The organism is Bacteroidales bacterium (assembly GCA_023229505.1).
In the GTDB taxonomy this organism is placed as follows: domain Bacteria; phylum Bacteroidota; class Bacteroidia; order Bacteroidales; family JAGOPY01; genus JAGOPY01.
In genome coordinates this window covers 1-57671 of sequence record JALNZD010000021.1, presented here as the reverse complement: position 1 = coordinate 57671, position 57671 = coordinate 1, and the positions used below count along the sequence as shown (strand labels likewise).

54 protein-coding genes (1 of these 54 running past the window's edge) are annotated in these 57671 nt (G+C 44.6%); 19 read left to right on the top strand and 35 right to left on the bottom strand.

The genetic code is table 11. The features are described from left to right. The 13 genes from M0Q51_09220 to M0Q51_09160 form a co-directional block, all read right to left on the bottom strand. On the bottom strand, window positions 1–729 hold the 5' portion of the coding sequence (locus tag M0Q51_09220; protein ID MCK9400157.1) for a 1-acyl-sn-glycerol-3-phosphate acyltransferase. The gene continues 3132 nt to the left of window position 1, outside the view; the window shows 729 of its 3861 coding nt (coding positions 1–729); it begins with the start codon at window positions 727–729; its stop codon lies beyond the left edge, outside the window. Window positions 730–784: 55 nt separating this feature from the next. After that, window positions 785–1969 carry a DUF2062 domain-containing protein gene (locus M0Q51_09215; GenBank protein ID MCK9400156.1) on the bottom strand — a complete coding sequence of 395 codons (1185 nt, stop codon included), beginning with the start codon at window positions 1967–1969 and terminating at the stop codon, window positions 785–787. 27 nt (window positions 1970–1996) lie between these two features. Beyond that, window positions 1997–2467, bottom strand: coding sequence for a heme-binding domain-containing protein (locus tag M0Q51_09210; protein ID MCK9400155.1), 471 nt, complete (start codon window positions 2465–2467; stop codon window positions 1997–1999). A 32-nt stretch (window positions 2468–2499) separates the two neighbouring features. Then, a complete protein-coding gene (locus tag M0Q51_09205; GenBank protein MCK9400154.1) occupies window positions 2500–2913 on the bottom strand; it encodes a heme-binding domain-containing protein in 414 nt (137 codons plus the stop codon). 80 nt (window positions 2914–2993) lie between these two features. Continuing rightward, window positions 2994–3356 (bottom strand): hypothetical protein, encoded by a 363-nt coding sequence (locus M0Q51_09200; protein ID MCK9400153.1) that lies wholly within the window; start codon window positions 3354–3356, stop codon window positions 2994–2996. Window positions 3357–3462: 106 nt separating this feature from the next. Continuing rightward, a complete protein-coding gene (locus M0Q51_09195; protein ID MCK9400152.1) occupies window positions 3463–3957 on the bottom strand; it encodes a hypothetical protein in 495 nt (164 codons plus the stop codon). Further along, window positions 3920–4627 carry an outer membrane lipoprotein carrier protein LolA gene (locus M0Q51_09190; protein MCK9400151.1) on the bottom strand — a complete coding sequence of 236 codons (708 nt, stop codon included), beginning with the start codon at window positions 4625–4627 and terminating at the stop codon, window positions 3920–3922. Before M0Q51_09190 ends, M0Q51_09195 begins: the two co-directional genes overlap by 38 nt. Window positions 4628–4707: 80 nt before the next feature. Continuing rightward, window positions 4708–5163 (bottom strand): DUF2141 domain-containing protein, encoded by a 456-nt coding sequence (locus tag M0Q51_09185; protein ID MCK9400150.1) that lies wholly within the window; start codon window positions 5161–5163, stop codon window positions 4708–4710. Between the two features lie 3 nt (window positions 5164–5166). Continuing rightward, on the bottom strand, window positions 5167–5943 hold the full coding sequence (locus M0Q51_09180; protein MCK9400149.1) for a polysaccharide deacetylase family protein: 777 nt from the start codon (window positions 5941–5943) through the stop codon (window positions 5167–5169). Beyond that, window positions 5937–7004 carry a beta-ketoacyl synthase chain length factor gene (locus M0Q51_09175; GenBank protein ID MCK9400148.1) on the bottom strand — a complete coding sequence of 356 codons (1068 nt, stop codon included), beginning with the start codon at window positions 7002–7004 and terminating at the stop codon, window positions 5937–5939. Before M0Q51_09175 ends, M0Q51_09180 begins: the two co-directional genes overlap by 7 nt. 1 nt (window position 7005) lies before the next feature. Then, window positions 7006–8202 (bottom strand): beta-ketoacyl-[acyl-carrier-protein] synthase family protein, encoded by a 1197-nt coding sequence (locus M0Q51_09170; GenBank protein ID MCK9400147.1) that lies wholly within the window; start codon window positions 8200–8202, stop codon window positions 7006–7008. 4 nt (window positions 8203–8206) lie between these two features. Next, a complete protein-coding gene (locus M0Q51_09165) occupies window positions 8207–8464 on the bottom strand; it encodes a phosphopantetheine-binding protein (GenBank protein ID MCK9400146.1) in 258 nt (85 codons plus the stop codon). Further along, a complete protein-coding gene (locus tag M0Q51_09160; protein ID MCK9400145.1) occupies window positions 8439–9146 on the bottom strand; it encodes a hypothetical protein in 708 nt (235 codons plus the stop codon). Before M0Q51_09160 ends, M0Q51_09165 begins: the two co-directional genes overlap by 26 nt. An 88-nt stretch (window positions 9147–9234) precedes the next feature. Here M0Q51_09160 and M0Q51_09155 point away from each other — a divergent pair, with 88 nt between their 5' ends. The 3 genes from M0Q51_09155 (at window position 9235) to M0Q51_09145 (ending at window position 13653) form a co-directional block, all read left to right on the top strand. Further along, window positions 9235–10716 (top strand): hypothetical protein, encoded by a 1482-nt coding sequence (locus M0Q51_09155; protein ID MCK9400144.1) that lies wholly within the window; start codon window positions 9235–9237, stop codon window positions 10714–10716. Window positions 10717–10989: 273 nt separating this feature from the next. Next, on the top strand, window positions 10990–12246 hold the full coding sequence (locus tag M0Q51_09150; protein ID MCK9400143.1) for an ATP-binding protein: 1257 nt from the start codon (window positions 10990–10992) through the stop codon (window positions 12244–12246). Between the two features lie 270 nt (window positions 12247–12516). Further along, on the top strand, window positions 12517–13653 hold the full coding sequence (locus M0Q51_09145) for an ATP-binding protein (protein ID MCK9400142.1): 1137 nt from the start codon (window positions 12517–12519) through the stop codon (window positions 13651–13653). 98 nt (window positions 13654–13751) lie between these two features. On the opposite strand, the gene M0Q51_09140 is transcribed toward M0Q51_09145, so the two are convergent. From M0Q51_09140 to M0Q51_09065, 16 genes are all read right to left on the bottom strand, one after another. Further along, window positions 13752–15263: an NAD(P)/FAD-dependent oxidoreductase gene (locus M0Q51_09140; GenBank protein MCK9400141.1), complete on the bottom strand. Its 1512-nt coding sequence runs from the start codon at window positions 15261–15263 to the stop codon at window positions 13752–13754. A gap of 91 nt (window positions 15264–15354) precedes the next feature. Next, window positions 15355–16527 (bottom strand): hypothetical protein, encoded by a 1173-nt coding sequence (locus M0Q51_09135; protein MCK9400140.1) that lies wholly within the window; start codon window positions 16525–16527, stop codon window positions 15355–15357. Window positions 16528–16560: 33 nt separating this feature from the next. Beyond that, window positions 16561–16986, bottom strand: coding sequence for an acyl-CoA thioesterase (locus tag M0Q51_09130; GenBank protein MCK9400139.1), 426 nt, complete (start codon window positions 16984–16986; stop codon window positions 16561–16563). Between the two features lie 95 nt (window positions 16987–17081). Then, window positions 17082–18359, bottom strand: a complete 1278-nt coding sequence (locus M0Q51_09125; protein MCK9400138.1) for an ABC transporter permease — start codon at window positions 18357–18359, stop codon at window positions 17082–17084. After that, window positions 18359–19114, bottom strand: a complete 756-nt coding sequence (locus M0Q51_09120; GenBank protein MCK9400137.1) for an ABC transporter ATP-binding protein — start codon at window positions 19112–19114, stop codon at window positions 18359–18361. The genes M0Q51_09125 and M0Q51_09120 overlap by 1 nt, the downstream gene beginning before the upstream one ends. Beyond that, window positions 19114–20133: a BtrH N-terminal domain-containing protein gene (locus M0Q51_09115; GenBank protein ID MCK9400136.1), complete on the bottom strand. Its 1020-nt coding sequence runs from the start codon at window positions 20131–20133 to the stop codon at window positions 19114–19116. Before M0Q51_09115 ends, M0Q51_09120 begins: the two co-directional genes overlap by 1 nt. Then, entirely contained in the window at window positions 20130–20543 is a 414-nt protein-coding gene (locus M0Q51_09110) for a hypothetical protein (protein MCK9400135.1), read from the bottom strand. Before M0Q51_09110 ends, M0Q51_09115 begins: the two co-directional genes overlap by 4 nt. Before the next feature lie 2 nt (window positions 20544–20545). After that, a complete protein-coding gene (locus tag M0Q51_09105; GenBank protein MCK9400134.1) occupies window positions 20546–20989 on the bottom strand; it encodes a hypothetical protein in 444 nt (147 codons plus the stop codon). Window positions 20990–21036: 47 nt separating this feature from the next. Further along, window positions 21037–22176, bottom strand: a complete 1140-nt coding sequence (locus M0Q51_09100; protein ID MCK9400133.1) for a beta-ketoacyl-ACP synthase III — start codon at window positions 22174–22176, stop codon at window positions 21037–21039. Window positions 22177–22243: 67 nt separating this feature from the next. After that, complete coding sequence (locus M0Q51_09095; protein MCK9400132.1) at window positions 22244–23158, bottom strand: hypothetical protein; 915 nt, start codon at window positions 23156–23158, stop codon at window positions 22244–22246. A 51-nt stretch (window positions 23159–23209) separates the two neighbouring features. Then, window positions 23210–24091: an acyltransferase gene (locus M0Q51_09090; protein MCK9400131.1), complete on the bottom strand. Its 882-nt coding sequence runs from the start codon at window positions 24089–24091 to the stop codon at window positions 23210–23212. A gap of 2 nt (window positions 24092–24093) precedes the next feature. Then, window positions 24094–24342 (bottom strand): phosphopantetheine-binding protein, encoded by a 249-nt coding sequence (locus M0Q51_09085; GenBank protein ID MCK9400130.1) that lies wholly within the window; start codon window positions 24340–24342, stop codon window positions 24094–24096. A 172-nt stretch (window positions 24343–24514) separates the two neighbouring features. After that, complete coding sequence (locus M0Q51_09080) at window positions 24515–25738, bottom strand: beta-ketoacyl-[acyl-carrier-protein] synthase family protein (GenBank protein MCK9400129.1); 1224 nt, start codon at window positions 25736–25738, stop codon at window positions 24515–24517. A gap of 55 nt (window positions 25739–25793) precedes the next feature. Next, window positions 25794–26525 carry a 3-oxoacyl-ACP reductase FabG gene (fabG, locus tag M0Q51_09075; protein ID MCK9400128.1) on the bottom strand — a complete coding sequence of 244 codons (732 nt, stop codon included), beginning with the start codon at window positions 26523–26525 and terminating at the stop codon, window positions 25794–25796. Window positions 26526–26529: 4 nt separating this feature from the next. Next, window positions 26530–28065 (bottom strand): aromatic amino acid ammonia-lyase, encoded by a 1536-nt coding sequence (locus tag M0Q51_09070; GenBank protein ID MCK9400127.1) that lies wholly within the window; start codon window positions 28063–28065, stop codon window positions 26530–26532. Between the two features lie 136 nt (window positions 28066–28201). Further along, window positions 28202–28885, bottom strand: coding sequence for a zinc metallopeptidase (locus tag M0Q51_09065; protein ID MCK9400126.1), 684 nt, complete (start codon window positions 28883–28885; stop codon window positions 28202–28204). Between the two features lie 230 nt (window positions 28886–29115). Here M0Q51_09065 and M0Q51_09060 point away from each other — a divergent pair, with 230 nt between their 5' ends. The 7 genes from M0Q51_09060 to M0Q51_09030 all read left to right on the top strand — a co-directional run bounded on the left by M0Q51_09060 (window position 29116) and on the right by M0Q51_09030 (window position 34806). After that, window positions 29116–29610 (top strand): hypothetical protein, encoded by a 495-nt coding sequence (locus tag M0Q51_09060; GenBank protein MCK9400125.1) that lies wholly within the window; start codon window positions 29116–29118, stop codon window positions 29608–29610. A 409-nt stretch (window positions 29611–30019) separates the two neighbouring features. Further along, a complete protein-coding gene (locus M0Q51_09055) occupies window positions 30020–30334 on the top strand; it encodes a hypothetical protein (protein ID MCK9400124.1) in 315 nt (104 codons plus the stop codon). A gap of 120 nt (window positions 30335–30454) precedes the next feature. Then, window positions 30455–30904 carry a hypothetical protein gene (locus tag M0Q51_09050; protein MCK9400123.1) on the top strand — a complete coding sequence of 150 codons (450 nt, stop codon included), beginning with the start codon at window positions 30455–30457 and terminating at the stop codon, window positions 30902–30904. A 143-nt stretch (window positions 30905–31047) separates the two neighbouring features. After that, window positions 31048–33132: a tetratricopeptide repeat protein gene (locus tag M0Q51_09045; GenBank protein ID MCK9400122.1), complete on the top strand. Its 2085-nt coding sequence runs from the start codon at window positions 31048–31050 to the stop codon at window positions 33130–33132. Between the two features lie 33 nt (window positions 33133–33165). Then, entirely contained in the window at window positions 33166–33804 is a 639-nt protein-coding gene (locus M0Q51_09040; protein MCK9400121.1) for a response regulator transcription factor, read from the top strand. Between the two features lie 340 nt (window positions 33805–34144). Then, window positions 34145–34477: a hypothetical protein gene (locus M0Q51_09035; protein ID MCK9400120.1), complete on the top strand. Its 333-nt coding sequence runs from the start codon at window positions 34145–34147 to the stop codon at window positions 34475–34477. Beyond that, window positions 34447–34806 (top strand): hypothetical protein, encoded by a 360-nt coding sequence (locus tag M0Q51_09030; GenBank protein MCK9400119.1) that lies wholly within the window; start codon window positions 34447–34449, stop codon window positions 34804–34806. Before M0Q51_09035 ends, M0Q51_09030 begins: the two co-directional genes overlap by 31 nt. 18 nt (window positions 34807–34824) lie before the next feature. Here M0Q51_09030 and M0Q51_09025 read toward each other — a convergent pair whose 3' ends face one another. The 4 genes from M0Q51_09025 to M0Q51_09010 are packed head-to-tail and all read right to left on the bottom strand — an operon-like array spanning window position 34825 to window position 41130. Beyond that, on the bottom strand, window positions 34825–36483 hold the full coding sequence (locus tag M0Q51_09025) for a hypothetical protein (protein ID MCK9400118.1): 1659 nt from the start codon (window positions 36481–36483) through the stop codon (window positions 34825–34827). 34 nt (window positions 36484–36517) lie between these two features. Continuing rightward, a complete protein-coding gene (locus M0Q51_09020) occupies window positions 36518–37675 on the bottom strand; it encodes a DUF4249 domain-containing protein (protein ID MCK9400117.1) in 1158 nt (385 codons plus the stop codon). Continuing rightward, window positions 37662–40436: a TonB-dependent receptor gene (locus tag M0Q51_09015; protein MCK9400116.1), complete on the bottom strand. Its 2775-nt coding sequence runs from the start codon at window positions 40434–40436 to the stop codon at window positions 37662–37664. The genes M0Q51_09020 and M0Q51_09015 overlap by 14 nt, the downstream gene beginning before the upstream one ends. Window positions 40437–40440: 4 nt before the next feature. Then, window positions 40441–41130 carry a hypothetical protein gene (locus tag M0Q51_09010; protein ID MCK9400115.1) on the bottom strand — a complete coding sequence of 230 codons (690 nt, stop codon included), beginning with the start codon at window positions 41128–41130 and terminating at the stop codon, window positions 40441–40443. Window positions 41131–41312: 182 nt separating this feature from the next. On the opposite strand from M0Q51_09010, the gene M0Q51_09005 reads away from it, so the two are divergent. The 7 genes from M0Q51_09005 (at window position 41313) to M0Q51_08975 (ending at window position 55232) form a co-directional block, all read left to right on the top strand. Then, a complete protein-coding gene (locus M0Q51_09005) occupies window positions 41313–43637 on the top strand; it encodes a transglycosylase domain-containing protein (protein ID MCK9400114.1) in 2325 nt (774 codons plus the stop codon). Between the two features lie 58 nt (window positions 43638–43695). Further along, entirely contained in the window at window positions 43696–46215 is a 2520-nt protein-coding gene (locus tag M0Q51_09000; protein MCK9400113.1) for an ATP-binding protein, read from the top strand. 14 nt (window positions 46216–46229) lie between these two features. Next, complete coding sequence (locus tag M0Q51_08995; GenBank protein MCK9400112.1) at window positions 46230–47573, top strand: sigma-54 dependent transcriptional regulator; 1344 nt, start codon at window positions 46230–46232, stop codon at window positions 47571–47573. A gap of 200 nt (window positions 47574–47773) precedes the next feature. Continuing rightward, window positions 47774–49405, top strand: a complete 1632-nt coding sequence (locus tag M0Q51_08990) for an ice-binding family protein (protein ID MCK9400111.1) — start codon at window positions 47774–47776, stop codon at window positions 49403–49405. 109 nt (window positions 49406–49514) lie between these two features. Further along, window positions 49515–51833 carry an Ig-like domain-containing protein gene (locus tag M0Q51_08985; GenBank protein MCK9400110.1) on the top strand — a complete coding sequence of 773 codons (2319 nt, stop codon included), beginning with the start codon at window positions 49515–49517 and terminating at the stop codon, window positions 51831–51833. 10 nt (window positions 51834–51843) lie between these two features. After that, window positions 51844–53985, top strand: coding sequence for an outer membrane beta-barrel protein (locus tag M0Q51_08980; protein MCK9400109.1), 2142 nt, complete (start codon window positions 51844–51846; stop codon window positions 53983–53985). Window positions 53986–54284: 299 nt separating this feature from the next. Further along, window positions 54285–55232: a hypothetical protein gene (locus M0Q51_08975; protein MCK9400108.1), complete on the top strand. Its 948-nt coding sequence runs from the start codon at window positions 54285–54287 to the stop codon at window positions 55230–55232. Window positions 55233–55298: 66 nt separating this feature from the next. On the opposite strand, the gene M0Q51_08970 is transcribed toward M0Q51_08975, so the two are convergent. Together M0Q51_08970 and M0Q51_08965 are read right to left on the bottom strand one after the other, a co-directional pair. Then, window positions 55299–55511 carry a hypothetical protein gene (locus tag M0Q51_08970; GenBank protein ID MCK9400107.1) on the bottom strand — a complete coding sequence of 71 codons (213 nt, stop codon included), beginning with the start codon at window positions 55509–55511 and terminating at the stop codon, window positions 55299–55301. Then, complete coding sequence (locus M0Q51_08965; GenBank protein ID MCK9400106.1) at window positions 55511–55972, bottom strand: hypothetical protein; 462 nt, start codon at window positions 55970–55972, stop codon at window positions 55511–55513. The genes M0Q51_08970 and M0Q51_08965 overlap by 1 nt, the downstream gene beginning before the upstream one ends. A gap of 299 nt (window positions 55973–56271) precedes the next feature. Here M0Q51_08965 and M0Q51_08960 point away from each other — a divergent pair, with 299 nt between their 5' ends. Together M0Q51_08960 and M0Q51_08955 are read left to right on the top strand one after the other, a co-directional pair. Then, on the top strand, window positions 56272–57174 hold the full coding sequence (locus tag M0Q51_08960; protein ID MCK9400105.1) for an aldo/keto reductase: 903 nt from the start codon (window positions 56272–56274) through the stop codon (window positions 57172–57174). Between the two features lie 105 nt (window positions 57175–57279). Continuing rightward, entirely contained in the window at window positions 57280–57552 is a 273-nt protein-coding gene (locus M0Q51_08955) for a DUF3010 family protein (GenBank protein MCK9400104.1), read from the top strand. Window positions 57553–57671: the final 119 nt, after the last annotated feature.

Below are 57671 nucleotides of genomic sequence, written 5' to 3'. Positions count from 1 at the left end.
AATTATTTGAAAAATACTGCCAAGTTTTTTCAGGAGGACTCCATTTTTATTGGTTTCGGTCGATTTCTGCGCAGGTGTGAGGAACATCACAAGGTATTTCAGGTCGCCGGAAAAAATATAACCGTCCAGGGTACGGTAACTTTCATCAAGTTTGAAAGATTCCAGTTTTTTTAAGGCGATACCGGTAAAGCCAAGCGGATCGTTAAGTAAAATGTCCCTTGTTACCATCCCGGCCGGGGAGACCAGGTTTTTGTAAGCAGAACGTACAGCATGATCAATGGAAGGTGTTGTGGTCAGGGAATCGAGCAGGAGGTAGTCATGGTCATCCAGGAAAATGGGAAGGTGTTGATGGAATTCTTTATAAATCCCCTGGACTGAGGCATCGTCGACCCGTTCACGCAGGTTGCTCACCAGGCCGGGCATCAGGGCGGACCGTACCGAGTCGGCCAGTTCACCGGCAAAAGAGATCAGATCTTCCGGAGGAATATTAACCGCAGTATCGGCAGGACCGATGAAGATAACCAGTTCATCTGCGAAAGCTGATTGGTTGACAACCTCAAGGTACTGATCAACTTTTTCATTATGCGGCAGGACCTTGGAAATATCTTCCGCTATTTTCAACCGCAATGCAAACCATATTATGACTGTCAGGGTCAGCCCCAGGAACAGGAAGAAGACCAGCCTCCGTCGGGTGAAGAAGTCATATATGATGGTGAAAAAGAGGTTCATGTTCTCCCGGATGACAGGTTTATATACTGAATTAATTTTATTTATCTAGGTTGGCTCACACAGGTTTTTGTTTTCGCCTGAAGACCGTAAGCACCAGCCAGGTTATAAGCCCGGCCAGGATGCCGACGGCCGCGCCGAAAACCAAAGCGCCAACGATATATTGCAAAAAGTTTTTCTTTACGAATTCAAAGGTAATCCCTGATTCGAAATTAATGTCCTGGTTATTGTTAAAAACCAGGCCTCCCGTTAAATAGCTCGCAAAGAGGATAAAAGGGATCAACGGTGGAATGCTGATGTTGGCAGCCACCAAAGTGATGGCTTTATTCAGCTTCAGCATGATGGCCAATGCCAGGGCGATGGCCATCTGCCAGCCCCACACCGGCGCGATGCCCATAAAAACGCCTAAAGCAATGGATGCCGATTTTTTAAAGTTCGATTCTTCCGGGCTGACGAGGTGCTTCCTGATCAGTTCTCTGAATCCATCCCGGCTCATTCTCCTGATCATCATCCTCGGCCGGAAGAAAAGCAGGGCGAGGATGACAAGGCACGTATTCAGCAGGCTTATCCGGGCAAAATCGGTAAACGGACGGAAATGGGATACCCGTTCTTTTTTTGGAGGATATATCACGCTGACAGGCACGGAAGTGATTGAAATACCTTTCCACGCCGATCTGACCAGCACTTCGATCTCGAACTCAAAACGGTTGGTCAGGAAGTGGGTTTTTTCGAGGCGCTTCACTGGATAAAGACGGTATCCCGACTGGGTATCCGGAAGTCTGAAGCCTGTTTCCACCCAGGTCCAGAAGTTGGAAAAACGGTTGCCAAAAGTAGTACCGCCTGGAATTCCAGCCTGTTCAAGGTTGCGGGAACCTATGATCAATACTCCCGGCTCTTTCTCTATCTTTTCAATGAACTTCGCAAGATCTTCAGGAAGGTGCTGACCGTCCGAGTCGATGGTGATGGCATAACTGAAACCCTGTTTCAGTGCTTCTTTGAAACCCTGGCGAATAGCAAAGCCTTTGCCTTTGTTTTTTTTAAGATGAATGGTGAAAAGGCTGGGGTAATTCAATAAAATTTGGCGGGTTTTATCAGTCGAGCCATCATTCACCACTATAACCTGATCGGTGAATGCCAGGATTCCCCGTATAATTGTTTCGAGGGACCGGGCATTATTATAGGTCGGGATGATGACACAGCATCCCGGCGTTTTAAAGTTCTGATATAGGATCGGGTCAGGCATAATTAAAACGCCGGGAGGCTGGTATAATTATTCTTTTTTGCCCATCACCTGCTCGGACGCTTGTTCGGTCCACTGGCAGATCTCTTCGAGCTCTTTTTCGTTTATTATAGCCTTGCTGTGCATGAAAACATAGCCTTTTACCGGCATTTCACCGGCTGTGATCTCATCGCAGATTTTAGTCAGGAGTTTGATCTGTTCTTTCCGGTCGTAATTTGCCCATTCTGAAAAGTTCAGGTGTTCTTTTCCTACACGTATATGTTTTGCCATCAACCAGGAAACAGGGGCAATATTGTTATAAAAAGGATAGACAGTCTTATTGGAATGACAGTCATAGCAGGCATTCACGATTTTTTTCTTAACAGCTGTCGGTATTTCCAGTTTAAAAACGATATCGTTTTGTGGATTTATCAGGTTGTCGTTCTTTGCAGGCGGAAAGAACTGGATAACGATAAAAATAAAGATGACCGCAGCTATGATGATGATCCAGGCTTTCTTCATAGTTTAATAGGTTAAATGGTCGGTTTGATGGCTTAATTGTTCATGAGCTTGGCTGATTCTTCAGTAACCCATTTGCTGATAATGTCTTTCTGTTCTTGTCCCGGGGCGCGGTCAGGGTAGTTGTTCACATATTTCTTTGGGGGCATGTCGCCTTTAGTAACCATATCTTTGATGTCTTGCATTTTTCCAACTTTTTTTGCATCCGACATATCATTCCATTTAGAGAAGTTAACCTTCATCCTGGCTTTGGCGTTGGAAGAGGCATCGCTATGACAATCGAAACATGATGTTTCCAGCACCTTGGCCACATTTTCGGGAAATGCCGGTGCAACTTTTTCCTGCGGATTAACGCGATCCGTGGAAGGATTTCCGGCCGGATAAGTAAAGGCTATTATAGCTAAAACGGCGGCAAATAATACAATGCCGGAGAAGATTAGTTTTTTCATAGTTTTCATATATTTAATGATTCAACTTTAGGTTAACGCGGACAAATTTAATTAAAATTGACTTTATCCAGGTTATCTTTTTACGGTTGAAGCCTGATTCCCCTGAGTTTCGCGAAAATTATTCCACCGGCAGAGAAACTCATGTCAACTTTAAACCTGCCATCACCCTCTTCAAAGATCGAGCCATCTGTCGCGATTAATGGATGCTGCAAAGGGTCAATCACTTGCAGGAACTTGATCACCGAGGCCTCTTTCACGGTCAGGTCCTTGCCTGTGAGCTGAGAGGCAACTGCTGCCGAAATTTCAACAAGTACTACGCCCGGGACGATGGGTTTTCCCGGGAAGTGGCCGGAGAAGACCGGGTGGGCCGGATTAAAAGTGATTTGGGCGCTGAAAGAGCTTTCGCTGGCAGTCAGCCGAGCTATGAAGAAGAGATCTGTCATTGGTTAGTGGTCATTGGGTAGTCATTGGGTTGTTATAAAGTGGTCATAAAGTAGTCATTTGTTGCTTAATTCGAGTATCATATATCGAGTACCCTTGTTTCGTATATTATTTGGTTTTTAATTCCAAAATAAACCCACTGCGTAATTTTACCATCAGGATGTTTTCATCTTTAGCCGGAAGCTGGGAAGCTGGGAAGCTGGGATTTGTTTTGTCTGTAAAAACCATCTGTAGGCTTCTCTCTAAATTTTTTATAAATATTTTATGGTCGAGGTTGAGAGCGATGTTCTTAACTACGAGCTTTTTACGTTTTGATGAGTTCTCAAGAGTCCCTTCAACGTAAGTCATGCCTAACTCATTGAAAAAGGCGATTTTATAATTCCCGTCCCATGCATTTTTTATCAACAAAAGCCCCGTCAGTTCTCTTTCCTGGTAAATCACCTTTGCCTTAAGGGTTATTTTTTCAAAAGAACCGGTAAAAATTGATTCACTGAACCTGCCCGTTTGATCACCTGATAAATAAATCCTTGATGAACGGCAGGAAACTGAAGCCATTAAGACGAGGCTAATCCAGGCGAAATATCTCAGCAGGGATAGTTTCATTCAGCTTTTTATTGCGGAAAGTGATCTGGGTGAAATCGCCCGACCGTTCAAACATCTTCAGTTCTTCGACCGTAAAATCCAGCTTGCTTACCTTCAGCTCGATGCGCATCAGGTAATCCTTCATGGTGGTTCCGATGGGAATTAGTTCAGCCAGGTAGTGTCCGGTTGCTTCGGACCAGGTCGTGGTGAATTGGGAACTATTAAGCAAGGTACCGTTCACCATGCCGGTCATCACATCGCTGATCTCCAAAAACATACGGTTCGATCCGGCTTCGAAATCCTTGCTCCTTCCCTCATCGATAATACGTAACCTGTCGTAGTTCAAAATTATAGCATAGGTAAACGGCTCGGTATATTCCCACCTCAATTGCTTGTCTTTTTTGAAATAAAACTTACCGGACGAGACTACTTTTTCCTCCAGGAAGCTCATTTCTTTTACCTGGGTGAAATCAGCCGTTAACGTATTGGTTTTTGAAGATGTTAGGTTTATTTGCTCTATAACTTTTGAAGGGTCTTTTACGGGTGTTTCTTTGACCTCTTGTGAAAATAAAGTCAGAGGTAAATCAAATAAAAGAAATATTAAAAAAGCAGTTAACGATTTTATAAATTTTTTTTGCCACCAAAGCACCAAAACACGATATTGCACGGAAGTTGTTATACTGATTGCCATTTTTGTGAGATTTAGTGTTTTTGTGTTTTTGTGGCTTTTATTATTTTTTTTAGTTTCCTGAGTTATTCCAATAATTAATCTTACTTATTTTCAGAATCTTTCCTTTGATTTGGAGCAGGATGATAAATCATTTTAATCACGATAGTATCGTTACGGCTTAAATCAAAAGCTGCCTGCTCAAACTTCGGCTTTCCGGGAACTTTCGGATTGTTCGAAAACCCGTAGCCTTCCCTCGGTATGCCGATCTCGTTGGCATCCATCATCCCGTTCAGGTTCTCATCATGGTAGATGGCAATCGCATAACGACCTTCAGGGACTTTGTCGAAGAAAACGGTTTCCGTTTCAGCATTCACGCCGATTTTTGTTTTCATCAAAGCACTGTCGGCAAATTGAAAATATTCCGGCCGCTGGTGAAGGCTGATATAAAGATCGCCTTTCAGCGGTTTCAGACCTGTGACGGTGACCACCAGCCGGTGCTTTCCGCCTTGCTGCGGCAACAGAAATATCAACGAAATAAAGAATACAAGTAATCGCATCTTTTAATTTTTATAAGCTTCAACACCAAACATTTCATCAAGCCCAACGAACCGGTAGCCTTCTTCTTTTGCCATTATAATAACTTTTTCCAGCGCCTCCGGTGTAATATTTTGCGTGTCATGCATCAGGATTACAGCGCCGGGATGGAGTTTTCCAATTACACGTCCTGCAATTTTTTCAGCATCCTTTATGGCCGTGTCAAAACTCCTTACCGACCAACCGATAACCTTATATCCAAGTTTCTTCACAACTTTCGCCAGGGTTGGATTGGTAACCCCATATGGTGGCCTGAACAATAATGGCTTTTTACCTGTTGCTTTCATTATAATCTCTTCTGTCTTCAGCAAATCCTGTTCCATCTTTCCTCTCAGATAAAGATCGAAAAAGAAAGCATGGTCGTAAGAATGCAGACTTATCAGATGCCCTTTGGTCATGATCAGCTGTATCATATCAACCTGTTTTTCCGCTTTCTTCCCGATGATAAAAAAAGTCGCCGGGATATTATTCTTTTCCAGGATGGCCAGAACCTTTGGCGTTATAATCTCATCCGGGCCATCGTCGAAAGTCAGCGCCAGAACTTTTTCAGGTTTCGTTCCTCTGCATAATGCCCTCAAATAAAAGTTGGAACCTATATTGAATGAGCCTGCAATGAGCATTAGCAAATAGACAACTGTTAAGAGCAAGAAGATCCACCAGAGATGAGGTTGAAAGATCATCAGCAGTATTACCACGGCTGCAAGAATGATAATCAAAATGCTTGCAGAGCGTAAGTTTAACATGATGAGACCAGGATGAGGGAGTGGTAGATATTTTTATAGTGGTTATAAATCATGATATTTCTGATCTTGCCGGGTTTTGGAGTCTCATTCAGCCTTATAATGCCAGGGATTTTCTGGTTTTTCAAGATACGGGCGCCCAACCAAAGGGCGAAGGACGATGCCAGGTAATGCTCGCCGCAAAGATGTTTATACCAAGTCATGGTTGATTTTCCTTCAAAATAACCGGTAACAGGCTCATAGATGGCATCTGATGCCGGATCGCCGTTCAGACCGAGGATGACCAGGTCGATGTCGGCTATGTTCAGTTTGTGGGCAGCGAGGAAATCTTCGATATGATTCACTGCAATAGTTTGATTCTCCGGGTTAAACCGCGTGGATAATCCACGGATTTGGCCGTAGTTTTGGGGACTTTCCTCCCTGGACAGCAGGAAAAAAGATGCTCCTTCGCCGGCAATGGTGCCGGGTGTTTTATTTTTAAGCAGGTCAAGGTTGCTGATTGGGCCTTTTTTCCAGAATCCCATGCTGTCGGTGATAATGAAATGCGCCTCGGTCATTTCTTCGATACCTCCGAGAAGCACCTTGTCGGAGGGCCTTTCGGAAAGACACATCAGGCTGTCGAGCAGTGCATTTTCCAGTGAAACGGGGCCGTGCACATAAGTCAGGTTATACTTGTTACAACCAAGCATTACGGCAATATGGGCACCGACAGTATTATGGGTCGATTGGATAAAAGCGGTCGGGTTGAGCAGTTTCTCGCCATTGTCAAGGATTCCGTTCAGGAATTTTTCAGTCTCTTCCATCATGCCCAGGCCGGTGCCGGTGATGATCGCATCGGGTTGTTCCACTTCAGCGTCATGAAGGCACATACCGGCGGCCGTGACGCCCATCTTGAGCAACCGGCTCATTCGGCGCAACTGGATCGGTTTGATGTAATTTTTATAATCGGGTTCTATTGATTGCAGCCTGGCCGTGTTGTATTCACGGACATCTTCCAGGAAAGCGCTGTTGTCGAACGTTGGCTGTGGTGAGATATTTCCTATGCCCCGGATGAATGCTTCCATATCAACAAGCTGAGAATATGAGTGTTGAATCGTTGCCGCCGAAACCGAAAGAGTTGCTGAGTACGTGCCGGAGGTTCTTTCCTGTAATCATCTCTTTCAAAGGCTCAAAATGCAATTCATCCATTTTTTCGTGGAAGTTCAGGTTGGGAAATACCATCTGATTTTTGATGGAAAGGATGGAGATTACTGCTTCGACGGCCGCTGCAGCGCCTAGTGTATGTCCGGTAAATGGTTTGGTTGATGAAACCAGCGGAATATGCTGCCCGAATATTCTCTCAATCGCGATCCCTTCGGTGAGGTCATTGTTATCAGTTCCTGTTCCGTGGGCGTTGATATATTGAATGTCCGCAGGCTTCAGCCTGCCGGAATCCAGCGCCTGCGACATCGACAGGTAAGGTCCAAATCCGTCGGGGGATGAGGCGGTCTGGTGGTAAGCGTCGTTGGCATTGGCATAACCGCTGAGTTCACATAAGGGGATCCTGCCGTCAAGGGCTTTTTCCGATTCGAGGACGAGGAAAGCGGCTCCTTCGCCAAGGTTCAGCCCCATCCGGTTCTTGTCGAACGGCCGGCAAGGCTGCTTGTCGAGAATCATCAATGTGTGGAACCCGTTGAGGGTAAATTTCGACATGGCATCGGTACCGCCGGCAAGCACACGGTCGAGCAGGCCATGGCGGATCAGCCTGGCACCGAACATGATTGAGTTGGCTGATGAAGAACATGCCGTGCTGATGGTGCTGACCATATCGCGAAAGCCTAAGCGGACGGCGATTTTTTCCGTGCTGTCGCCGCAGTCATGTGTCAGGACAAAATTGTTATAAGGCGCTCCAAGGTGGTAGTTCCGGTAATTGATCTCGGTCTTGTCCATTCCTCCGACGGTGCTGGCAGAAATGACCCCTGTGCGGAAATTATTGTCTTTTGGGTCGATACCTGCATTTTTAACGGCTTCTCCGGCGGCGATGAGGCCCAGCAGGGCGGTGCGTGGGAACATATCCGGGTCGCTGATCCCGGCCAGGGCGCCCAGCTCCTTGTTAGTCAGTTTGATCTCGCCCACCGGGAGGGTATCGCGGTGGATAGAATCAAGGATAGAAAGATGGCTGATGCCTGATCGGGTGGCCCGAAGGGATGCAAAGGTTTCGCCGGTGTTTTTCCCGATGGCACAGATGATCCCGATGCCGGTGACAAAAACCCTTTCTGCCATCAGCTTACTTTTTTTGGTGCTCGAGGATGAAGTTAGCCATGGTGCGGACTGAGGTGAATATCTTACGCCCTTCCTTAGGATCTTCGATCTTGATGCTATAATTTTTTTCGAGGAGAACGATCAGTTCCAGTGCGTCGATGGAATCCAGTCCCAGCCCGTCGCCGAAAAGAGGGGCATCCACGTCAATGTCTTCAGGTTTAATATCCTCAAGGTTTAAAACCTCAATAATCTCTTTTTTAAGCTTTTCCGTCAGTTCTTCCATCCAATAAAACCTCTTTAAAGATTCGTTCAATATTTGAGGGGTCAAAGATAATGATTTCCTCTGGTTCTATATATGTTTTTGCCATTTCTTCATTTTCTATCAGCATCAGGCACGACGACAGCCTGTCGTGGTAAGATTCAACCCAACCGGCTATGCAACAACTAACTCTCTTCCGTGAAAAAAGTTCATCGACCAGCTGAAAAATAGTCTGGACATCCGGCTTTTCCCTGATAATAACAGCATTTTCTCCTTTGATCTTATGCCTGATGGCAATTTCCCCGGCCATGATATTGGGGAGGGTGTAAACAAAGACCGACGGGCTGGGGAAATAATTCCCGCGGTCGTTGATGCTTTCCTGGTGTTTCTCATCAGTTTCAAGGGAAGAAGTAGAATTTAGCAGGATCATGCCAATCTCTTCCGAAGGGTACCGGGTGGTCACATTCATATCTCTCAGCAGGATCTCGGCAGAGAGGAATGCCAGCTTGCTCAGGGGATCCATTTTGAAAAACTTGGGATATTGGATATAAAGATGGCGATAGAGTGTCTTCAGCAGGTTTTTCTTATCTGAATCCGGGTTTTTGAGCAGGATGGTTTTATTAACGGATACCTGTTCCGGGTTGATCGAGCAGTAACGGGTGATGATCATGATGGTTTCTCCATGAATAACGGGGCGAATGTACAAAAAAAGAGGGTTGGAGACCCGAGGGTTGGAAACCCTGTTTCATTTTAAATGTATATTTGTTTATCCATTTTAATGAGAAATTAAACTCATGAAAATAAGAGTAATCATCATGTTTTTCACCCTTGTCTGCTTCTCAAATCACCTCCTGGCGCAAAACAAGGACGGCGCTGTCCACATGCCCTACACGATGGATTACCCTTATATTAAAATTTCCGGTGTGACCATTACCGGGAATAAACTCACCAGAGACCGGATCATTGCCAGGGAACTGGATTTTAAAATCGGCGATAGCCTGGCGACTTATGAGAAAGACAGAAAGTTGGATTTGAGAAGGAAACGGTTTGCCATGGGCGATTCAAGCGAACTTAAGTTAAGACTGGGGTATAGCAGGGAAAATATCATCAATACCAAGTTGTTCCTGACTACCGATCTGTCGCTTGAAAAAATTGAAGGTAACAACTACAAATTGCACGTTGATGTCAATGAACGCCACTATTGGTGGTTGTTTCCTGAAATAAAACTGAATGAACCCAACTTTAACGAATGGCTGCGTGATCCGGATTGGTCATCTTTAAGTATGGGCCTCTTCTTCAGCCATAATAACCTCTGGGGGCTGAGCCACCAGGGTTCGGTAACGTTTTTTTTTGGCAAATCTTATTCATTCGGTCTGGGATATTATATTCCATGGATCGGTAAAGGTCAGAAAGTTGGAATGAGGACAGGTGCCGTTTACCAGAATATGTATTCGGTGGAATATGCCTCCCGTGATAATAAACGGGAGATGATTTATGCCAGCAACAGCATGCAGGATGTGAAGTTCAACCTTACATTTACTTTCAGGCCCGGGCTATACAATTATTCCACACTAAAACTAAGCGGGGAATGGGTCAGGGTCTCCGACTCCCTGTTCAGCCTTGATACCAATTTCCTGGCCGGTAACAAGAAATCTAATACTTCGCTGAGCCTTTACGCTGATTATTATTATGATTCGAGGAACAGTCATTCTTATCCGCTAAAAGGTAATTTATTAAGGGTTTTTATCGATAAGCAAGGATTGGGCATTATTTCCAGGGATGTGGATATATTTTACTATGGAATTGATTTTCATTTCTACCAGACTGTGAGCCGGAAGTTTTATATTGCCGAGATGGTCAAAGCGGTCAATTCATCCGGGGAGAACTATCCTTATTATTACCAGCAGAATATGACTTACAAAAAGGATTTCATCCGGGGGTATGATCTTTATACGCTCAAAGGTGACCAGATGTATTATTTCAGAAGTAATGTCAAATACGAGCTGGTAAAACCAAATGTGAGAAAAGTAAAGCCGGGGCAGGAAAAAACCAAGTTCAAATCATTGCAGTACGCCTTTTACCTGAATGCCTTCGGAGATTGCGGATATGTGGCGAATAAATTTTCCAGCGGAAATCCTTATGACAACAAAATGTTATTCAGCTGGGGATTAGGGCTCGATTTTGTCAGTTACTACGATCTTGTCATCCGGCTTGAATATGCCTTTACTTCAATAGGCACCAATGGGTTCTTTATCGCGTTTGGGATGCCGATTTAGACGAAAGGGCAAAATTCATGCTTCTATTAGTGCCCTCATCAGCTATCCACAATTCATTTCAAGCCTCCTTGCCTGAATAAGTAAGCTTCCCTCTCCGCTTCCTCTGTGCCTCCTCTGAGTTCTCTGTGGTTAAATTTTAAAAACCGCAGAGAACTCAGAGAAGACACGGAGATTTAAAAATCATCAATAGAAAAAATTCAATCTCTTAATTTATTTTACTAATTATTAATTAGTGATATTTATTAATTTTGCTAATTGCTAATTAGTAGTAAAATGAACAAAGAAGAAATAAAAAAAGTAATTGTTGCTCAGAATGAGGTAACTAAGAGTATCAATTTCATTCAGCGGGACAAGACAATATCCTTAGAAGGCGGGTATAATGATCCTTTTATTCAGATTGTCTCAGGCATCAGGAGGTGTGGAAAATCCACCCTGGTTCAGCATATCAGGGAAAATAACCCAGAGAAGAACTATAGTATCAATTTTGATGATAATCGCCTGGTTGGTTTTTCAAATGATGATTTTGAAAAACTAAATGAAGCTTTTCACGAATTGTACGAACCCGAAAATACATACTATTTCAATGAAATTCAAAATGTTGATGGATGGGAAAGATTTGTAAGGCGCTTGTATAACGAGGGCAATAAAATATATATCACCGGTTCCAATGCTACCATGCTAAGCAAAGAACTCGGCACCCATCTTACAGGGAGAAATATTCAGACCGAGTTGTTTCCATTTTCATTCAATGAATATTTGCGATTTAAAGGAATTCAACTTGAAAAAAACGATTTCTATTCTGCGGAAAAATCAACCCAATTGAAAAAAGCTTTCAGAAATTATATTTTGAATGGGGGGTTTCCGGAATTCCTACAAACATCCCATCTCCAGTATCTTAAGAACCTGTATGAAAATATTATATACAAAGACGTGATTGCAAGGTACAATATCAGAAATGTCAAGACAATCACAGAGATGATTCATTTTCTGATAAGCAATATCTCAAAGGAGATCAGCTATAATGGTTTGAAAAATGTATTTGGTTTGTCAAATGCCATCTCGGTAAAAGAATATATCAGTTATTTTGAAAATGCATATTTGATATTCTCCATCAATAAATTTGACTTCTCCTTAAAAAAACAACTTGCAAATCCAAAAAAAATATATTCCATCGATACCGGACTGGCGAATTCTGTATCTTTTCAATTCAGTGACAACTTCGGACGGCAATTGGAGAACGTTGTTTTTCTTCAACTAAAAAGAAAGGGACACGAAATTTATTATCACAAAAACAAGCAGGAATGTGATTTCATCATCCGGGAAAACGGGAAGATAATAAATGCCTTTCAGGTTTGCCAGTCCATTGAAAATTCAGACACCAAAAGCAGGGAAATAAATGGTTTGTTGGAAGCTATGCAGCAATATGATCTTACCAACGGATTGATCATAACAGAAGACGAAGAAGAGATAATAAAGCTCAATGAATGTACTATTCAGGTTATACCTGTTTGGAAGTGGTTGTTGGGATGAGAGGTTAAAAAATCGTAGGCTCAATATAATGGTACTACGAAAAATAGAAGATCATCGTCGCTCTAACCGAAACAGACAGGATTATGAAAGAGATTGATAAGATTGAGATTGAATGATTCTCTTTCTGCCTCAAGCCTCCTTGCCTGATTAGTAAGTTCCCTTCTCTGCATCCTCTGTGCCTCCTCTGAGTTCTCTGCGGTTAAAATTTACCGTAAAAATATCGGTTTAATCCGACATAAATATGTATATTTGTCGGTTATAACCACTAATATGATAAAAAGAAAACTGGAAGAGCTGATTACCGGCAGATTATTTACAGGTAAAACAATCCTTTTACTTGGCCCGAGGCAGGTTGGCAAAACCACACTGATGAGCAGCATTCAACAAAACCACGGGGGTAAAAGCCTGTGGTTAAATGCTGACAATCCGGAAGACAGGGCGCTTTTGAACGGCATCAACTCTTCACGGGCAAAAGAACTTTTCCAGCCGGAGATGCTTGTGATTATTGATGAAGCCCAAAGACTTGAAAATTCAGGATTAACATTGAAGATCATACACGACAATTGCCCTGATACACAATTGGCTGCAACAGGTTCAAGCTCTTTTGAACTCACGGATAAGATAAAAGAATCCCTTACAGGAAGAAAGTGGACGTTTAAACTTTACCCAATATCATTGGAAGAACTGGCTGATTATAAGAATAAACTTGAGCTGGTCCGATCGTTGGAAACCCGTATGATATATGGTTCTTACCCGGAGGTGATCAATCGTGCCGGTAGTGAAAAAGAAGTTCTGTCTGAATTAATTTCAGATTATTTATATAAGGATGTTTTTGCGCTCAGGGAAGTCAGGAGACCTGAAATATTGGAAAAATTGGTTAAAGCACTGGCCTTTCAGCTGGGGAACCAGGTTTCAAACCGGGAATTGGCTATTCTTGTTCAAGCCGATAAGGAAACCGTTGAAAGGTATATCTATCTGTTAGAAGAGGCCTTTATCATTTTCCGTTTGACTTCTTTTTCGGGCAACCTGAGGAGTGAACTCAAACGATCGAAGAAAATTTATTTTTATGACAATGGCATCAGGAATGCTGTCATCAACCAGTTCAGTCACTTGTTATTACGTAATGATACAGGAGCATTGTGGGAGAATTTGATGATATCAGAGCGATTAAAAAATAATGAATACCACAGACTTTTTCGAAACGTATATTTCTGGCGTACAAACCGGCAGCAAGAGATCGATTATATTGAAGAATATGACGGTAAACTTCACGCATTTGAGTTTAAATGGAAGGAGACCGGCAAAGTCAGGGGTACGACGGCATTTATAACTGCATATCCCGGTGCTGAAATAAATATCATTCACAAAGATAATTTCCTGGGATTTATCCAGAACCGGTCGTCGTAAGAAGTCAGGATTGCTTTTAACCATTAAGGAGGAGAATCATAGTATAAAAAATCATGACTTATGATATACCTTCCCGGGGGAGAGGTCAGTAGACTAAATCACTTGATTTTATGGTACTTCCGGGAGATTACCTGTGCCAGGTCACGGGCTGTCTTGATCGCTACCGGTAGTCCCCCGCCGGGAAACGACCAGTGGCTGGTATAAAAAAAGTTCTTCAAACCCGGTAATTCAAATCCGACCGGTGAAGAAGCCATGATGTTCTTTCCCGGCAGCCACCCTTGCGTGCTGCCTTTCCAATTATTTGTATAGCGGTGGAAGGTCGCCGGCGTAAGAACATCGATCACCTCAACAAATTCTTTTATCCTTCCTGTTTTCCATTCGAGGATATCGATCACCTCTTCGGCAAACTCACTTTTGGCCTTTTCGTATTTTTGACGATCGTTCCTGTAAAGATCTATCCAGAATTCGCCTTTCCGTGTATAAAAGCTGACCGATACGCAGGTCTTTCCTGCCGGGGCCAGGGTGGGGTCATAATTATAAACGTGTAACTCCATCCTGGTATAGATAGTGCCATCGGGCGATACGAGTTCCTTTGGGATGGGAAACCTTGAGAAATGCGGTAGGTCGCTGAGCGGCCGGGAAATTCCAAGTGACACATTTATCACTGAATAATAGACCTGAAAGCTTTTCCCATCGCGGAGATCCAGTATTTTCTTATTCGTGAAATTACCTTTCAGGGCCTTGAATACGGTAAAATACCAGTCGGCGGCAGAAACAGTAATATCCGATGCGATCTCCCGGCCGTCTTCCAGAAGAATTCCTGTTGCGCTGTCATTTTTTACCAGGATCTCTTTGACGCCTGAATTATAATGGGTCTTCCCCCCCAGTGACAGGTACTTTTCTTCGATCCTTTTCGAAAAACGGAGGGAGCCGCCCACGGGATAACCGGTCCCTTTCAGGTCGGAAAACGCCAGGGGGATCGTGATAATAATTAGAGGAAATTCCTCGCCATCATAGATCATACGGAATGCTTCCCTGAGAAATGGGTTCCTGAGTTTTTCAGCAAAGGAAAAATTCGTTACATACCGGTTCCTGAGCATGAAAAACAGCAGCGGGAGATGCTTTATCATGCCGATCTTTTGCTTCATTGAATAAAAAGCCGGCAAGGTTTTTATCTCCGGAGGCATCTCGTAGCGCTGGATCCTGCGCATTGAACGGATCAGCTTTTTAATCCGGACAGCATCTTCAGGTGCGATGTCCACCATGTAATTCTCCAGCCGCGACAAATCGGTATAAAGATGAAATACCCTGCTGCCATATTTATCCGTGCTGTGTTCCACTTCGATGTCAACCCGCACCTCGTGGCTGACAAATTCAACTGATTCCATATCAATGAGCTCCGACCATAATTTGTAGAACGGATTGCTGTTGTTCGATCCCAGGAGCCAGTGGAGGCAGCCGTCGAACGTATATTCCCCGACCTTCCAACTGGTGCAGAGACCTCCCGGTTTTGAGTGTTTCTCAAAGATCTCCGTTTCAAAACCGTTCATCTGCAAATAACAACCGGCTGATAAACCAGAAATCCCTGCACCGATTATAGTAATCTTCATCGTCCAAAGGTACATATCATTTCATGAAACTTGAAACTTGGAATAGTGAAACGGTGAAACGGTGGAACGGTGGAACAGTGAAACGGTGGAACTAATAACCAATAACTAACCCTGCGTTGCACCCGCCGAACCCCGATGCGGTCTTCAATATCCGTCTGACAGGTTTGTGAATATTTCCGGTGATGACGTTCAATGGCTTGGAGACACCGTTTTTTTGATAACCTGCCGATTTGAAAAGAATACCCTTCCGGATTGAGTAAACAGAAAGAATAGTTTCAATTACGCCGGCCGCACCGAGGGTATGACCTATATAGCCCTTGAAACTATTAACAGGAACCTGGTCCAGCCCGGCCCATGCTAATGCGAGGGACTCCATCTCGTCATTGTAAGGAGTTGCCGTGCCATGGGCCGAGATGAAATCAAGATCATCAGCCGTTACACCGGCTTCTTTCATCGCAGCGGCAATGGAAAGGTAAAGTCCTTCTCCATCCCGGGAAGGGCCGGAAATATGGTTAGCATCATTGCTGGTGGCGCCGCCCAGGTAAACAATTGGCTTTCCTTCGCCTCCCAGGGCTTGATCACTGGTTAAAACAACGGTTCCGCAACCTTCACCCAGCGAAAGACCTGTACGGTCGATATCAAAAGGTTTGCAAGCTTCGGGGCTCAAGGCCTGGAACGACTGAAAACCGGAAATGACAAACTCCGAAACAATATCCCCACCAGAAACTATGGCATGGTCATATTGCCCTGAAGCGATCAGCCTGGCTGCTGCCATGATGGCCACCGAGCCGGAGGTGCAGGCGTTGCTGATCACTAAAGGACGGTTCGGGTGATTAAAATGCCCCGCGATAAAATCGGCTAACTGCCAAAGGTAAATCCTTGAACAGCCAACAGCTTTAGCTATTGTAAGATCCAGCAGATCGATGTTTCCCTTGGTCGTCGAAAAGATCATGATGGTGCGGGGATTTCGCGGATCTACATGGGAATTTTCCAGCGCCCCGGCGATGGAAGTCAGGAACATTTTCTCAAGCCGGGTGTAATTTAGTGAAGATGACGGAATGTTTATTTTATTCCGGGTTTCATCGAAGCGCCGGTCAAGTTCTTTCGTATTGATTGCTGAAAAAGTTACCGGACCGGGGAACAGGCTTTTATCTTCCAAAACTTTAATACCGGAAATTCCCGCCTGAATCTGCCTGGCGTTCTCTTCAGTTGTGAACCCTAAGGAAGTGATGATATGATCGGCTCCGAAATATACCCTGCGCATAGCCCCGGTTTTGGCGGGTAAAATTAGACAATCTCAACGTAAGCCCCACTTTTTTTTCCAGGCCTCGAAGAATGGCGGAACGGTCAGAACCAGCTCGTGGTTCATGTCGAGAAAAACCTGGACGCTCTCGCCTGTGGCCACCAGTTCCTTATCGGATGCACGGAAAATTTTAAAGGAATAGATGATTTTGGCGGCGTCGCTGTCGACATAACGCGTTTCCACAATCACATGATCGTCGTAAGAAAGTGTTTTTTTATAATCACATGTCAGCTTCACTATCGGCGCCATATAACCGTTTACTTTGATACTCATATAGTTGATGCCGAATTTCCTGCCAAAATCCTCCCGGCCTTCTTCCATATATTTCACATAATGCCCGTGCCAGACGATCTGCATCGAGTCGACCTCGCTGAAGCGCACCGGGAATTCAATGGTTGATATGAGTTGGTCATTTTTCATTGGTTAATGGTTAGTGGTTAGTGGTTAGTGGTTATCAGATAATTTGTTGTTTTAATTCGAATATCGAATATCGTATATCATTGTTTCGAATATTCCTACAGTCTCACCCGCCTGCCACTAACCCAAATCGCAGCGGTCAAATTTATGGCAAAAAAAGCGATCAAAGCAGCAAGGTTAGCTCCGATCTCCCTTACCCCTCCGCCCCTGAGCAGGATTTGATAAAACCCATCCAGGCTCCAGTTCAGAGGTGAGATAATACTCACTGCCTGCATCAGGTTTGGCATCATGAATACCGGCACCCAGATGCCGCCGATGGCAGCGAGGATGATCACCGATACCATTCCGAAAACGGCTGCCTGGTCGTGCGTGCGGGCTACGGTGCCCACCAGCACGCTGTAACCGGTAGCCGCGAGCGTTGTAGCCAGCGCCATCAGGAACAGGGCAAGCTTTTGGGGCCCTAAAACCAGGGAAGGCAGATCGAACAACGGAAGTACCAGCTTACCTAAGATCAGCATCAGGATAAACTGGACCAGCCCCACCATCACATAGACGGTCACCTTTGCTCCCAATGCCTGGAGCTGGTTTCCGGGCATGACAAGTAACCGGGTGGCCAGTCCGCTTTCCCTTTCCTTGATCAGGTTTCCTGTTAAGGGGATAATGATGAAAAACATCGCAAAGATGGTCCAGGCCGGCACATTGTGCTGGACTGAATTGGGGATGATCTCCGAATACGCATCCGTGGCATAAATTTCTTCATAGCTGATGCTGCTGCCGGCGCCGGACATTGGTGCCGGGGGTTCCGGCAGATACTGTGCCAGCTCGGCAGAGAGTGCCTGGAACATGATACCTGCTTCGATCTTCGAAGTGAAGTTCTCCAGGGCATTCCGCACCGTCAGCCTGAAAGAGTTTTTCATGGCCGGATCATAGTAAATGATGATCCTTGCCTTCACCGTGGTGTCTGCAACGGTTCCGGCATCAAGCCCAAAAATGGTTTGTTGGACCATTTGCTGCCCCCGGGTCCGGATGGCATCTGTCGAACCTTTTCGAATCACTATGCCTATCTGGTAATTCCCCTGTGCAACCTGGCCCAGGACGGCTTTTTCATCCAGTTCCCGGTCTTCCAGGCTGGTAATCACTTCGAAATATTCTGCTTTTACCAACCCGTTCTTTACCTGGATGCCAAGGGTGTCATGGTCTTCGTCCAGGTATAAAAGGGTTATTTTTGTTTCATCCAATTTACGGAATGAGGCATCCTGGATCAGGGTCATGACTAATACGAGGACAATCGGCATCATGAAGATCAAACCCAGGCCTGCCCAGTCGCGCACCAGGATCAGCCATTCTTTTTTTATGGAAGCCAGCAGCCTGTACATCAGTGATCCCTTAGTTTTTTACCGGTCATATGAAGGAAGATGCTCTCCAGGTTGTGGTAACCCGGCCGGCTTGTGATCATTTCCAAAGGCCGGCCCTGGATGATGATCTTACCCTGGTCGATGATGGCGATGAGGGAACATAATTGTTCAGCCTCTTCCATGTAATGAGACGTGTAAATGATGGTTGTCCCTTCCTTATTCAGTTTTTTCAGGTATTCGATGATCACAGTCCTGGATTGGACATCAATACCTACGGTAGGTTCGTCGAGAAAGAGGATACGCGGCTCGTGCAGGATGCCGGCAATCAGGTTGATGCGGCGTTTCATCCCGCCGGAGTACGTCCGGATGAGACGGTTCCCGTATTTCTCCAGGCCGAACAGGGAAAGACATTGGTTAACGCGCTCCCTGAGCCGTTTTCCCCGTAAGCCATACATGCTCCCGATGAAATACAAATTTTCATGGGCCGTGAGGGTCGGGTAGAGGGCGATATCCTGTGGCACCACCCCGATGATGTGTTTAATTTCCTCCCTGTTCTGCTCAGATTCCCATCCGGAAACCGTTACACTTCCCGCAGTAGCGGAAAGAATGCCGCAAACGATATTTATTGTGGTTGTTTTCCCGGCTCCATTAGGTCCAAGCAAGCCGAAAATCTCACCTTCAGGCACGATCAGACTCACCCCGTCTAAAGCGGGTTCATCAGTTCCCTTGTAAATTTTAATGAGATCATGGATTTCGATGGCAGGATGGAGGGGCATCAGGAGAGTTTGATTTGACGTAATCTCCGGTATATTTTCTCTTCACGGTCAGCGATATCAAGGAGAACATCCGAGGCGGCAATATAACTATCTTCCTGGCCTGCCCGGTTTTTGAAGATCCGTCCGGCAATGACACCAAACTCCCTCCAACGGTCACCCGCTTCGGTCATCTCCTTCGACATATCGTTCAACCATGGTTGCTCCAGTTCACGTGCAGCTTCCTGCAGAAAAGCCGCATAGATGAAACGGAAACCTGCCCCACCGGTACCAATTTCCTCCAGCATCCTGACGACCTGGCCCATGTACAATGCGGCCCGCTTTTCGCCCAGTTTTTGCGGCCATTTCTTCATCTGCCTGCTTAAATATCGAATGCCTTTTACGCCGAAAAGCGGAATGGGGATGCCCAGCATATCCTTGCAGACCTGTTGTATGCCTTTGACAATAGCTTCTTTGAGATTATATGAAGATGGAGTCTCGCTGATATAATACATTCTTCCCTTAGGAGGATAGGTTCCTTTTGCAAAGCGCACGCGCTGGAGATCATGATGGCTCAGCCGCTCAATATTGGGCATGATGGGATCGCTCACCAGATATTCGCCGTTTTCCCTCCCGACAACCACAATATTATGGGCATTGAAATGAAAACGGTAAGCCTGCGGGAAATAAGTGAGATGATAAACCCCGACCAGGCAGCCGGTAGGGATACCTTGCTGAAGGTTCCGGTCTAATGCCTCCATGGATTCAGCCTGGTCTTTATATTTGAACCGTTGTATCTTCAAACCGAGCCGTTTTGTTATCCGGTTGAAGATCTGTCCCGGCCATGGCCTGAACGATACCACCGGCAAGTCATTCAGCTTCATGAATGGCATGTAGGAAAAGAAAAGACCCGATCCAATGCCGAATACCATCGGCTCGCTCAGCTTGATCTGGTAATGGCGCAGAAGGTTGGAGGTGACTCCATTTTCACAATGGGCCGCCTGTTGATGGTTAAAATCGATTTGATACGCGTTCTTGCTCATTTATCTTTCAAAGTTTCACGGAAATTACGCAACATTTCAACACTGACCCCGAAGGTTTCCGCATAACGCATCAGGATTTGGTCGTCTAACTTATTGAAGTGATCTGGTTTGAGATGTTTTCTGACCTTTCTTTTTGGCAAACCGGCATAATCGGCCAGCAGCCTCAGGTCCATAATGTTTTTTTCCATGTAATAAGCGATAGGGCTGAGTTCTCCGGATAACACACGCTGCCTGACCTGCTCCACCTTTTCATGGATAACATCCCAGGCCTGCAGCATGGCATCCGTTTTAGGCTGCCAGCCGGTACTGGGGACGACGGTATAATTACCGTTTTCGTCCAGTGCATAGCAAACATCTTCAAACAGTCCTTCCGTCAGTCCCTCATCCTGCGGGACTTCCTTTTTTTTCATGGTTATACTGGTTGATCTTCGGTTAAAAAAATCTGCATATCACTTTCTGCAGCAAGTTCCCCATTCATTTCAACTTTTCCTTTTACAACCGTTGCCTGCAGCACTTCATGCTCAATGCTTACGGTAGTGACGATGACCGATCCAATGAGGGGCTGAAAATTCATCCTGAAGTTTTTTATACTTCCGATGACACCTATCGGGATCTTTATGTTCTCACTTTCCGGCTGATTTTTCATCAGGTATCCCGTTCTGGCGGCCGCAGTCTGTGCCATCGCCTCCATCATACCCGCTGAAGTCAATCCATGACTGTTCAGAAAAAGATTTTCCCGGCGGATGTTGAGCTTTGATATTGCTTGCTTTTCATCACAGGTTACCAGGTTGTCTATCATCACCATAGGGTAGCGCTGAGGGATCAGTTCCAGGATATTTTCTTCAGAAATTAACATAGAAGGAACTCAGGTTCAGGTAAAGGAGGCAAAGATAAGCAAAGATATCAAACTACGGTCAAAAGCCCGTAAACGTATGAAAATCTTGCACTTTCAGGAACACCTAGCAGAAGTTTCTGTCCTTTTTTCAGGAGGCCGGAGTGGAAAATTTCTTCCATCATGAAATAGATGGATGCTGCTCCCACGTTCCCTAACCGGACCAGGTTGGTGAACCATTTTTCCTGGGGGATATGTACACCTTTCTCGAGGCTGTCAGCATCGATGCGGTAACGGAAATATTCAGAAGAAATGTGAGGCAGGAGGTAATCAATCTCATCCAGGTTAATGTTCCTTCTTTTCACGATGTCGGCCAGGAAAAGGTTACCCATCCGGACGATATTTTCACCGAGCAGTTTTACATCCTGGTGGAGCGTAAACAAGGAACGGTATAGAAGTTCTTCGGCCTCAAATTCCCTCCATCCTTTGATCTGGCCGTCATCCTGTTTTTCTCCACCGGCATACATGCAGGTTTCGAGTTGGTTAGCATAGGATATGGATTCAATCCAGTCGATACGCAAAGAAAGACCGTCAGGGTTTGGCTTGTTTTGGAGCATGGCGGCTCCGGCCCCGTCGGAAAGCATCCAGCGAAGGAAATCTTTTTCAAAAGCCAGGATAGGTTCCTGATCCAGCAAGTGGAGCTTTTCGGTTTCTTTCTCAAAGTTACGTGACAGCATGAAAGAGGAAAATGCCTCAGATCCTGCACAAACGGCGTTGCTTTTTTCGCCTGATTTAACTGCCAGGAAGGCGTATTTCATCGCGTGCATGCCTGTGGCACAGGAACCGGCAGGGGAGATGATCTCCAGCGGTTTGCCACCCAGTTCGCCATGGACCATGGAAGTGTGCGACGGCAGGGTTTGATCCGGGGAAGTAGTTCCGCATGCCAGCAGGTCGATATCATTTATGGTAATTTGTTCATCGAAAAGTCCCCGGATGGCTTCAGCCGTTAGCTGAGCATTGTTGTGTGTCGGCCGTCCTTGTTGATCTAAAGCATAATAGCGGTTGGTTATTTGGTTGTTCCGCATGATGATCCGTTTCGCCCTGGATGGTTTTCCATCAACCATGCCAAGGAATTGCTCCATCTGGTCGTTTTCAACCGGAAGGTTTGGCAGAAATTTTGCTAAACGTGTAATATAGACTTCGTTAATCATATTCAGACAGCTTCAAAGAGTAAATGAGGGGGCAAAGATAAAAATTTTCCGGGATGGAATCCCGGAGCTAAACACCCGTATACTTTTTAATGATTTTTTTCGCTGCCCTGGGATTCAGCTTGAATATCAACCAAAAAAGAAATGAAACCATCGGGGAGATTAAATAGATAACGGTAAAAAGATAATATTTAAATCCTTTCAGCCTACCTTCCCTTGCCGGATCATTATATGCGCCTTTTTTCAGGATCATTTTAGCCCAGATGCCAAACATCATCTTTCCGCGCTTCTCAATATTCATCAGAACCGGATCGACTTTCACAGCGCCTGCCTTCACAAGCTTCTGCTGCAAATGACCAGGATCACCGGCTTTCAGCGATTCTTTAATAATTGCCCCGAAAGAAGAAGCATTGTCAATATCTTTTTGTGGCACACCTGCCGGTGGAAATTTCATCCCGAACCACTTAAACGGGGCTTTTTCTCCCTTCATCATCCAACGGACGATCGTCACTACGCTGACCAGGTTCGGTGCAGGGTCAGCCAGCACGATGTTGCCGACCAGTTTGCCACCCAGTTCACTGATCCTCGATTTGACCCGTTCCTGCGCCATGATCCACATGTTCCTGGCTCCCAGGACCGTAATAACAGGCTTGTTTTTAAATAACTTTCCTGCTGCTTCACTTTGGAGGAATGAACTTATAGGGATTGAAGGAGATAAGTACCAAACCTGGTAAGACAGGATGATCAGATCGTAATCTTCATCAGGGTTATTTTGGAATGGCTCCAGTTCACAGGGAATTTCTTTCACCGATTCCGGGAAAACCTGGAAGAAAGGCATGCCGTTCCATGGGAAAGGATATGCGGGAACCGGTTTCAGTTCTTCAAAAAAAAGATGACATTCATTCTTCAAAGGACCAGTGATGGCATCAACGATTTCTCTTAGCTGACCGGTTTGCGTGTAATAGACGATGAGAATCTTTTTCATTGTCGATTTTCAATTAATTTATTCTATCTTCTGACTTCTGTCTTCTGTCTTCTATCCCCAGAACTCATAATAATTAAACCACTGCTCAGGATATTTTTTCAGCATCGTTTCCACTGCCCGGATGTAATCAAGTAAAATTGGCATCAGGTGCTCCCGGCTGATCCGTTTTCCTTCCGGCAGGTTGTAGATTTTAGGAGGCGTTGCATAAAAATGATAATGCGAAGGGCCTTCCTTCATCGCGAAAGCAAAACTTACCGGGGCATTCATTCGAAGGGCCAGGTAGAATGGTCCTTCCGGGAAGCAGGCATCTTTTCCCAAAAACTTCGCTGTGAGGGTTTTCATTCCTTCCATAAAGCGATCGCCGTGGATTGCAATCAGTTCACTTTTATCCAGTGCCTGCCGGATTGCGATCAGGTGTGAAAGATCATCTTTCAGCAGTATGATGCGGATATTCCGTTCTTTCATGATCGAATCAAGATAATGCCTGATCCGGCGGTGTTCCTCATCGAGCATCACCAGGTTCATGGTTTTATCGATCCGGTCCGATTTCTTACCGGCCATTTCCCAGTTGCCGATATGGGCGCTGATCATGAATCCACCTTTGTCCATAGCTGCCAGGTGCTTTTCATCTTCCAGGTCGAAAGTGAATTTATCCACCAGACCGGAATAGATCGCCACTTTATCGATCAGTATCTGGCCAAAGATGTAATAATTCCGATAAACTGCCTTGCGTGCAATAAAGGAAGAATAATGAAGAATTTCCTTGTAATAGGCGTAGATATGCCGGTTCGACTTACGGGAAAAGATAAAATAATAGGAAGAAACAAAACGAAGCAAAAAATATGCAGGTTTCAGACCAAGGTAGCGGAGGATAAAAACGAAGATTTGATGGCCGAGCAGTCCTCCCCGCGTTTTACCTTGCCAGGTGGCCATGGCTAATTCTGGTTTTGGATGCGCTGGTAAACGTGATCGTAAAACTGACCGAGTGTTTTGATGGTAGCCATTTCTTCGCCTTTTAGTTTGAAACCGTAGCTTTTCTCGATGATCACCACGATATCCACGAAATCGAGGCTGTCGATGCCGATTTCTTTCCAGGAAGCTTCCGGTTTGATCATATGCTGCTCAATCTCAAACTCTTCGATTAAAAAACCATTAATTTCTCCGATTATAATAGTCTTCTCCATGTTCCGGGAACTTTTACGCTTTTCCACGATACAAAAGTAGTGAAAATTTGAACAAATTGAGGAAATTTTTTAGTTGGACAGTTGGCAGTTGGCAGTAGGCAGTCGGCGGTTGGCAGTCGGTGGTCGGCGGTCAAATTATTTAATGACTACTTTATGACTACTTTATGACTACCTAATGACCGATTCCCTTTACGATTAAGGTAGAATTCGTACCACCGAACCCAAAGGCGTTGGAAAGGAAGATATTGAAGTTTTGATGGATGGTTTTTGCCGCGATATTCAGCTTTGCGGAGCATTCATCCGGGTTTTCGAAATTGATATTGGGAGCGATGAAGCCATTCTGCAACATCAGGATGGAATAGACAACCTCGCTGGCGCCTCCCATCCACATCTCGTGGCCGGTCATCGATTTGGTGGAGCTGACCCGGGGTTTTGAATCGCCGAATACGAGGTGCAAGGCCTCGGCTTCTTTGGCGTCGCCTACCGGGGTGGAAGTGGCGTGGGCATTGATGTATTCGATGTCTTTTGCCATCAGGTTCGCATCTTTCAGGGCCATCCGTATAGCTTTTACCGGTCCATCGAGATTGGGTACGGAAATATGTTCACCGTTGGAAGAAAACCCGTAACCGATGACTTCTGCCAGGATTTTAGCACCCCTTTTTTTAGCGGATTCAAAACTTTCGAGGACCAGGGTAGCTGCTCCGCCGCTTGGCACCAGCCCGTCGCGGTCGCGGTCAAATGGCCGGGAAGCCAATGTAGGATCATTTTCCCTGACAGAGAATGCATTCAGGGCATCGAAATTCCCCGTCGACTCCATGTTGACCTCCTGCCCGCCGCCGGTGATGATGCATTCCTGCAAACCGCTGCGGATCAAGTAGTAAGCAATGCCTATGGCGTGAGAACCGCTGGCACAGGCAGCACTGACGGTGAGATTTATCCCTTTAAGCTTGAAAATAACCGAAAGATTCATCGAGATGGTGGAATTCATCGTCTGGAAGATCAATCCCGATCCGACCAACGCGGTGTCTTTCTTTTCCCGCATGATATCGATAGTCTCTATAACGGGGACTGCAGAGCTGTCGTTGCCAAACAAAATACCGGCTTCAATTTTCTCCAGGTAATCCTGATCGATATTTGCCTGTTTTAGTGCCTCAACTGTCGATATGTAAGCATATTCGGCCTGTTCCGCCATACCTATCCGCTGCCGCCTGTCGAGCAAACCTTTGAGCTGCGGCCGTTCAATGATCCCGGTCAGGCCCGACCGGAACCCCATTTCCTTACGCAATGGGTCAAAACCAATACCGGATTTGCCCAGGTAAAGGGATTCCCTGACTTCATCGAGATTTATCCCGATCGTCGAATAAATCCCCATTCCGGTTATTACGACACGACGCATGTTTAGTTTTGAGTTCTGAGTTTTGAGTTTTGAGTTCTGAGTTTCAACTTTCAATTTACGTATATAGCCCTCCGTTCACCGAAACCACTTCCCCAGTAATATATGATGCCTTATCACTTGCCAGGAACGCCACTACTTCGGCCACTTCTTCCGTTTCGCCGAAACGGTTCAGTGGGATCAGGGCTTTATACTCCTTTTCATCCAAATCTTTCGTCATTTCAGTTCTGATAAAGCCAGGTGCGACGGCATTAACCGTCACGTTTTTCCGCCCCACCTCCTGCGCCAGGGCCTTTGTAGCCCCAATTACACCTGCTTTGGCGGCTGAATAGTTCGTCTGGCCGGGCAACCCTTTTATCCCCGACAGGGAAACAACATTCACAATCCGGCCGTATTTGTTGACCATCATATCTTTTACCAACTTCCGTGTAACGTAAAAAAAACTGCCCAGATTGGTTTCCAGTACATCTTTCCACTCGGAATCGCTCATAAAAACAAGCAGATTATCGCGGCGGATTCCGGCATTATTGACCAGGCAGGCAATGTAAGCCTCCTGGTGGGCATTTGCCCAACTTTCCAGTGCTTTTTCTGTTTCTTCCTTTACACTAACATCGAAAGGAAGAAGTTCCGCTTCCCCGCCTTTGCTGATGATCAGCTCCAGCGTATGCCTGGCTTCAGCTTCATTAGATTTATAATTGATGATCACAGGGTAACCTGCCTCTGCCAATTTCAGGCAAATGGCCCTTCCAATTCCCCTTGAACCTCCGGTGACCAGTGCGTATTTTTTCATTCCATCAGATATTCAAACTGTTATGGCTGATGTAATCCTTCATCTTCCGGATATCCGGCGCCATCACATGATCTTCACTAAACACAGGGACTTCTGCTCTCAGCTTGTGATAAAGATCCTTGGTGAAGGTAGACATTCTATCTTCCATCTTCAGGAAATCCACGGCCTGAATCAGCGTCAGCAGGTGAATTGACATCACTTCGTAGCTATTCTCTATAACCTGGCAGGTCATCAGCGCCGCGTTTGTCCCCATGCTGACAAGGTCCTGGTTGTCATTATTGGTCGGGATGCTGTGCACATAAACCGGGTTGGAAAGGACCTGGTTTTCAGCAACGGTAGAAGTAGCGGTAAATTGGACCCCCTGCATACCAAGGTTCAGCCCGAGGACGCCCAGGTTCACGAAAGGTGGAAGCTTGCCGTTCAGTTTATCGTTCATTAAAAAATTTAACTGCCGTTCGGCTAACATGGAAAGTTTAGTCACGGAAAGTTTCAGCTTGTCCATTTCCAAAGAAACGTAATCTCCGTGGAAATTCCCGCCATGGAATACATTCCGGTTACGGAAGTCGATCACCGGATTGTCATTAACGGAGTTGATCTCATTCATTACGACTGTTTCAGCGCCATGAATGGTATCGGTGACAGGTCCAAGGATCTGGGTAATACAACGCAAAGAGTAATATTCCTGTATTTTTTTGGTGAAAACGATCTCACCGTTAGTGCCGTTGAACAAATCGTCAGCTCTTTTCCTGGTAAGGCGGCTATCGTTAAGTATCTTATGCAGCTTTCCGGTGATTTCCATCTGGCCCGGATGCAATTTGACACGGTTCAGCTCAAGTGAGAAATGATCATCATAGCTCTCCACGACTTCGTTGATCAGTGCCGAGGCACCTACTGCCCAGTCGAGCAGTTGCCGTGCATAGATCACGTTGACAATGCCAATACCTGACATGGCGGAAGTACCGTTGATCAGCGACAAAGCTTCCCGGATATGCATGCTGATTGGTTCCAGGCCGGCCTGTTTCAATGCTTCGGATGTATTCAAAAGCTTTCCGTGAACAGTAACTTCACCTTCACCGATCAGAGCTAAAGCCAGGTGGGCAATCTGGACCAGGTCGCCGCTGGCACCGACGCCGCCATGTCGCGGTATAACCGGCGTGATATCGTGGTTGATAAAATCTCTGAGTAATTCGACTACTGAAGGATGAATGCCGGAATAGCCTTTCATCAGGGTGTTGAGCCGGGCGACCATCAGGGCTTTCACGTGGATCTCCTCAATAGGCCTGCCTGCGCCGGCAGCATGGCTCCGGATCAGGTTGTACTGCAAAGCAAGCCGGTCCTGTTCCTTGACTTTGTATTGCGACATCGGCCCCAGGCCGGTATTGATGCCGTAGATAATCTTGTCATGAGAAAATTCCTTTAGAAAATGAAAACAGTCACTGACTGCAGTAAGCGCAGCACTATCAAGCAAAACAGGCACTTGATGAAAAATGATCTGCCGAAAATCTTCCAGGCAGATATCCCGCCCACCGATTACTATCATTTTCTAAAATTTTGAGCAAAGTAAATAAAAAAAATAACCCGTTGGACGATAGTTGTCAATCGTCAGTCGTTAGTCGTTAGTCGTCAGAGACTGTAAATGAGAAATGCGAAATGCGCAATGTTAAATGCAAAATGCTTTAGTTCCTTCTTCCAGTGAAAATCATGATATAATAAAGAAGAGTGGCCAATGACCCCAATGCCGCAACAACATAAGTGTAAGCGGCCCAGCGTAAAGCATCTTCCGCCTTGTCATGGTTCTGAACATTGGTGATCCCGCTGGTGTTCAACCATACCAGTGCCTTTTTTGAAGCATTGATCTCGACCGGAAGTGTGATGAAACTGAACAGGGTGGTCAGGCCAAAAAGAATAATACCAATTAATAAAATGGAAGGCATAGTTTGAACGAGGAGGATACCGGCGAGCAATACCCACTGAATCCATCTTGAGGTAAAGCTAACCACCGGAACCAGTTTTGAACGCATTTGCAGGAAACTGTAAGCGGCGGCATGCTGAACGGCATGTCCGCATTCATGGGCGGCGATGGCAGCAGAAGCGACACTGCTCAGGTTATAAACGTCAGGGCTTAGGTTGACCGTCTTATTCACCGGGTTGTAATGGTCACTCAACTGACCGGGCGTGGAAACCACTTTGACATCCAAGATGCCGTTCTCCTTCAGCATCTTTTCAGCCACCTCTTTTCCGGTAAGATTGTAATTAATGGGGACTTTTGAATATTTTTTGAATTTAGAGCGGAGCTGCATGGAGATCAGCCAGCTCAACAGCATAAAAACGCCGAATATTATCCAGATTGGTGCTATCATAAGTTGATTTATTAAAAATTAGAACATTGAACGAGCAATTTTGTTGCCAAGGTTCTTATTAATGTTTATCAGACACTTTGTCAGCAAATTTTGTGCAAAGGTCGGAAAGATATTGATAAGATCGCAAAGACTGCTCAGAATCCTCCTTGCGATAACCCAAAAAGGCTATAGTATTTTTATTATTTTTGTTACATAAAGCGGTGATTTTGAATTTTTAAGATAATCATAGTATGAAAAAGATTTTCCTGTTCATCATCTTATTCATTTTCGTTTCCATACTTGGGTCATGCAAGAAGGACGGCAATGGCAAAGAATTAAACACCCTTCAAATTACAGAAAGTGAATTTAGTGGCTATAGTCATACTTTCACCCCGAACCTGGGGTTTTGGTCACCTGTTGATGAAACAACAAGGTATATCCATCTTGTCCTTGGAGATGACAATAACCTGACCAATGGGGGTGAAAATGTTATGAGCATTCTTTTTTATTATACAGGATACTCCCAGGTCATGTTTCCAAGCCCGGAAGGCCAATGGATCAGATTTGGAATAAACTTTAACGGCAAGATTTATAACTTCCAGGAGGACAATGCTGTTTTGACTATTACACAAATTGACGATATACATTTTGAAGGTTCTTTGACAGGCCAGTTCATGGATGTCAGCAACACTTCCAGGAAAATCAGCTTTACACTGGCACTCAGCCTGCCAATGCAGGAAATATAAAATGAGTCCGCAACTTAAAATTAAACATTTAAAACTCAAAATTAAAAAGCCCGCCAGATTTGGCGGGCTTCCTGCTGGTTTGGCTGATTCGGATTAATTGACGCTTGTATCGATTTGATACTTATCGGAAGGATTATTTCCACGTTCAATTTTAAAAATAGCACCTACTACTTTAGAGAAACCTTACTCCTGATGAGGTTACCTTGGAAATTACCGTAACAACCCAATAGTTCCGGCGATTATTAAGGGACCCATCATCGGGTAGTTGATGCATAGCTGAAACCAGACAAGGACCTTGGCACAAAAATAAGATGAGTTTTAGGCGAATCCATAGCAGAAAACCACTAGACTTTTTTTTAGTGGTTTTCTGTTATTGTTATAGTTGGAAATCTTTATAATATTGCAGCGCATGAAAAATAAGATTAGATTTGTTAAAGATATACAGATCGTAAAAGACGGTACGGAGAAGGATAAACTGGCAATTAAAGCCAGGGGAGTCGCGGAGTTAAAGATGAAGATCAACCCGGTGCTGATTCCCAGGGATTATGAATCAGAACCGGCGGACGGAATTTACGAACTGGATTTTACATTGGATGAAACCAATGAGGCGTATACCAATGTAGATCTCGAAGTGGAAGTGGTTATTTATATCAGGAATTTACCGGGCTGGGTAAAAGCAATCAGAATCAATGCATCGGAGAATTCAGATATAGAATTGCTGTAACCCTTGGTATTAATGGGATGGGAGATAAAATAGCTAAAAAGTACTTGTTTATACATAAATAATTTTGTACCTTTTGCACGATTTTAAAACCAATTAATTAACCACCTAAAATTTAAAGCCATGGGATCATCATTATTGTACAAGCCGTTACAGTACCTGTACACTTACAGATACAAAAAAGCAGATAATTTTTTAGTCATTGTTGCTTCCATTAAGGTAGAATTGACATATGGAGAAATCATTGTTTTACGGCAGCCGCCGCCACCTTCAATTCCGGCAGGTGCATTCAGTACGGTAATGGAATTCGTTGTTGTAAAAAATCAAACAGCAGAAGGGACTTATACTTTTTTAGTGGAGGTCCCGATTATTATTGAACAAAAAATTATTTACCAAGGAGTTCTTACAGATAATAATGCTAAAATTATCACGGACTTAAAAGCTCAAATTGATGCAAGAGTGAAGACTAATAATGAATTCAGTGTGACAACAATTGTATATAAACCTGATAACACGAAAGGCGGCCAGGTGACATCTACAATTTCAAAAGATGAAGTTATTGAGATCATTTAGGATTATAGTTGATCCGTGATGCTCGTCCGATAGTTCCTAGATGTGAGTTTGTTTGTTTTATAAGAAGGACAATGTGCTTCAGGGGAAAAGTATATCCTTTACTATGCAGTATGGCGAAGGTAATGATTATAAATACAAATTATATGAAAAGAAAATCTCTTTTTCCTATACTGTTGTTAATTCTTCTTGTAATTCTTTTAAGCCTTAATAGTGAAGGCTTTCCGCAATCACAGGTGGCCGACAGCCTTACACGGGTCATCTCTCGTCAGCCGGAAAATATTGACAAAGCAGTCAACCTTGTGAACCTGACTAAAAATTTATTAAGTTCCAAAAAGTTAGACACTGCATTGCACTATTGTGAGGAGGCATTCAATCTTTCGACCCGCCTAAATTACATTGAAGGCCAAGCAGATGCATTATATTTGAAGAGTCTTATCTACAGGGGAAAATTGGATCTTCAATCATCTCTGAGTTATACTGAAAAATACCTGGAACTGTTTCTTTTATTGAATGATAGCCTGAGGTTGGCAAAAGGTTATTATAACCTGGGAAATATTCATAAGGAATTAGGTGATTATGAGTTAGCACTATTTTATTGCCAGAAAAGCCTTTCATTTTGTATACCGTTACAAGAATCAACCTTGGTCCTTGCAAATTATAATTGCATTGGCAGTATCTTTTTTGATGGAAAATCAAAATATGACTCTGCCGCCCATTATTATTTGAAAGCCATGGAAATCTGCGAGAAAAGCGATAACCAGGCTCATCTATCAACTATCTTCAACAATCTGGGTAGAGTATATCTTGCCGATAATCAATTTGAAATTGCCAGGAGGTATTTTTCTATGAGCCTGGAAATCAATCAAAAAAACGGTAATAGAGAAAAGATTGCGTTGAATTTCACCAATCTTGGGAGGGTTGCAAGTGAGAAGGATGATTTTAAGGAAGCATTGAATTATTACAACCAGGCACTCGAATTATATACAGAAATTAAAGATGATAGAGGAATCGCAGATATTAATAATAATATTGGGGATTCCTACTTTAAGCAGATGAATTATGACCTTGCTCTTGAAAAATTCGATAAAGCTCTTGAAGGATACCGGAAAATCGAGTTTAGCAAAGGAATTGTTTTGGCCTCGATAAATAAGGCATCAGTTTATTCAGAACAGGGGAAAATTAAAAAGGCCATGTCATTGCAGGATTCCTGCCTTACAATTGCAGAGCAGCTGGGTGGCAAAGAGCTTTTGCTGCTTGCTTATGGGAACATTTCTGATAACTATAAAAAGACCGGAAACTTTGAGAAAGCATATTTCTATCAGTTGAAACACAATGAACTAAATGCTGATATTTTTGATATTGAAAAGACGAAAGCAATTTATGCTGAGTGGCTAAAATCCGAGAAGGGAAAAGACCAGGCACGTATATTGGCCCTTGAGAAAGACAACCTGCAAAAAACCAGCCAGCGTAATGCCTATATGTTCAGCGGATTAGGATTTGTTGTGTTGGCATTATTCCTAGTAATCTATTTCCGTCAAAAGGCTGCCCATGATAAGATCATTGCCCAACAAAAGATCCGTCAACTGGAAGAGGAAAAGAAACTGATGGCCGCGAAGTTGCTTGTTGAAGGCCAGGAAGAAGAACGAAAACGCATTGCCATGGAACTTCATGATGGCTTGGGCGTATTGTTATCCGCAACCAAAATGCAATTCTCTACCATCATTGATAATAGCCCGGAAAATAAAGTGCTTATCGAAAAGGCAACCCGTATGCTTGAACAAGCCTCCGGCGATGTGAGGAAGATCTCCCATAATATGATGCCGGGACTTCTTACAAAACTTGGATTTTTTGAGGCTGTAGAAGATCTTTTTGAAAATATTGGTGATACCAAGGACATGAATGCTATCTGCACTATATCAGGAAACCAGGATCGATTATCTGAAAACAAAGAGATCATGCTCTACAGGATCGTCCAGGAAATGGCGAACAATACCCTTAAACACGCTGAAGCCAGGAACATTGAGCTGCAGATTCATGTGCTTCAGGGCATGCTCGACATGAAGTACTCGGATGATGGAAAAGGTTTTGATGTCGGGAAGAATCTGGAATCGGAATCCATAGGATTGAAAAGCATGCAGTCAAGGGTGAATTTTTTGAATGGTACCCTTGTCATTGAATCTAAGCCCGGGGAAGGAGCCAGGTATTCTATTCAAATACCTGTTTTATGATTATATTTGTATAATGTTAAATGAAACCCCATCATGATCAATATCCTTATTGCAGACGACCATCAGCTACTGATCGATGGTATTAAAGCCACCCTTGCAGGCATCGAAGATCTCAAAATTGTGGCTGAAGTTTACAACGGCTACCAGGTCATTGAAAAGCTCGATTCCGGACTCTCTGTGGATGTTATACTCATGGATATTAATATGCCAAAGCTCGATGGATTGAGCTGTACAAAAATGGTCCATAAGAATTATCCCGAAGTCAGGATTATTGCCCTTTCTCAATATGATGAAAAAAGATTTGTCAAACAGATGGTGAAAAACGGGGCATCGGGCTACCTTTTAAAAGATTCGGGCAAGGATGTCCTTGTAAAAGCAATCAGAACCGTACACAGCGGCGAGAATTATTTTTGCGAGAGACTTTCCTTAAGATTGATCAACCAGGAGTTGAAAATGGAAGACACTAAGTCGCTTTTCCCCAAACTGACCGAAAGAGAGATCGAGATATTAAGACTCATTGGCAAAGAGCTTTCAAGTCAGGAAATTGCCGATAAGCTTTTCATAAGTTTTCATACGGTTGAGAGTCACCGTGCCAATCTGATGAGTAAAGCAGGGGTTAAAAACACAGCAGGACTGATTCGTTGGGCTACAGAGAACGACTTTTTGGATTAATAAACAAATAAAGCCCACCCTGCCTGAGGCCTTATTACCAATATAAAAAAGGACATCTCTTTTTTGAGATGTCCTCTTTTCTTGACGCTTAAACCCTTACTTTCTTTACATCTGGCAGGAACCGGTTCAGAAGATCGAAATAATTGTTATATACAGTACAAAAGCCGGATATAACACGAACAACGTCATTTCTAAAGATTCTTTCAAAGTTTTCATGGCAACCTCCGTTTTTAAATGATTGTTTTTTTTATTTTATGATAGAAAGAACATTTATTTTTCCTATCGTTGACAAATCAAAGGTAGAATGACGCCATGGGGAAATCATGGCAGAATATCACCAATGTTTTTTTTAGTGGTTTTCTACCAGGAAAGAGGAAGCTGTGATTTTGATTATTTCAGGACGAATTTCACCATCGTGAATTATGTCAACGATAACAAAGATGCCGATGTGCATATTCTTGTAACGTCATTACCGACGGGCAGCGGAGGTTCAGCTTACAGCATTATATTGTTGGGACAGGGAAGATATAAATACATGATCGATACAGTTATATTTAACATGTCCCAGGATATTACAGCTGAAGTGGCACGTATAGTTTGTATGAGCATACAAACTATAAGAAGCTTACAATTTACGATAAAATGCACGATTACCTTTTCAGGCATGATTTGAGAATCAATTATATGTATTATGAACCATGGGGTACTATTTCTGCAAATGCTTATGGATCTGCTTATATAAATAACCTCTCACAGTATTCACTGGGAGCCAGCACGATTGCCTGTATCAGGTTATTCAAAGGGCTGTCATTTAACATTTCGGGTGGATTTGCCTATTGCCAGAACCAGAGATCTTTGAGGCAGGAAGCATTCAGTACGGAAGATCTTCTTACAGGGCAATGGGAAATGGAGAAAGATTTCAGTTACAGCGTCATGATAGGTTTATCCTACCGGTTCGGTTCGATGAACAACAATGCAGTAAACCCGAGATTTGGGAATTAAATTGAGATGTCATCTCTTTTAATCGGCAATTACCTCAAACTCCTCCCTGACAATAACATCTTTTCCTGACTCGCCCATTCCACATAGCAGAATGATGTATTTTCCCGGTGTGTCGGGGGCGGTGAAAAAAATATCCGTGGAACCTATATCATTGGTTTGAACATCGGGGTCCCAGTAAACGGTGTTGCGGGAATCGGGATGGTTAACGGGTAACGGACCCGCAGGAATGTTTCCGGAACACTCTTCCAGGAATTTGTAATCGATAAATGTGCCGGATTTAGGGAGGTCGATGCCGGCAAAGTCATTTTTCCTGGACACAAAGCTGATGATCCCACCGTATGTTATGTTTCCTTTAATATAGGGTGAGTTCACCAGTTCGATCCGGTCCAGTCCAGCTGGTGAAATGGCCAGAACCCGGTCTATATCATCCACGGCAACCCAGTCGATCAGCACCAGTGGATCATAGATCGTCATCTCAGCACGGGTTGTGTAAAACCTGAAATGTTTCTTTTCCTGGCTTTTAATGACCTTCAATGCGACCAGGTTTTCATTGAAGTACTCTTCTAATGTTGGCAGGTCGATATAGGTTTCCATAACCAGGATATCCGTTGGCTCACCGTAAAAAGGTTTTCCATATTGCTCCGGACCGGTTTTGCCGGATACCGTATCTTTCCGGAATACAGATGTGATCTTTTGATTGACTGCCAGCTTATATGCGGTTTCTTTCTCTTTTTCCGTAAGATGAAATACAGGTGAAGGCAGGTTTACAGGCCGTGGGCAAAAATCATTTTCGATATAAATCGCCGGTGAATTGCCCGGGATATTCTCTGCGCAAAGGAAAATATCACGGTTCCCTGTATATCCGGGTAATGCGAAAAAATACTGCCCGGATGAATCGGTCCGGATTGCCATAACGTCCTTATCACCAATGATCGAAAGATTTACTATAGCGCTTATGACAGGCTTACCGGTTTCTTTTTCCAGCAGTCTTCCTGTAAGAGATATTCCCCGGGTCTCAGGATAATACTGAAAATTACCGGGAGAATTAGTGATCATTTTTTCTGTTAAAGGCTTTGCCCCATGAGCAAATTCCGGGAATACCGAGATGCATAACTTCATCTGAAGTCCTTTCACCGTGCTTCCGGCTATCTTAAGGGTGATATTCTCACGGCTTGAATATTTATTTTTATCTGGTGTAATACTCAATGGCAGATCAGGTTGCTGATCATTTTTAATCTTGTCAGGAGTATTTGAATTATCAACATCCTCAACGCCGGTATTCACTTCGGATTTATATGGATTGATGATTTTCAGCATGGTATAATGATAGCCATCAGTACCGCCATTTCGCATGAAGCGGGTGTATGATTTCAGGTAATAAATACCCGTAATGGTCTCTTCAGGTATCTGAAGGCAGCCTTGCGCAGATGAATTCATTACAGGATATTTTCCCCCGGCTATACGGTTCCCTTCAGGTGTGATCAGTTCACAATACAAGATCCGGCTGAATTCATTGCCAGCGGTGACTTGCTCATTAATAACGAGTGCGGAAAAAAGAATTTTCTCCCCGGAAATATACATGGTCCGGTCAATGCAAATATTTACCCTTTCCCAAGCTGAGACGACAGTGGTATCCTGTGATTTCAGCCCCGTGGAGACGGAAATCAAAGTTGACATCAACAGACAATATGCGATAAATGGTTTTTTCATGCTATTGCGGCCAGAAATCAGGTTTTGTTGTTGTCCCGCCCATCTTACGGCAGTCGACACACTGATCATCCAATATCAGTAATTCACCAGCCTCAGTATAATAGTAATAAACCGGATATGTCCATTTTTTAAAACCCGCCCAGCCTGTCATTGGCAGTGGACCTTCATGGCAATAGTCTGAGAAGTCCAGTTCCAGGCCTTCTATGTCCTTATAAAAATATCTTTTAGAGGACTCCGAGGTGGCATAAAAAATTCCCAGCACCTCCTTGTCAGGATTGGTGAGGTTGAGCAGGTTTCCTTTGATGGCCAGCGGTTGTTTTTCATAAAGCCCTCCAAAACCTTCGCTGTTAATACGAACCTGTTCCCAGAAATTATAAGCACCAGCACTCAGCGATTGCTGGCTGATCAGGATACTGTAAAGGATTCCAAGCCTCGATGAAGTATGGCCGTCGACAAATTGCAGTGGGTATTTCTCGAAAACATTCTGTGAAAGGGTCTTGGTGGAAAGGGCATAAACATTTTTCACCAATGCATTAGCCCAGCAAACCATATGGGAATAATCAGGCGGAATGATCTGGTGAAATTTCCCGTCATAATAATATTCCGCGGGACGGGCAGCATGGAACTCCCAGGTCTGCGCTATTTCCCACCGGTAATTTCTGCACTCAAAATCTGCGGCATTCAGGTCCACATAAAATTGCAAGCCCCGCAAATAAACGGACGGATCGGAAGTGGGAATATCTTCAAGGATATAATAAACGGAATCCAATAGTGCGCCTTGCATCAGCGTATCAAATGACGATTCAATCGTTTCGGCTTCAGGAGTGTGTACAGTTACCTTGTAAGATGTGCCCGGAATCAAATATTCCTTATCAAACCATGCCCGGTAACTGCCAGGCTTATCCTCAGGCATGGGGAAGACATTTCCTTTATTATCCAGGATATTCACCATGCAACCCGACACCGGGCTATACACCGGGTTTTCGATGGGCGATGATAAGGAGACATTGACCTCCTGCCATCCTTCTATATCAGTTATCATCCCGGAAACGACGTACATATTCTCTGCACTGCTCCCGATTCGCGGATCGAAAGGCTTGATGCAGGCGAACATCAGCAACAGGGTCAATATCGGGAAAATGTTCTTAATCTGCTGCATAATTTCCAAGTTTGAACATCCAGGTGATCGTAAAAATTGGCACGCCGATGACAGCGTATTGGTAACTCTTAATCTTACCATTTTCCAGTTTAAAGTATACAGAATATGGATTATCCCGTCCCGTAGCATTATATAAGCTGAATATTAATGAATGATGAAGAAGTTTGTTTCTTTTCAGGTTTCCTTCGATGGTTAGCGAGAGGTCGACCCTGAAATAGTCGGGTATCCGGTATTCGTTGCGATCGGAATAATCCACATATGGGACCAGGTTGATATAGTAAACCGAAACCGGGTAAGTAACCGGCCGGCCGGTCTGGTATGTAACGACCCCGGAGGCAGTCAACCTTCGGCTGAAATGGTAATTGATCACCGTATTCAGCACATGCGGGATATCGTAATTCGCCGGATAGGCCAGCCCACCGTTAATGCGCTCCCACGGCAGGTCGCCGTCTACTTTTACGATTGACCGGGAATAGGTATAAGCCAGCCATCCCTCGAGCCGGCGGCCATTGCGCCGAAGGAGGAATTCTATGCCGTAAGCATTTTGATTTCCGGGTAAAACAGTGGTTTCTACGAGCGGGTTGTTGAGGAAGTCGGCCCCGTCAATAAATTCAGGGTAATCGGTAATCTTCTTGTAATAGAATTCAAGGGAGGTTTCCCAGCCGAGCAGGGGAAAGGTACGGAAAACCCCCGCAGATACCTGGCTGCTCATGGCTGGCGGAAGATAGTAATCAGCCATTATCCATTGGGCGTTCGGTGCAATGGCAATAGTATTGTTCAGCAGGAAGAGGTTTTGGTGCATCTGGTTGAAGGCGACTTTTATCGTCCCGTTTGCATCCGTCCGGATATTCACGGCAGCCCGGATATCCGGCTCGAAATACCATTTGATCGCCTGTCCTTTGGAAAAATTCAAGGTGTCGTCTATGTAACGGATGTCTTTTGGAAACCCGGGTTTGTAAGTATAGACTGATGACGGACCGAGTGGATTGAAAAGTGTCAGGCGGAGTCCGGCGGTGATGTTAAGCCATGGAAGGACATCCCAAACATCGGAAAGGTAAACTGCGCTTTCTACCCCCTGCTCTTCACCTAGTAAGACCGGCGTTCTGAGTGAATTTCCCCCATAAGGTCTGACAGTCCCGCGGTCAAGCATATACAGTGTCACATTACCACCATATTCCAGGGTGTTTTTATCATTGAGGTCGTGAATGAAATCTGCTGTACATCGGTAATCGCCAATTTTAAAGGAATGCTGGTATGCTGTGGGCTCTTCCTGCTGATCGATGGTGCTAAAGGAATATTGCGCGGCTGTGAGGGCAAACTCTCCCCTCAGGGAGGTGCTGTAATTATGGCTGAAATTAACCGATGCACCGCTATTGGTGTATTTATAAGAGTTGATGTCCGAAAGCCGGAATTCATCCCGGCTTTGATAACCAAAGAAAGATAACTGGCTTTTCCTGAAATCATAATTCCAGGAAGCGGAGAAATCACTGAAGGCGGCATTACTGTTGCGGATTACCGGATCGTTGATCTGTCGGAGGATCCAGTCGGAATAGAGATGGCGGGCACTTACCAGGAAAGAGCTGGTATCTTTCTTTAAAGGCCCTTCCACCGATAAGTTGGCTGCTACGGGGCTTACCCCGCCATGAGCGGTAAAACGCTTGCGGTTTCCTTGCCGAGCGATAATGTTGAAGACCGAGCTGAGACGGCCGCCATACTGGGCAGGAATATGTCCTTTATAAATGGAGAAATCTTTGATAATGTCTGCATTAAATGCAGGGAAGAAACCGAAGAGGTGAGAGGTGTTATAAATCGGTATCCGATTGATATAGAAGGCGTTTTGATCATAATTTCCGCCACGGACGTTTAATCCGGCCGAGCCTTCACCAACGGTAACAATCCCTGGCAGCAACTCCGCAATTTTCAGGATATCGCGTTCTCCCATCATGGTTGGGATCTCCTTGATCGCCTTGGCAGAGATCTTTTCCAATCCGGGGTCTGTAGTACGGATGTTCATTTGCCGGTCGCCTAAGACCACCACCTCCTTCATCTGGATGACAATCTTTTTCATTTCGATGCTGAAATCGCCGTCAGACAGCACTTCCAGCTGGTATTTCCTTGTCTCCAGTCCCATATAAGCAAAGACCGCCGTATAACTGCCAGGCTTGATGACCATGGAGAGAAATCCGTTTTGGTCAGTGGCGGTTCCGCTTTTCAAATCCTCGATGAACATGGTGGCACCTATCACCGGCTCACCGGTCTGCTGTTCTGTGATCCTGCCACGGATGGTAACCATGGATTTGGTTCCGTTTAGTCCTTTCTTGCCAATTTGCATTGTCTGGGTCACATCTGCCTTCCGCCCGGTCATGTATCGCTCTTCACTCTGTGTCAGGGATTTTTCCCCTGTCGCCAGCGTATTGTCCTGTTCCTGCCCTGTTTCAAAACGGGGTAATTCCGGCAGAAGCTTTTCTCCCGGAAGCAAAACCAGGTCATTATTCCAGGTGGATACCTGCAGGCTGGTACCCTTCAGGGCCAATTCAGCCGCAGATTTGACGCTGATATCATCAGCATCAATTGTAACGGTTAATCCCTTGACCCAGGATTCCTGGTAATATACTTTGACGCCAGATTCGCGGTAAATATATTCGCAGAACTCAGGGAATGGCAATTTGCTGAAATGACAGGATATAAGTGTGTCGGGTCTTGTAGCAGGTGCAGGATAACTGGTAAAAAACAAGTTTATGAACAGCAGTAATTTCGTCACTTCATTATAAATTACCAATATAGTTGATGAGTTCGGTCATAGTCTTGTCGGAGGCATTCTTTATCCTGATATTGTTTTCGTGCATATAATTCTTAATCTCCGGCACAAGCCCGGGGTCAAAGAGGGAAATCAGGCTTCGCTTATTCCTGAATGGATGGAGTTGGTCACCTATGAGCACATACTTGCTCTTCAAGGGAAGGGTGAAGGTAAAGTTTTTAGCTCCATATGTGGCATCCAGCTTCAGGTCTTTTCGCCAATAGTATAAAATAAAAAGGGGGCCATCGCCTAAAATCTGGTAAAAACGTTGGTTATTTTTAAAGCTCAGGTTTTGAAATTCCAAATTCCCCAGGCGGAAACTTTCCAGCCAGGCTTTTGAAATCTCTATGATATTGAATGTGCCTGTTTCATTGATATATTGGAACAGGAGTTGCTGGTTATAAATGTCATAATTCAGGGCGATTCCTTCGAAGTATTCTCCCTTGATGGTCACATCTCCGATCAAATAATCCGGGGAAAGGAGGAACTGGTTTCCCCCGGTTCCCGGAGGCAGGAAATAGGCATATTTTTTCCCGTTATGCAGCAACGGATCCAGTCCATATACCCGGTCCATATCACTCGCGGCATCCTGGGATATCAGGTTGACTGAAAATGAGAAAAGAATAATAACTAATAATGAGCGCATTATGCTTTTCATCCTTGATCTTTACACAGGGGTCAATAATCGGGTTTAAAGATAGCGGAATATTCTGATTAGGAAGGATTATTTATTTGCGGATTGCGGGTTTGGGGATACGGGTTGTCTTTTCCATTGGGGGGGGGAATCACAATATATACTTTTTTTTGTAGTTTTATCATTAGCCTTTCGGGAAAAATGATATGCCAGGCAAATCTAAAAAACGTATCGGGAGAAAATTGTGGAAACTGCTGTTTGCGGCGGTTTTGATCCTCGTTGTAGCGTTGATGCTTTTCCTGGGCTCCATCAGGCTGGGTTTCTTTGGTGCATTGCCCGGCATGGAAGAACTAATAAAGCTGGAATCACACACCGCGGCACGGATCCTGGCATCCGACGGGGAGCTGCTGGGCCTTTACTACTTACAAAACCGCACCCATACCGACCTGTCGAAACTGCCAGGGCACCTGGTAAATGCTCTCATCGCCACTGAAGATGCCCGTTTTTACCGCCACCATGGATTTGATCTCCGCGGAATGCTTAGGGTGCTTGTTAAATCCTTACTCTTAGGGGACCGCAGTTCAGGCGGGGGCAGCACAATCAGTCAGCAACTGGCTAAGAACCTTTTTCCCAGGAAAGACTTTGGCATACTTACTCTCCCCGTGGCCAAGGTCCGGGAACTGCTTATCGCCCGGAGGCTGGAAAAAATCTATTCCAAGAGCGAACTCCTGGAGCTTTACCTCAATACAGTGACGTTTGGCGAAAATACATATGGCATTGAAACTGCTTCCTTGACTTTTTTCTCAAAAAATCCAGGGAGCCTCAACGTGGAAGAATCAGCATTGCTGGTTGGCTCATTGAAGGCCAGTGCCACCTACAATCCCCGGCTGAATCCCGAAGCAGCCCGCGAAAGAAGGGATGTTGTGCTGAGGCAGATGTATAAATACGATTACCTGGATAAGCAGCAGCTCGACTCCCTGCAAAAAATACCGGTATTGCTCAGATACATGAAACTGGACCACATCAGCGGCCCCGCACCTTATTTCAGGGAATACATCCGCCAGGAAGCCGGGAAGATTTTAGAAGAGGTAGGCAGCAGAACCGGAACACACTATAATCTATACACCGACGGGCTTACCATACAAACCACCCTTAACCTCGATCTTCAGCGACATGCGGAAAAATCAATTCAGGAACATTTTTCCCTTCTTCAAAGGGCTTTCAGGGAAAATTGGGCAGGGCGTGAGCCCTGGCACAAGGATATTTCGCTGGCTTCATTACAGATCACGCAAAGCCAGGCTTATCAATCCCTGAAAACGACCGGGCTGGATCACCAACAGGCCCTGGAGGCCATGAAACTTCGGCGTCCTTCCAAAGTTTATACCTGGCAAGGTGTCCGAGATACTTTAATTTCTCCCCTCGATTCCATTTTGTATCATTTTGAAATGCTGCAGTGCGGGCTGGTGGCTGTTGACCCGGCTACAGGAGCCTTGCTGGCCTGGGTGGGTGGGGATGATTATGGTTTTTTTAAATACGATCACGTGACTGCACACCGGCAAACAGGCTCCACTTTTAAGCCGGTGGTATATGCCGCAGCCCTGGAACAGGGCATAGATCCCTGTAAACTCTACCCGGCCGAAGCGGAGACATATGATGAATATGAAGGTTGGACCCCGCGCAACTTTGACAACAACTATGATGGTTTTTATTCCTTGCAGGGGGCCCTTGTCCATTCGGTTAATACGGTCAGCGTGAAGATCCTGATGGAAGCCGGTATCGGGGAAGTAACAAATCTGGCTAAACAACTGGGCATCACCTCGTCGCTGCCCCAATCGCCGTCGCTGGCATTGGGTTCAGCCGATGTCTCCCTGCTGGAAATGACCGCTGCTTACGCTGCTTTCCTGAACAAGGGTATACCCATCATACCATATGCCATTGAAAAAATCACTGACCGCAATGGTAAAATCATTTACCAGGCCTTACATCTACCGGACATCCAGCCGGTGATATCACCCTCAACTGCCGAAACTGTTACCGGCATGCTGGAAGCTGTCGTGGAACGCGGCACTGCTTCTTCCCTGCGTACCACATGGGACTTGAAAAATGCCCTGGCTGGAAAAACAGGGACTACCCAGGACCAGGCAGATGGATGGTTCATCGGGATGACCCCGTCGATGGTCATTGGGGTCTGGGCAGGTGGCGACAGCCCGGTTGTGCGTTTCCGGAGCGGATCCCAGGGGGTAGGCGCTAATACCGCCTTGCCGGTCTTCGCAAGGATCATACGGAAAATGAACCGTGACGTGACCTTGAAGCAATATGTCCAGGGAGATTTCCGGATTTCTGAAGAAACAAGGGAAATGCTCAATTGCCAGGACTTTACCGAAAGGAGGTGGTGGAGAATTAACGCTAAACATGATAAAAAAAACCCACCTCCGAAAAAATATTCCCCTCCTCCCCAGGACAGGCAAAATGAGTCGGGAGTTAAAAAATTCTTTAAGAAGGTCTTTGGCGGCAAAGACAGTAGAAAATAAGAATTCCCGATTTTTTTTCGTACTTTAGACCTTTTACAGATCCGAAAGATAAATATTGATGAATGCCAGGGTTAATATGCCGGGAAAAAAAGCCAGGGAGTCTCACTCCTACGAGATCATTGTCTCGATTACCCTCTTGCTGGTATTCGTCCTGGTGATCGTGACCGGGATATTATCTTACCTGCGGTTGGACCACATCATCGAGACGGTGAACAAGGGGAGCCGCCCCGACCGCAAGCTACTGCTGGTCAAAGAGATTTACAATGACCTTTCGGAAGCAGAGAACAGCGTGAAATCCTATTCCCTTACCCGGAGCGAAGACTACTTATCAAGGTTTTACCAGCTCACCGATATCACCGGTAACCATTTCGAGGACCTGAAGAAACTCGTCTCTCCCGGAGATACTATGACTGTATTTATAGATATGCTCGATGGACTGGTCGAGCAGAAATTCGTGATCCTCGACAGGCTGCTGGTCATTCAGGATGAATTCAGGGTTCAACAGGCCATGAACCGTGTGATGCAAAGTATCCAGGACCAGGAAAAAGAAACTTTCAGGATGATTAAAACCGATACGTTAATTGTCGTTGCACCGTTGAGAAAGGATACTATCCAATCAAAGCAGGTGAAGAAGGAGAATTTCTTTGCCCGGCTTTTTCGCAGGAATAACCGGAAAAAAGAAGTTGCGGCCGATACCTTTTCGGAAATGGGTTCTATCATCACAACACCCGTTCCGGTATCTTCCCCTGCTCCAACCCTCGAGAAAATAAGCAGCCAGGTAAAGGTAGTCCAACTGGAAGCCCTGGCCAGGGAGAAGGTGCTGAGACAGGAGGAATGGGATTTGTTCCAACAGGACAGGCTTATCATGGAACGGATAAAAGAGCTGTTGGCCGTTATGGAAGCCCTGGAAGCTGCCCGCCTGGCCTCAAGTAACAAGAATGCCGAAAGAAAAGCCGGGGAAATCAAGTTCATCACCATCGCCTTTGTACTGGCCGCCTCCCTTTTGCTGCTCCTGGCTGCCCTGGTGATTTATAGCTATGTCAGGAAAAACTATGAATACCGCAGGGTAATGAAGAACGCCAGGGACCAGGCCGAAGAACTTGCCAGGGCAAAGGAACGCTTCCTGGCCAATATGAGCCACGAAATCAGGACGCCTATGAACATCATTTCAGGATTTACAGGCCAGTTGCTGGGAAGCCGGCTGGATCCGGACCAGCGGGAACAACTCGGGATGGTGAAAAAATCATCCGATCACTTGCTGCAGATCCTGAACGACTTGCTGGATCTTTCCAGGCTTCAGGCCGGTAAGATGGAACTGGCCGAAACCGGTTTCAGTCTCCCGGAGATCATCAGGGATATGCAACTCTGGCTGGAGCCGGCAGCGAAGAAAAAAAATATCATCCTGTTATCATATGCCGATGCTGCCCTTCCTCCATATGTCCTTGGTGACCCAGTGCGGACCCGGCAGATCCTGTTTAACCTTGTCGGTAATGCCATCAAATTCACCGATACCGGCGAGGTCAACCTTAGGGCATACCCCGACGGGAACATCGGCGACAAGACCCTGATCGTCTTTGAGGTGACCGATACCGGCATTGGCGTCAGCGAGAATGATCTGGAAAAGATATTTGAAGAGTTTGAACAGGGTTCGGAAACAAACAGGAGAAATTCAGAGGGGACAGGATTGGGTCTGGCTATTACCCGAAGACTGGTTAACCTGCTGGGAGGAAACATTACTGTCGAAAGCAGCCCTGGTAAAGGATCATCCTTCAGGGTAAGCATTCCATTCCGAAATACTTTGCCTGACCCCGTTTCCATATCTATGGAGCCGGTTCCCCTGGCAGCATCGCTGAATGGCCTACGTGTGCTGGTCGTAGATGATGAGGAGTACAACCTTCGGTTGATGATGACTATCCTGCGGAAATATGGTTGCGTGGTCACAGAGGCCAGAAACGGGGAAGAATCGCTGACCCTGGTTGATCAACAGACTTTTGATCTCGTGCTGATGGATATCCGCTTGCCAGGGATGAGCGGGACAATAGCTGCACGGGAAATAAAGGAGCGGTCGGATGAGAAGGGAAGGATCCTACCCCTCATAGCGGTCAGCGCAGCCATAACCACCGGCGACCTGGAAGAATTCCACAAAAGTGGGATGGACGATTTTATCCCCAAGCCATTCGAGGAAGAACAGCTGGTGAAAGCCATCTTATCTGTCATGACTCATCAGTCGCCGCTCCCGATTTATGATCTATCGCCCCTGAAAAAGACCAGTGAAGGGAATATGGTATTTTTCAGGGAAATGGTGGAACTTTTCCTGAAGGATACTGCTGAGGGACTGGCATTGCTCAGCGGTCACCTGGGAAAGAAAGAATGGGAAAAAGCGGCGGATATGGCCCATAAGATCAGCTCTCCATGCCGTCACCTGAAAGCAGACCGGCTATATGGATTGCTGAAGGACGCCGAACAACGGTTGCGTGCTCCCGGTGAGCCTCTGCCTGTGGCAGACCTTATCAGTCTGGCGCAAAGGGAGTTTGAGCTGATCAGGGCAGATATTGAGGCCAGAAACGATATAAAATGAACAATTCGTAAGCTATGCAGGAAGAACATTTCACCATTTACGTTGTGGAGGACAACGACTGGTACAACCGGTTGCTGGTTCACCACCTGACCATGAACCCGGAGTTCCAGGTCAGGAGTTTTTTCACCGGGAAGGATTTGCTGAGCCACTTGCATGAGCGGCCGGATGTCATCACCCTTGACTACCGCCTGCCCGATGTGAAAGGTTCCGACCTGCTGCGGAAGATCAGGGATTTTGATGACGGGATCGAAGTGATCGTGATCTCCGAGCAGGATGATATCCAGACTGCGATGGACCTCTTGAGGGAGGGGGCATTCGATTACCTCGTCAAAAATGAAGAGATCAGTGAGAGGCTGCACAATACCATCGGCAAGATCAGGAAAAATGCCGGATTAAGAAAGCGTATCCGGGTGCTGGAGCAGGAAGTGGGAAAAAAGTACGATTTCGAAAAGGTGATCATGGGCAGCAGCCCGGTCATGCGGCAGGTCTTCGACATGATGAACAAAGCGGCTTCCAGCAACATTACCGTGACCATTACCGGGGAGACCGGCACGGGCAAGGAGATGGTCGCCAAGGCGGTGCATTACCATTCTGCCCGCAAGGACATGCCATTTGTACCGGTCAACATGAGCGCGATTCCTTCCGAGCTGTTCGAGAGCGAGTTTTTCGGTCATGAAAAGGGTGCTTTCACCGGTGCCGTGGCGCGCCGGAAAGGTAAGTTCGAAGAAGCGCATGGCGGGACCCTCTTCCTGGACGAAATAGCCGATACCGACATCAATTTCCAGCCAAAAATGTTGCGGGCATTGCAGGAGCGCGAGATTACCCGGGTAGGCAGCAACGATACGGTAAAATTCGACTGCCGGATCATTGTAGCCAGCAACCGCAATCTGCAGGAGGAAGTGAAGAAAGGGACATTCAGGCAGGATTTATATTATCGCTTGTATGGATTGCCTATCGATCTGCCGCCTTTACGCGAGCGTGAAAAAGATGTGCTGATCCTGGCCCGTCATTTTATGGAAGCATTCTGTAAAGAAAACCACTGGCCTTCGAAGACCCTCTCCGAAGAGGCAAAAGCCAGGCTGTTGGGCTACCCCTGGCCCGGAAATGTCAGGGAGCTGAAATCGGTAATTGAGCTGGCCATGGTCATGACTTCGGGTAATAACCTGACTGCCCCCGATATCATGCTCAGCCATGCCGACTTCCTGACCGACGTGCTCTCCGAAGAGATGACCCTGAGGGATTATGAACAAAGGATCGTCAGGTTTTATCTCAATAAATATCATCATAACATCAAAGCGGTAGCTGAGAAGCTGGGTATCGGGCAAGCTACCATATACCGCATGTTAAAGGAAACCTGATCCCCTGGTTTCGTTTTATCAAAATGATAGAATCTTCACCATTCTGATAAGTCAAATTTCTTTTTCATTTTTTATTCTGGTTGATAAAGAGCCGGTTAAGTCATTATTACCCGGGCGGCATGGCTTTGGCAATAGCTGTTGGCACGAAAATTAAAATTCTATCAAATAAACATATCATATCATTAAAAGGAGGAAATAAAATGAAAACACAACTACTCAATGCATTAATCGCAGTTATACTGCTTTTGATACCAGTTCTAAATTTTGCACAAGCTCCTCCTCTGGGAACTGTGGCCAATTTTGTCCTCTTCACTTCTGATGGGGCAGTGAGCAACGTAGGTATTTCGCAGCTTACAGGCAATGTAGGCACGAACAACGGTTCCAGCACCGGTTTCGGAAATGTGAACGGTGTGATGCACGACAATGATGGTGCAAGCGCGCAATGTGCAGCAGATTTGCTGATTGCCTACAATCAGTTGAACAGTGCCGTTCCGACTTTCTTTCCTGGACCTTTGCTTGGAAACGGACAGATTCTTAATGCAGGTGTGTACTCCATATCCGGTGCAGCAACGTTGAACTTAGATCTTACTTTAAATGCACAAGGAGATGCGAATGCGCTATTTATTTTTCAGATACAAGGAGCATTTTCCACAAGCGCTTCTTCTAAAATACATTTAACTAATGGAGCATTGGCATGTAATGTATTCTGGAAAGTGGAAGGTCTGGTAAGCATGGCCTCAGGAACTACCATGAGAGGAACTGTTATTGCGAACAACGCAGCAATTAACATGAACACTGGCGACACGCTTGAAGGAAGAGCACTTTCTACAACCGGGGCTGTTACTGTTGACGGAGTGCTGGCCTATACACCCATCGGTTGCGGAAGTCCTATTCTTACAGGACCAACGGCTCCTGCACTTGCTTCCATAGCATGTTATGCCTTATTTTCTTCTGACGGGCCGGTTACAAACACCGGCATAACGTATATTACGGGTGATGTTGGAACGAATGTCGGTTTAACCACCGGCTTCGATCCGCTGTTAGTAACAGGTACTATTCATCCCATTCCGGATGCTTCTACAGCACAATGTGCAGCCGATTTGCTTGATGTCTATAATTATCTGAACACACTGCCTTATGATATTGAGCTGCTGTATCCTGCACAGTTTGGGAACAACCTGGTTCTTACACCACATACTTACCTCATGAACGCTGCTACAATATTTACAGATACGCTTTACCTCAATGCACAAGATAATGCAAATGCTGTATTTGTTATCCAGATAAACGGTGCTCTTTCGACAAGCACTTATTCAAAAGTTCTTTTGATTAACGGAGCGCAGGCAAAAAATGTGTATTGGAAGATCGAAGGCGCAGTGAGCATAAACAACTATTCTGTTTTCTGCGGAACGATAATCTGTAATAACGGCGCTTTGGGGGTACTAAATACAGGGGTTAAACTTGATGGCAGAGCGCTTACAACCACAGGCGCTTTCACGACTACTGCAATTAATGCCGTTGCTACTATGATACCTTCCAATTGTGCACCTGTAAGCGTTCCATCTCTTGATGCAGCAAATACAAATGAAGCAGTTACCATTTACCCGAATCCATTCAGTACATCCATAACCATCATGATAAATGATGCATCGCAAATTAAGGAAGTTGAATTGAGGATATACAATGTTTTGGGAGCAGAAGTGATGAATACAACCCTCACGAAACAATTAACCACTCTTGAAACAAGTAATCTTCCTTCAGGAATTTATTTCTACAAAATAACCGGCAATAATAAAACAATACAATCAGGCAAACTGGTTTCAAAACAGTAAATAATTCAAAAAGCAAAAGCCTACTGCACTATTAAGGTGGGCAACTTTGCCCTTTAAAAATTTATTCACAGCTGTTCCGCCAGGTAGCGGAAATTTAAAAACAAAAAAAATGAAAACAAAAAAATTATTAACAACCCTTGCAATTGTATCAGTTGTTTTAATTGCCGGGTGCAAAAAAGATAAGTTCGTGGAAATCGTTGGAGTGTGCCCTCTTGTGGTATCAACAAGCCCTGTAAATGCTGCTACCGGTGTACCCCTCAACCAGATAATTACGGCAACCTTCAATGAAAAGATGAACCCTGCAACTATCACCCAGGCATCTTTTACTTTACAAGGGGCAACGCCAGTCGCAGGAACCGTTTCGTACGCCGATTCAACTGCATCCTTTACACCTTCCAGCGCCCTTACACCCAACACTATCTATACAGGTAGGGTTGCAACATCGGTTAAAGATTTAATGGGCAATGCCTTACAATCCCAATATGTATGGACATTTACCACTGGATCTATTATTGCTCCCAAGGTGATTTCTACCGACCCGGAAGACAATGCTACGGGTGTAGTCCTAAATAAAAGAATTGCCGCAACCTTTAATATGCCAATGGATCCATTGACTATTAATACGGCAACCTTTACCATAAAACAAGGTACAACGCCAGTCGCTGGAACCGTTTCGTACACAGGTACAACTGCATCCTTTAATCCTTCCGGTAATCTCTTACCAGGTACCACCTATAAGGCAATGATTACCACAGGAGCTAAGAATGTAGCAGGCATACCACTGGCGAATAACTATTTATGGACCTTTACCACCGGATCCATTGTGGCTCCCACGGTGATTTCTACCGACCCGGAAGACAATGCTACGGGCGTAGTCCTAGATAAAATAGTTACCGCAACCTTCAGTGAGCCAATGGATCCATTGACTATTAATACGGCAACCTTTACCATAAAACAAGGTGCAACGCCAGTCACAGGAACAGTTTCGTACACAGGTACAACTGCATCCTTTAATCCTTCCGGTAATCTCTTACCAGGTACCACCTATACGGCAACGATTACCACAGGAGCTAAGAATGTAGCAGGCATACCACTGGCGAATGACTATGTATGGACCTTCATTACCACCGGACCCATTGCGGCTCCCACGGTGATTTCTACCGACCCGGAAGACAATGCTACGGGCGTAGTCCTAAATAAAATAGTTACCGCAACCTTTAATATGCCAATGGACCCGTTGACCATTAATACAACAACTTTTACCATAATACAAGGGGCAACGCCAGTCACAGGAATAGTTTCGTACACAGGTACAACTGCATCCTTTAATCCTTCCGGTAATCTCTTACCAGGTACCACCTATACGGCAACGATTACCACAGGAGCTAAGAATGTAGCAGGCATACCACTGGCGAATGACTATGTATGGAGCTTTACCACCGGATCCATTGTGGCTCCCAAGGTGATTTCTACCGACCCGGAAGACAATGCTACGGGCGTAGTCCTGAATAAAATAGTTACCGCAACCTTCAGTGAGCCAATGGATCCGTTGACCATTACTGAGACATCCTTTACCTTAATGAATGGGGCAGCACCAGTCACAGGAACAATTTACTACACAGGTTCAACTGCATCCTTTACACCTTCCGGTGATCTTTTATCAGATACAGAATATACGGCTACTATTACAACTGAAGCTACGAATCTGGCCGGCATTCCATTGGTGAATGACTATGTATGGAACTTTAGCACCCAAGCAGGTGTAGTTCCGCCAGCTGTTGATCTTGGATCAGTTGACCGGTTCGGTATTATTGCAGGTGTGGGAATCAGCAACAATGCAGGCTTCAGTGAGATTCATGATATGGATGTTGGGATAAGCCCTGGTTTTCGTTCCTCAATTACCGGATTCCCTCCTGCCATCGTAGTGAATGGAGCGATTTATGCCGCCGATGATCCTCCTCCTGTGCCTGCCATGTTAATACAGGCCAAACTAGACCTGACCGCTGCATATCTTTTTGCTGAAGGAGCAACCACCCCGGCACCCGTAACAGTATCGGGCGATCAGGGTGGCTTAACACTTGCCCCTGGCATTTATAAAACAACATCCACACTTTTAATACAGTCGGGCGATCTGACTCTTGATGCTCAAGGTGATGTGAATGCCTTTTGGATTTTCCAGATAGCATCTGACTTTACCACGGTAGGCGGAGCCGGTGGCAATGTTATCCTCATCGGAGGTGCTCAAGCTAAAAATGTCTTTTGGCAGGTTGGCAGCTCAGCAACCATTGGTGACTATACCTCATTTTATGGTAACGTACTGGCCTTAACATCCATAACAATGAATTCACACGCCACTGCGGTGGGCAGAATGCTTGCTATAAATGGCGCAGTAGTGATGACAGATACTAACATAATCAATAAGCCGTAAATAATAAAACATGAAAACTAAAACTAATATTAAAAAGGGATCACGCATGGCGTGGTCCCCTTATAGCCTGCCCATTAAAAGTCTTATTATCAGCGCTTTGATTTTGATCGGTATTCAGGCGCCCCTTCAGGCGCAGGACGCCAAGTTCACGAAACCCTCATGGTGGTTTGGTGCAGCAGCAGGTGCAAATATTAATTTCTATCGCGGCTCCACCTATCAATTAAATTCAGACTTCACCCCTCCTGCTACATTTCATAATGGCCAGGGTGTGGGACTCTATCTAGCACCCCTTGTGGAGTTTCATCGTCCTGACTCAAGATTGGGCGTCATGCTGCAGGCTGGTTACGACAACCGCAAAGGTTCGTTCGAACAAGTAGTTACTCCTTGTAACTGCCCGGCGGACTTATCTACTGATCTTAGTTATATTACAGTGGAACCGAGCTTGCATCTGGCACCATTTAAATCTAATTTTTATTTGTATGGTGGCCCACGTCTGGCTTTCAATCTGGCAAAATCATTCACTTACAAGCAAGGGATCAATCCTGCTTACCCTGAACAAGTGGCCAACCCAGATGTGAATGGGGATTTTAGCGATATGAACAAAACGCTGGTGTCGATGCAAATCGGAGCAGGATATGATATCCCACTCTCGTCACAGAACAAGCATACACAATTTGTGCTCTCGCCTTTTGTTTCTTTTCAACCATATTTTGGTCAATCACCTCGTTCAACTGAAACATGGAACGTGACAACCTTGAGAGCAGGCGCTGCCCTTAAGCTTGGGCGTGGCCGTGAAATTCCAGCATCGGTAAAGGTTGAAGAAAAAGTGCCGGCAAAGGTTGTGGTAATCGAACCTGAAGTCCAGAAACTTGGGCGTGACCGTGAAATTCCAGCACCGGTAAAGGTTGAAGAAAAAGTGCCGGCAGAGGTTGTAGTAATCGAACCTGAAGTCCAGTTTGCTGTTATCGCACCCAAGAACATTCCAACCGGGCAAAGTGTAAGGGAAATGTTCCCACTTCGTAACTACGTGTTTTTCGATCTAGGATCAACTGAAATACCGGATCGTTATGTGATGCTTAGGAAAGATCAGGTGAAAGACTTCAAAGAAGACCAACGGGAATCGTTCAAACCTAAAGATCTCTCAGGTCATTCAGATCGTCAAATGATTGTCTATTATAATGTTCTGAACATCCTTGGTGACCGTATGATGAAAAATCCTTCGACAACCATTAAGTTGGTCGGATCGTCAGAGAAAGGACCGAAAGATGCTCGGGATATGGCTGAATCAATCAAAACCTACCTGGTAAGTGGATTTGGAATTGATGCTTCGAGGATCAGTACCGAAGGTAGGGATAAACCGAATATCCCGTCTGAGCAGCCTGGTGGCACCCGCGAACTTGCCCTCCTTCGTGAGGGAGACGACCGCAGAGTGTCTATCGAGAGCAGTTCACCAATCTTACTTATGGAGTTCCAGAGCGGTCCGAATGCCCCGCTAAAGCCGGTGGAAATATTTGCCGTCCAGGAAGCACCGCCTGAAAGCTATGTTTCTTTCGATGTTGAGGGAGCTGATGAAGCGTTCTCGTCATGGTTGTTGGAAATCAGGGATGAAAATGGAAATGTGCAATACTATGGACCATATACCGAGGAGAAGGTTAGTATCTCAGGAAAATCCATTTTGGGTACCAGACCCGAAGGCGACTACAAGGTGACAATGATAGGTCAGACGAAGAGCGGCAAGACGGTAAAGAAGGAAACTTCCGCACACGTGGTACTTTGGACCCAGCCGAAAAACGAGGAAGTGATGAGATTCAGCATACTGTATGAATTCAATAAATCGAAGGCGATTGCAATGTATGAAAAGTACCTCACTGATATCGTAACACCTATGATTCCTGATGGCGGAACGGTTATTATACTCGGCTATACCGATATTATTGGAGGTGAAACCTATAACCAGGAATTGAGCTTGGCCAGGGCTAATGATGTCAGGAACATTATTGAAAAGGGCCTGTCGAAAGCAGGAAGAAGCGATGTTAAATTTGAAGTATACGGATTCGGTGAGGATGAAAAGTCATCACCTTTTGAAAACAAATTTCCAGAGGAACGCTTTTATAACCGGACAGTTATAATTGATATTATTCTCCGGAAGTAAGAATTATATTTAAAATTTACTTCGTATAAAAACAGAGGCCTATATTATGGCCTCTGTTTTTATTATACCACAGTTCAAGAAATCCTGATCCCAAGGTTTCGTTTTATCAAAATGATAGAATCTTCACCATTCTGATAAGTCAAATTTCTTTTTCATTTTTTATTCTGGTTGATAAAGAGCCGGTTAAGTCATTATTACCCGGGCGGCATGGCTTTGGCAATAGCTGTTGGCACGAAAATTAAAATTCTATCAAATTAACATAACATAATTAAGGAGAAACTAAAATGGAAAATCAAAAAATGGATAAGAAAAAAGTTGCATGGGGCATAAGCCTGATCGTGGTGACACTAATTGCCATATCAGGTATTGTTATTGCCTGGCAGCAGTATGATCAGAAACAGACTTATATGGCTCAGACCACGGAAGAAAAAATTGCCCGGGAAAAAGCTGTAATGTATTCATATGACCGAATAGAAAGCAACCTGGTCAAAATCGGGCAGTATGAAAACATGATCAAGGGGAACATGACCGATGCGGAGAGCAACAGCAGCCTGGGGCCGGAAGAACGGATCCAGCATGAAATCAGCATGATCGAACAGCTGATTAATGAGAATAACCTGCTCATCGCCAACCTGAATAACCAGATTGACGAAAAAGATTCAAGACTGGCCAATTATGCGAAGTCAGTAAAGGATCTCAATGCAAGGGTAGCGGAATATAAGGAAGTAGTGGATGTATTGGTTGCCGAAAAGGTCGCCTTGCAGAGGAACCTTGATGAAACCAACATTGCCAAAAGCAACCTGGAAGTGAAAGTCAATAACCTCGACAATGAAATCACCCAGAAATCGACCGTAATTGAAGACCAGAACCAGCTATTGCTGGAGAAGGAACGCAACCTGCATACCGCTTATTTTACTGTAGGGACTTACAAGTCACTGCGTGACCGGAATATCGTGGAAAAAGACGGAGGATTCCTGGGTATCAACCGGGAGAAGAACCTCTCCAATGGCCTGGACCGTGAAAAATTCCAGGAAATCGACACCCGCGAGGTGACAGAGATCCCGGTAGACGCCAAACGTTGCGAAATCATAACCGACCAGGATCCGTCATCTTACTCGCTGGTTTATGAAAATGATAAAGTAAGCAAGATCAAGATTACCGATGCTGCTAAATTCTGGGGAAAATCCAAGTACCTGGTGGTCGTAGTACGTGAAAGCAATTTTGACGAAACTGCCGATTCCAGGTAATCTATATATCTTCCCCTCCGTTTGGTGGCTGACACCACCGCAAATAAATACGGGAACGCCTTAATTTCAAGGCGTTCCTTTTTTATTGAAAGAAAGCCACCACAACCATCCACAAAGGAATCCTGTGGCTATTAGCCCCATAACATTCACCCAGATTGGCAATGAGCAGCCTGCGATGACCACGGATGCGCCTGTGATGATTCGTAATAAATGGAACACTGAAACTAATCCGAAGATGGTTCCAGCGATGCGGAGAGCAAAGTTTTTTTCTGTTTTCATTATTTCATATTTATTGATTTCCACCATATTTTAATTTCCTGAGATCTCAAATTATCATTTTTACTACAATTCCACACACCTTGAAAATAAGGTTCATTCTTTCTATATGAATCAATTAAGTTCATTGCCTGACCGCCAAGTGTTGAATAATCATCAACTGGAAGATAGGATGAATAAACTTTGATAACACATTTGCATCTTTCTGTTGAATCAATAAACTGCATAAAATATTTAACATCATTAAGTTGAACCCAATTTTTTGGAACGTCGAAACTAACTGTAATAAACCAAACTCCTTTTGCTGTGTCCGAGTCATATTTTAATATGGAAAATAATTGTTTTGGAGTAATTGTATGTAAATCGAAAGAATACTGGAGCGTATCAACAAGGTGTCGTTCCTGAGAAAATGTATGACTCTGAAACACAGAAATGAAAACTATTATTCCTAATGCATACTTCATAGCTTATTTAAAATTGGCGCCGACTTTCATGTGCCTGCTATCGCCATGGTTCAAATAATAAACCTTAAAGATACGAAAATTACCGCCCGATTTACAAATACACAGCGTTTCAGCGATGAAGATAACAATAGAGCCAGAAAGGATGCCGTGTACGATCCGTTGGATAATTTGGATATATGATATAAAACCTTTAATTTTAAAGGCATGAAACCAGCCAGGTTAGATAGCATTAATCCGTGGGAAGATTCAGGTTTGGTTAGCCAGACGTTATCACCAATTAATCATAATAAACTATGAGAATGAATAAAATAAAACTTACAAAGGATTTGGAATTTTCACGAATAGTTCATGGACATTGGAGATTAGCTGACTGGAAAATGTCAAATCAGGAATTATTAAAATTAACCGAGCAAACAATTGAATTAGGTGTAACAACATTTGATCATGCAGATATCTATGGAAATTACAGCTGTGAAAAATTATTTGGAGATGCTATAATTTTGAAAAAAGGCCTTCGCAAAAATATCGAAATAATTACGAAGTGTGGTATTAAATTGATATCAGATAAGTTTCCTGGCCAAAAACTAAAGTATTACGATTATAGTTTTGATCATATTGTTTCTTCCGTTGACAATTCTTTAAAAAACTTTAGAACTGATTATGTAGATTTACTTTTACTTCATCGTCCTGCTCCATTCTTTAATCCTGAAGAAGTTGCTAAGGCATTCTCTTATTTGAAAAGAAATGGAAAAGTATTACATTTTGGCGTTTCTAATTTCAACTCACTGCAGTTTGAAATGCTAAATGCTTACACTGATGAAAACCTCGTAACTAATCAGGTGGAAATATCTCCGTACTGTTTAGAACATTTTGAAAATGGAAACATCGATTATTTTCTAAAAGAAGAAATAAAACCTATGGCATGGTCTCCTTTGGCTGATGGTAAACTTATTAACCCGAAAGAAGAAAAAGGACAAAGAATACTTCGTATACTATTAGAAGTTGCTGAAGAGTTAAGTGTCAATACTATAGATAAAATTATTTATAGTTGGTTATTAAATCACCCTGCCTCAATTATCCCAATTGTCGGAACCAGTAAAATTGAACGTATAAAACATGCTATAGAAGCATTAAATATTGACATGAGTTTAGAGCAATGGTATAAAATATATACTGCTTCAATGGGAACAGAACTACCTTAGCCTATTTATAATAAAGTCATTTAAACTAGTGGTAACAAAAATAAACTGCATTAAAACGCTGTTTATTTCAGGCGTCGGATCAATTAAAACAAACACCACTGCAAGATGAAAGTAATCGGTATCGACATTGACAAAACAAAAGCAATTTTCTATGGTCTTGAAAAAGATGCAGACGGAAACATTATTAATTTAACGGGCGACTTCAGGTATCTTACTTTAAATAACGACACAGACAACTCAAAAGTCAGAGAGTTTCGATCAACTGTTCACTCTTTTTTTGATGACATAAATCCTGATAGAATTGCAATATTAAAAAGACAAACAAAAGGACGCTTTAAATCTGCACCATTGTCTTTTAAAATTGAAGGACTTATATAATACTCCCCAAAATTCAGACCACTGGTTAAGTTGAAAAAAGTCTAATTTTAACAGTGGTATTATGAAAGCAAAAAGAAGAAAATTTACGTCGGCCTTTAAGGCCCGGGTAGCCATTGAAG

Bases quoted from the DNA above. Each gene is read 5' to 3' on its own strand.
- M0Q51_09095 (MCK9400132.1), bottom strand. From the start codon at position 23,158: ATGAAAAAGATTCTCATCGTCTATTACACGCAAACCGGTCAGCTAAGA.
- M0Q51_09080 (MCK9400129.1), bottom strand. From the start codon at position 25,738: ATGCGTCGTGTCGTAATAACCGGAATGGGGATTTATTCGACGATCGGG.
- M0Q51_09190 (MCK9400151.1), bottom strand. From the start codon at position 4,627: ATGGCAATCAGTATAACAACTTCCGTGCAATATCGTGTTTTGGTGCTT.
- M0Q51_09065 (MCK9400126.1), bottom strand. From the start codon at position 28,885: ATGATAGCACCAATCTGGATAATATTCGGCGTTTTTATGCTGTTGAGC.
- M0Q51_08990 (MCK9400111.1), top strand. From the start codon at position 47,774: ATGAAAACACAACTACTCAATGCATTAATCGCAGTTATACTGCTTTTG.
- M0Q51_09145 (MCK9400142.1), top strand. From the start codon at position 12,517: ATGATAAAAAGAAAACTGGAAGAGCTGATTACCGGCAGATTATTTACA.
- M0Q51_09110 (MCK9400135.1), bottom strand. From the start codon at position 20,543: ATGAAAAAAAAGGAAGTCCCGCAGGATGAGGGACTGACGGAAGGACTG.
- M0Q51_09025 (MCK9400118.1), bottom strand. From the start codon at position 36,483: ATGTCAACTTTGATTTCCGTCTCCACGGGGCTGAAATCACAGGATACC.
- M0Q51_09045 (MCK9400122.1), top strand. From the start codon at position 31,048: ATGAAAAGAAAATCTCTTTTTCCTATACTGTTGTTAATTCTTCTTGTA.
- M0Q51_09175 (MCK9400148.1), bottom strand. From the start codon at position 7,004: ATGGAAGCATTCATCCGGGGCATAGGAAATATCTCACCACAGCCAACG.
- M0Q51_09185 (MCK9400150.1), bottom strand. From the start codon at position 5,163: ATGCGATTACTTGTATTCTTTATTTCGTTGATATTTCTGTTGCCGCAG.
- M0Q51_09020 (MCK9400117.1), bottom strand. From the start codon at position 37,675: ATGCAGCAGATTAAGAACATTTTCCCGATATTGACCCTGTTGCTGATG.
- M0Q51_08970 (MCK9400107.1), bottom strand. From the start codon at position 55,511: ATGAAAACAGAAAAAAACTTTGCTCTCCGCATCGCTGGAACCATCTTC.
- M0Q51_08985 (MCK9400110.1), top strand. From the start codon at position 49,515: ATGAAAACAAAAAAATTATTAACAACCCTTGCAATTGTATCAGTTGTT.
- M0Q51_09135 (MCK9400140.1), bottom strand. From the start codon at position 16,527: ATGCGCAGGGTATATTTCGGAGCCGATCATATCATCACTTCCTTAGGG.
- M0Q51_09115 (MCK9400136.1), bottom strand. From the start codon at position 20,133: ATGAGCAAGAACGCGTATCAAATCGATTTTAACCATCAACAGGCGGCC.
- M0Q51_09090 (MCK9400131.1), bottom strand. From the start codon at position 24,091: ATGGCCACCTGGCAAGGTAAAACGCGGGGAGGACTGCTCGGCCATCAA.
- M0Q51_09035 (MCK9400120.1), top strand. From the start codon at position 34,145: ATGTTTTTTTTAGTGGTTTTCTACCAGGAAAGAGGAAGCTGTGATTTT.
- M0Q51_09140 (MCK9400141.1), bottom strand. From the start codon at position 15,263: ATGAAGATTACTATAATCGGTGCAGGGATTTCTGGTTTATCAGCCGGT.
- M0Q51_09130 (MCK9400139.1), bottom strand. From the start codon at position 16,986: ATGAAAAATGACCAACTCATATCAACCATTGAATTCCCGGTGCGCTTC.
- M0Q51_08965 (MCK9400106.1), bottom strand. From the start codon at position 55,972: ATGAAGTATGCATTAGGAATAATAGTTTTCATTTCTGTGTTTCAGAGT.
- M0Q51_09180 (MCK9400149.1), bottom strand. From the start codon at position 5,943: ATGTTAAACTTACGCTCTGCAAGCATTTTGATTATCATTCTTGCAGCC.
- M0Q51_09165 (MCK9400146.1), bottom strand. From the start codon at position 8,464: ATGGAAGAACTGACGGAAAAGCTTAAAAAAGAGATTATTGAGGTTTTA.
- M0Q51_09050 (MCK9400123.1), top strand. From the start codon at position 30,455: ATGGGATCATCATTATTGTACAAGCCGTTACAGTACCTGTACACTTAC.
- M0Q51_09010 (MCK9400115.1), bottom strand. From the start codon at position 41,130: ATGAAAAGCATAATGCGCTCATTATTAGTTATTATTCTTTTCTCATTT.
- M0Q51_09205 (MCK9400154.1), bottom strand. From the start codon at position 2,913: ATGAAAAAACTAATCTTCTCCGGCATTGTATTATTTGCCGCCGTTTTA.
- M0Q51_09125 (MCK9400138.1), bottom strand. From the start codon at position 18,359: ATGTACAGGCTGCTGGCTTCCATAAAAAAAGAATGGCTGATCCTGGTG.
- M0Q51_09210 (MCK9400155.1), bottom strand. From the start codon at position 2,467: ATGAAGAAAGCCTGGATCATCATCATAGCTGCGGTCATCTTTATTTTT.
- M0Q51_09155 (MCK9400144.1), top strand. From the start codon at position 9,235: ATGAAAATAAGAGTAATCATCATGTTTTTCACCCTTGTCTGCTTCTCA.
- M0Q51_09200 (MCK9400153.1), bottom strand. From the start codon at position 3,356: ATGACAGATCTCTTCTTCATAGCTCGGCTGACTGCCAGCGAAAGCTCT.
- M0Q51_09195 (MCK9400152.1), bottom strand. From the start codon at position 3,957: ATGAAACTATCCCTGCTGAGATATTTCGCCTGGATTAGCCTCGTCTTA.
- fabG (MCK9400128.1), bottom strand. From the start codon at position 26,525: ATGAAAAAATACGCACTGGTCACCGGAGGTTCAAGGGGAATTGGAAGG.
- M0Q51_09100 (MCK9400133.1), bottom strand. From the start codon at position 22,176: ATGATTAACGAAGTCTATATTACACGTTTAGCAAAATTTCTGCCAAAC.
- M0Q51_09060 (MCK9400125.1), top strand. From the start codon at position 29,116: ATGAAAAAGATTTTCCTGTTCATCATCTTATTCATTTTCGTTTCCATA.
- M0Q51_09055 (MCK9400124.1), top strand. From the start codon at position 30,020: ATGAAAAATAAGATTAGATTTGTTAAAGATATACAGATCGTAAAAGAC.
- M0Q51_09030 (MCK9400119.1), top strand. From the start codon at position 34,447: ATGCACGATTACCTTTTCAGGCATGATTTGAGAATCAATTATATGTAT.
- M0Q51_09105 (MCK9400134.1), bottom strand. From the start codon at position 20,989: ATGTTAATTTCTGAAGAAAATATCCTGGAACTGATCCCTCAGCGCTAC.
- M0Q51_09170 (MCK9400147.1), bottom strand. From the start codon at position 8,202: ATGGCAGAAAGGGTTTTTGTCACCGGCATCGGGATCATCTGTGCCATC.
- M0Q51_09120 (MCK9400137.1), bottom strand. From the start codon at position 19,114: ATGCCCCTCCATCCTGCCATCGAAATCCATGATCTCATTAAAATTTAC.
- M0Q51_09070 (MCK9400127.1), bottom strand. From the start codon at position 28,065: ATGATAGTAATCGGTGGGCGGGATATCTGCCTGGAAGATTTTCGGCAG.
- M0Q51_08995 (MCK9400112.1), top strand. From the start codon at position 46,230: ATGCAGGAAGAACATTTCACCATTTACGTTGTGGAGGACAACGACTGG.
- M0Q51_09085 (MCK9400130.1), bottom strand. From the start codon at position 24,342: ATGGAGAAGACTATTATAATCGGAGAAATTAATGGTTTTTTAATCGAA.
- M0Q51_09000 (MCK9400113.1), top strand. From the start codon at position 43,696: ATGAATGCCAGGGTTAATATGCCGGGAAAAAAAGCCAGGGAGTCTCAC.
- M0Q51_09040 (MCK9400121.1), top strand. From the start codon at position 33,166: ATGATCAATATCCTTATTGCAGACGACCATCAGCTACTGATCGATGGT.
- M0Q51_08960 (MCK9400105.1), top strand. From the start codon at position 56,272: ATGAATAAAATAAAACTTACAAAGGATTTGGAATTTTCACGAATAGTT.
- M0Q51_09215 (MCK9400156.1), bottom strand. From the start codon at position 1,969: ATGCCTGACCCGATCCTATATCAGAACTTTAAAACGCCGGGATGCTGT.
- M0Q51_08955 (MCK9400104.1), top strand. From the start codon at position 57,280: ATGAAAGTAATCGGTATCGACATTGACAAAACAAAAGCAATTTTCTAT.
- M0Q51_09150 (MCK9400143.1), top strand. From the start codon at position 10,990: ATGAACAAAGAAGAAATAAAAAAAGTAATTGTTGCTCAGAATGAGGTA.
- M0Q51_09005 (MCK9400114.1), top strand. From the start codon at position 41,313: ATGCCAGGCAAATCTAAAAAACGTATCGGGAGAAAATTGTGGAAACTG.
- M0Q51_08980 (MCK9400109.1), top strand. From the start codon at position 51,844: ATGAAAACTAAAACTAATATTAAAAAGGGATCACGCATGGCGTGGTCC.
- M0Q51_08975 (MCK9400108.1), top strand. From the start codon at position 54,285: ATGGATAAGAAAAAAGTTGCATGGGGCATAAGCCTGATCGTGGTGACA.